This is a genomic window from Emticicia fontis, from assembly GCF_054779675.1.
In genome coordinates this window covers 264,850-315,252 of record NZ_BAAGXU010000046.1, presented here as the reverse complement: position 1 = coordinate 315,252, position 50,403 = coordinate 264,850, and the positions used below count along the sequence as shown (strand labels likewise).

Below are 50,403 nucleotides of genomic sequence, written 5' to 3'. Positions count from 1 at the left end.
ATTTAACCAGAAGGTTCTTTTTTTTATTTGTCATCCCAAAATTCGGGATGACTCATGTTTGTATAATAATCCATGAAACAAACTAATCGAAAATAACCTATGCTATAGTTTCCCCTCTGCCATTTACTCTATGAATACCGGCTTTAATCGGGTTGTTAAACTCTAAATAAATATCCTGTGCATTGTAGTTGCCAGTCGGTAAAACAATCACTTCATTTAATACCTTTTTTGCCTGTATGGTCTTGGTGAACGTCGTACTGTTTTGGGTATTCTTTATAACTACGTCAAAACTTTCTCCGAGTTCCAAGCGTGCCTCAACCGCCTGAATCTTTAATACTCTGCCCTGTAAACGTCCTACGCATGGGAAATGCCCGTTAATAATTTGTTCGGGGTGTGCAAAGGCACAAACTTTATCAGTGCGTTGCCATAGGTTATACACTCTGTTTTCAGATTGCATTTGATAGTATTTTGCTGCCCATTGTCGGTACATACCCAAATTTCCCATCGTTTTCGGGTTGCCTTCTCCCTCACCAAAGTATGGACTATTAAACGGCTCTCCCTCATTTACTGACTTATGCAAATCCGGTATAAAGTTGTTTTCAATAAATGTACCGGATTTAGTTAAGCCTATATTTCCACCTGTGAAACCCGTCCAGATAGCGAAGTTATTTAACAAGGTAAAAATCATAGATGAATGCCATTGAGCGTTAACACGGTCAACAGGTCGGAACCAATTCGTAAAAGGATTACTTTCTAAATCCGGTCTTAGAATGCCTATCATACTGATAGGATTTTCAATTGAATGAATGTTTTGAAAATCATCCCCTAAACCACACATATTAGCCAGCATTTGCAAGCGGAAAAACAATTCAGAATAGTAGCCGCCAAATTGATGGATCGCGTGAAATACTTCCGGCATCAATCTATAAACCCCGAAATTATTTAATTCGGTTGGTGTTATATCAACTTGGTTTCCAGCGGCTGACCAATGGATTGTTTCACCTCTTTGTACCTCTTGGAAATAGTCACCACGTACTACCCTTTGCCCATAAGAATCAAGTACATAGTTACCGCCTGACTTTTGGTAGATAGTAGACGTTAATGGGAGATTCACTTTAGGATAACTTACCAGCACGTTGTAAAGTACCTCTTTACCTCTAAATTCGGGTGTAATTACGCCTGAGCTTGTTTTAGCGTGCGATTGATTCCATGACGGTTTAGAGAATGGGAAAAATAGTTCTTTCAATGGTACATTGTCGCCTTGATATGAATATCCGTTGTGCCAGTACGTAAACCCGTTGTTAGGCATATAGCCGTAAAAAATGACAACATGGCTTGGATTATCAGCTTTAGCGGTATTATAATACCCTCTCAAAAATGCACTAATCTTAGAAAAGTCTGTTACGCCTCCCTCAATATCAAGCATGGTATATTTGAACGGTACGGGCATTTTATTGCTGTCTACGCTTCTGCTTTTAACGGCAAAATATTCATAGCCGCCACGTTGTTCTAATTGCTCATGCGTTTGTTGCCAAAAAGCATAATCATTGTATAGCGTCCATTTGTAGCGATGTTGTGCCGGAACGCCAGCCAATGAATTAAGCGCGGAATTATCGAAGCCAGTAGCCAGCCCTTTTTGTAATGCGATGGGTGGGGTATCTCCTGAATGGTTCTGAAACTCTACACCATCACCCCAAATATTTAAAGGGGTAAATGTCACCTTTGGCTGCCCGTTAACGTCGGGGAACACATCAAAACCCAATACATTTTTGGCCGTTACATCATTCGTACCATTTACCAGTGATGGCAAAGTTTCATTTTCAAATGTGGTAAATAATGGATTCGGTACTCCTGGTTCTGGTTCCGGCTCTGGCTCTGGTTCGGGGTTTGTTGGCTCCGGCTCTGATACAGGTGGATTCGGTGTCGGTGGTGTGGGTGTAATAGGTGTGTTTGCACTTCTTACGACTGCGGGTTCTGTAATTAGAATATACAGGATTAATAGTATGCCAATGATTAATAAATTTCTCATGTTAGTATAATTTAAAATGTTTACCAGCCAGATACAAGGCTAAACCGCGCCAAAGCCAGTTTTCGGCCTTACTCCAAAAGGTTGCTTTATTCGCTGTTTTTAATTGATTGGTCAGCTTGAAATTGCTTGATTGTAGATTGAGTATTGTACTGGTGAAGTTTTCTAATTTAGTGCTTTGTCGGGTATCTATCGCCCTTTGGTTTCGTGTGATTTCTTTTAGCCCTTTAATTTCCTGTTCCTGTGCTGCTGACTTCTTTTTTAGTAAATCGTAGTCGTGCAAATCGGTATTAATAAAGCCTATCCAACTGACAAGGCTATCTAGCTGTTTTCGGGTCAGCGTATCTTCTTGACAGGTCGCCGAAATGCTGCTGATTAGACTGATTAGGAGTATGAACGCGGTTTTCATGTCGTTGTTTCTCTGTGTTTATAATGATGGTTTCTAAGCTATCAATGTACCTTTCTAGCGTTTCGATTTGGGTCTTATACGCCACTATCTCGCTGTTAATCTTAGTATCGTTGATGGTTACTAATTCCGGCTCATTTTCCGAACATTGGCGAAGCGTAGTAACAATGGCGAAGACTAAAAGAAAAAGGCAAACCAATGCGATTAATTTGCCTTTTAAGTTAGTAAGAATCATAACCTGTCTATGTGGTTAGCAATGATGTAGGCAGTATCTAAATTGCGTTTTTTAAGCCTTACGCCGTCTTGGTTGTTAGCGTCTCTCAAGACCGAACCGCTGTTGCTGGTATTGCCGCCAATGGCAATAAAATAGCCTTTATCCGGTTGCCAGTCGTATAGTATTTCAATATGCCCAATAGTACCCGATTTAAACATATAGCCTATTAAATCGCCTTTCTGTGGTTTGGGTTTGATGATGCCGTATTGAAAATTTTTACGATATATAATCCTTTTGCTATCCTGAAACCATTCACGCGCACGCGGTGTAAATGCAACCTGAAAAGGGATACGGCAAGATTTATAAACAAAGGTGACAAAGTAAGCACACCAAGCATCCGAATAATTTCTAACGGTTTTACCTAAAGCAATACTCCGATAATGGTCTATTCGTGCGCCTTTATTATTGCCGCCTGTCTCTACTGTGCCTATCTCATTGTAAGCGGTTGTTACGGCACATTCACGGCTATTGGTTTGCCCTTTGGCAGAAAAGACCAGCCCGACCAAAAGGCACAAAGCCAGTACAATCATGGCTAAAAAGTGTAGTTTAGATTCCGGCTTTGCAGCTAAGAAAGTATCTTTTAAACTAACCGTATTTACCTTTTCATTGATGAAAGTAGCCAGTATTGGAAAGAATTGGTACAGGCAGTAAATAATGAAAGAAACCGCAATGCCCAGCTTTAAAATACTAGATAACGGGCTTGTGATATAGGCCAGACTATCGGTAACAATCTGCGATTCAAACCCACCCAAAAAGGATTGGATAAGAAACACTAAAATATAACTGCCAGCGGAAACGAATAAACCGCCTTTTATCCACCCCCAAATCGTACGTTTATGGATGTGGTCGTTTTCGGGTTCTGAGTGAGTGGTATCTAATTGTGTCATTAATGTAGTATTTGTTTTAAAAAAAGCCCTGATATAGTCTTATATAGGGCTTCTTTTGATAGTATAAAAAGAGACGTTTAAATTATGCTTGTGCTAAGATTTTCAAACTGCCGTTTTCAACGTAGCAATTCATTCTACCCTGATACGGTTGGGCATTGGCATCCGCGATTAAGGCAGGTGCATTCATCGTGCCTACAATAGGCGCAATTTGGTTGTAAGTAGTTTGGTTACAGGTACAATCAACGTGATCCACAAAAGTACTTGTTTGCGTGGTTTGAAATGTTTCTTGCCCCTCTAACAAGACAGCCTTGTTTTCGACTGTTAAAATATGACGTTTGCCAGCGCGTTGACTGACTGTTAAATGAATATCCATTTTTAAATGACTTTTTTAAGTTGAACAATGAATTGAATTAAGACGCCCAGACAACGGCTGTACCGTTATAAATGCCTGTGTCGCCTGTCGTCGGGTCATAGACTGACTGCCATTGCGGTAGATAGGCAAGGTTAAACGGAACGGGTTCACCCAGTGAAACGTGCTGTACGCATAAGTGCGAAATGCTGAGCGTTCCTGCTGCTGACAGGTATAAGGATACCTGCGCTTTTGCTGTATTGATGCCAATAGCCGTTTGAATGTTAGTGGCAATACCTCCAAAATACGCGGTTTTGGTCTCCCAGCCCGTGTTGCTATAATTGATGGTATTTAACGGAAAAATGTTCGCTTGGCTGTTTTGATTGATAGCTACCCCGTCTTTATCAAGTCTTTTCAGATAGAAACCGTAGTTTCCGGCCGAGACTTTCGCGCTACACGTGATTTTGATTAAGCGACGATTATCAATGTGGAATTGATTACTGTTGAGACAGTTTTTAGACGCTGTAACGATAAAGTCAAGGCTTAACATTCCCTCATGTACTGCGCCTATGACACCGTCTGCCCAGCCCTCGGCTGTGCCTAATTCGGCCGCGCCATTCTTTACCAAGCTGCCCGCAAATGTTCGGTACTGGTCGCCAGCTATTCCGGCCGCTCCTGCTGCCCCCGTTGCGCCTGTGGCTCCGGCTGGCCCTTGTGGGCCGCGCACTAATGCGAGCAAATCGGGGTTTTGTTGAATGGCCTTTACTACTGCCGCTGTGTCGAGTGTAGACTGTTGTGTTGCGGCCAGACTCTTTTGTAATGTCGGTGTTTTTTGTTTGTTCAGTTCAGCGAGTGCATAACCGATGCCCCCCAACACTAAACCAGTTTTTACTATTCCCATAAGAAGATATTTTAAGATAAAAAAATTACGAACTGAGTTTTGATAGCAACACGGGTTTATACTGCGTTTGCTGATAAAAAACATAAATAAGCCCCACTATCAGAATAATAAATAAAGGACTCTTAAAGAAATCGCTTTTAGGTACTGACGCTGGTATAAACTTGCCATACCAGCCGCGCACATCGCCAACGCTTAATTGGCCGTCTTTATCCATGTCCATTCCCTTATTAGCTGTATAGGTAGTAGAACCGGAATTGGCAATAATAGTGCTGTCAGGGCTGTACATATATTTAGGCAGAAACACGGCCAAACAAACCTGATACACGTCTGTCATTTTGCCACTAACCCCCAGATTGACAAAGTACTTTTCGACGTAGTCCAATTGCTGGACATTCGTCATACTTTGGATAGCTTCACGGCTTGTGCCTAAACTGGCCAGCGTTTTGTTTAGAAACTGAATCAACCCGATTGCCGACGAACCGCTATTTGTTGCCAGATGATTCAGCTTAGATTCAGCATACATCACAATCATTAACCAATCCGGTTTAATGCCCAGTCTGCCCGCTATCTGAATCACTTTTGTTTCAAACGCTGCCCTGTTGGTGGTTACTTTGTCAATGTATACTAAAGCCATTTCTTTACGGTTGAATTGAAGTGAGATATTGGGCTGACACTAATACGTAGTTCTGGAAAAGTCCAAACGTCGGTGCTGGTTTGGCACAGGTCGCCCAGATGCCTGTAATGCCCTCGACGGTCTTATTTTCCAATTGCATCACTACCCCTAGATTTTCGCCTTTGGTAGACGTTCGCAAGGCTTTACCCGTCGATGTGTTTCGGATATTTACCCCCGCTTGTTTGACATAAGCGTTACTGCCTACCATCACGCTAATAGCTGTACTTGTCGGGCTTGTTGGGGTGGTTGGGTTAGATGCGCCACTACTGCGGTAAGCATTCATAAATAAATCAAAAACCCCCTCACTCCTTAAATCTGTTTCCAGCGATGAACTGAATAAAGTCTGATACGCTTGTGCAACTGCCTGATAGTTCTTTTTAGTGCTCATTTGCAAAGCGATGGATTTTACTTTGTCCTCGTCTGTACCGTCAGGTGGATACCAACCAAAGATTGGTTCGGAGATGAAGGGGTGAAAAGCGTCATGTAATTGTTCGGCTAATATGGCAGCTTCATTGTCTGGTAGTGTGTTTATAATATCCTCTTTTTCCTCCTTTTTCTTGGTGGTAGTATAGAGATAATAAGCTAGCAAGCCTATGCCGATAAATTTGATTTCACGGCTTTTAAACAGGCCGGAAAATGTATCTTTAAATAGGGTTATTACTGCCGCAATGATAGCTACGTATTGCATGATTAAATTTTAAGTTTTGATGCCAATTCCTGTACTTTTGAGATAATCCCGAAAACATTACCTTTCCCAGATTCCACATACTTGATGATTTCCCCAATCTGTTTTTGGTTATTTTCATCAGCCAGCATCGGGATAATCCGAGGGTTATTTTTCAGAATCTCATTTGATTTTTCTAGTGCTTGTGTGGCTTTTTCGACATCGTTATTGAAGCCAGCCAGAAATAAAGCACCAAATGTTTTTAATCCGTTAGTAAACTGTTCCATGTTAGGTTTTAAAATTTAAGGTCTTTCAACATATCTTTGGCACTATCGAAGTTTTCTTTAGCATTGGCTAAAATATCCAACATACCTTTAGATTTCTCGTCGTTGCTTTCGTCGTCGTCAGTAAGCCCCGCCAGTACTTGAATGACAATGTTTAGTTTGCGCTCCTGTTCTTTGATGCGCTTGTCTAAAAGTTCAAATTCAAAATCTTTGCGAGCCTGTGCGTATATCTCCGCCTTTAGTTTATCTAAGTCCATGCCGCCAGTAGTATTAGTATTTAATTGTCCAATTGTAAAATCATACTTTACGGCACTTCTATCTGCTTTCGCATTTACCATGCCTTTAATAGAGTACTTACCGTTTGGTAGTATATCGTAATCTTTCGCGAACTCCGTCTGTGCATCGCTCACGCTTGTACATTGCCTTTCAGACCTTTTTTCTCTGCTTACATCAAAAATCTGATAACAGGTTATTTGATTATTTTCAAGCCAGCTTAATATTTTATCCATGAGTAGAAAGGTTTAATAAGGGAGTAAAAAACCACTCCCTTAAAGGGATTAAATCTTGATTTTTTGAACCATCGTTTCTTTCAGGTCTCTACGACGAACGCGTTCATTTTTCGCGTCTACGTATTCTTTCAACTTCTTTTCGTAGCGAACCCAAGTTGATTTCTGAGCGTTCAAAGATGGTTTTTTAGGCATTTTTAATTTTGGCATTGCATTAAGATTTTGAAGTGATACAATAGGGGGTAAAAGGTTTACCCCCGTTTAAATTGCATGAGGTGAATAAGATTAACCGGAACGGCTTAGAGCAAAGCTAACAAGCCTTTTCTCTTGCCTTTACCACTACCACCCATCATAGGCTTAATGATAAAGATGTAACCAGCTACCAAAATGGCTACGGCCAAAATAGGGTTGGCTTTTACCCAGTCTGTCACCTGTGTAAACAAGTTGGCCGAACGGGTTGTATCTGGAATACCATCGCCATCGGTATCAGTTGCGCCCAAATCCGCTTGGCGTTGCTCGTCAGCGTTCACGTAGTACGCTGTACCATCGGTTGTAAATTTCTTCACATATCCGGCTGGCGTTACGAAAGTTTCCGGTGTTTGAACGCCATATGTATCAGATGCGACCAACGCGTTTACCTCCTCTGTGGTGATGCCAGTAGCAAGTGTAAAATCGTTTGTATTGGCCGCCAGACCTTTACCGCGAACGATGAAAGCATCAGGAAAATCACTAATGACCTGTGTCAGGTAGAAACTCGTGCCGTTATTGAAAGTACGGCTTTTGAATACAGAACCGGGTGCGTTTTTCCATGTCCCGATAATTTTTTTGTCGCTAAGTGCCATTTGTTATTTGAAATTAAGTTTTAAGAATTACTTGTTTTTTGAAAGCATAAAGAATAAGATGGCCGCGCCTATCAGTATCCAAGTACTGGTGCTTAAGCCTAAAATGTTGGCACTTCTATCGACAATTTGCGACGGTGCTTTGTCGATTGAACCGCCGTTGGCCGCTATCAATTGAGCCAAAGCATTTTGGTCGTATTGTGCCTTTAGAACCGATTGAAGATTCTTATTTGGGATAATGCCATTTTTAGTAAGCATTGTCAAAAATGGGTCTCCGTATTTGATTACACCATTCAGGATTTTTTCCCAAAGCTTATCGCCTTTAATTCCTGCCTGTGTTTTGGCCTGTTGCAATTGGGTTTGGTCGTATTCATCCCAACTCGTCAGGTACATATTGGTAAAAAGGTCGTCGTATTCGTACATATTAAAAAAGTGTTTTTAAGTTTAAGTTGAAACTTTGATTGACCGGAATACTAAAACCTAATGCACGAACATTGCCAGCTAATTGAAAGGAAACGGCTCCGGTGCGTATGGTGTTGAATACCTCTAAACCAAGCCCGACAAGGTCTGACAGTGGTATATATACGTCTAACTCTAAATTGCTGGTACTGCGGGCTTCAATGGTCTGTGCATTGGCTAAAATCGTTTTGCCGATAGGTGTCTGATTAATCCGGTTTTCGATATTGGCAGACGTTATCGGAATTGAGACGTTTTCACCATTAGTCACTCGAATAATTTGCCGCCACGTAATAACCCCCTGATTGATTTTCAGATTACTGATACCACCCACCGAAAACAATAGGTTTTTAGCTGCCAAAATCACCCGTGCATAGTAGGCCGCCACGATGACAATAATTCCAATAATGAGGTATTTGTATTTACTTTTCATCGGCTTGAACGCTTCTTAATAATTAGATATACAATTAGAATTACTACACCCACCAAGACCCACGTATTGGTGTCTGTGTTGGCACTTCTTTCATTGTCTGATAAAACCTTGTCAAACTTGGCGTACTCGCCTGTAAGGTTACTTTTTAGCACTTGTAAAGACTTTACTTCTGTTTCAAAGTATATCAGCTTCTTTCTCAATTGCTGCATAATAACTTTGTAGTCTTCCGGCTTCTGTGTTTTAGCCAGTAGTTTTACGCTCTGTGCAAATACGCCGGGAATGATGGCGAATAATCCTGTTGGCGCTTTTGTTTCCGATAATCCCAGACTAAAAATGACGGGTATCATGGCATACAATTCGTCAATTTCTTTCTGTGCATCAGCGTATGACTGATAAGCCAGCATATAGGTCTGAGCGTCAGACATCAGTGCAATAACACGCTTGTCGATGGATTCAACCCGAATGGAAGTAGCAACGGTACTGTCATTGATTTTTTTATACAAATCAATTTTGGCACTCCAACCCATTTCGACAATCGCGCCATTCTTATCATATCCCCATTTAGGAGTGACACCCCTAGCGCCAAAAGTTTTGACGATGGGTAGTATAGGCAATCCCATTGCATCTACTACCGTTGAATTGTAGTTGTTTGTTACTTCATTTGAGCTTCCGTTTCTACGTGGTAAAACTGCCATAAGGTTTATCTAATACCCGTTAGTGGGTCGTGATTACCTTACAAATGTATATAGATATTTTGTCCTAAAAACTTGTGTTTTTAAGTTTATTTCACTATTTTTATAGTATATATAAGATAAAAGTAACTTTATTTCAATGAAAAGAGATAAAAAGAAGGCAGTTTTGCGATGGAATAAGCAAATGATTGCTGAGATGCTAAATGTAGACTTAACAGACCTTAAAAACTGTATATCAGACGATACAGTAAAAGCGGTTGGTTGGACTAAGGGACAACAGCTTTTTAATGATGTACAGGTCTATACTATTATAAAGGACTTTAGAAGACTTGCCACAGACGAGCAAATAAAGGCAATAATCTACCCTTTTGGCATGATGTGACGGGCTTATTTCAATCATAATACAAGCTTTTTACACTCTTATTACAATCATTATGCAAGCATTTAACACACTTATTGCAAAGAAAGTACTACGCTTTAGGCCAAATAGTATTGGCCGTGAATATTCACTACAAAGGCCATTAAATATTTCTTTTCCGGTCGGGATAATGAATAAGCTGAAATCAATCTATAATCCCAGCTTAGAACGTGGTGGTTTGTTTGAATTAACGGCCAGCGATGGCAAACTAACCTGTATTGAATTTCATCAGGTAAACGGCACTAATAATTCAACCTCTTACAATCCTAATACCGTTTTATGGAATGAAAAGGTGCAACAGATTTTAGGTCGTGGGAATTTACCTTTAGCCGTGCATACCCATCCAACTAAAATTGGCCTACACGCCTACGATAGTAAACAGGTACGATTTTATCTCAAATCGTCACGGCCTGACAGATTAATTGCGGATAAGACTATCAGCGAAAACTTACAAATGCCGGAAGCGATATTCGTCAAGGATGAACGCTTTGGAACGGGTTACGGCTTGGCACTTTACGAGGGTGGTTTATTCCCTTATGCGATTAGTGCTGTATCGGATACTCAATTAGTAATCCTGATTGGTACAGGCTTATTAATGGCATTTAATAAGCTATCAAGAAAGGTATTGTATCTATTGATAGGCTGGTTTCTATTTGAGTTTTTAAGACGGCCAAAGTATGAATATGATGGTGGTGGAAATTTGGAGATTAAAATTAGCTTCTAAGATTTTGAGTTATAAAAGTTAAAAGGTTAGTAACTAAAAAAGCCCTCACATTTGAAGGGCTTTTTTGTTTGGCAGATATTACCGCAAAAGGAAAAGTTAGGGGTTATCTAAGGTATTTTTGAATATCAGCCCTAATTTCTTCATGATTTCCCCTTACTTCAAAAATTGTGGCGTTTGTTACAATTTGGGTATGATGTTCGTCTATCATAATTAATCCTACAATATGACTAACAAAAATTGAAACAATTCGTCCATGAGTTAAATAATATTCTAAGTACATCTTATGATTGTTTAGAATGGTAAATCGTCGCCGCCGCCGTTATTATCAGCAATAAAAGCCTGTGGAATTTGTCCAAAACCGCCCAATTCATTAATTGGTACTTTTATAGTTGCTTGGTGTTCTTTAGGTATTTCTTGCCCTAAATGCCCTTTTGGTGCTTGTCCGTTTTCTTCTTTCTTTGCGCTCAACAATTCAAGCGTAGATGCAAATAAATTGATTTTCGGAATCCATTTATTTGACGTTTCCGAATGGAATACGGATAGTTTAAAACGCCCCTCTACATAAACCTTTGTTCCTTTTTTCAGATAGTCCAAAAGTTTGATGTTATCTGTTGTACAGTCGTACCAGTTAGTTGTTTCCTGTACCTCGTTGCCGTTTTTCTTCCGAGTTGTACAGGCTACTGTAATGCCTAAAAATTGGCCGCTACTATGATTAAAGATTTCAGCATCTTTGCCAATGTTTCCGATAATTGTTAGTTTTTGCATTTTGATTGATTGTTATAGTTATTAATTTTATATACGTTTTTGTTCAATTGTGTTGGGGATAATGTCAGGAACTTACTAGGCTCAACCCTAATCCATTCATTGATACTTACAGATAGAATACAATAATCGGCTTGTATACCTGCAAAATTTCTTAAAACATAAGTGATTATACCTTTCACTATTTGCCCGCTAAATATTTTTGTTTCGGGGTCAAATTCGTGCAAATAGATTTCATCATTTACTTTAAAATACCTATCGTCTTTGCGTAATTCAAAGGTTTTATTCTCTTGACTAACTTCCCAGAAATAGGGCTGTATAGTTTTCAAATGGTGCGTTGTCATAGTACTATTTTTTTATTCATTAAATACTCGTTATAATCATTGTATCCCTCGTAAAGGTCTGATTTATCAAATATCTGCCAGTGATATTTTGACAGCTTTTCTACTGCCTTTCTGCCGCCCTCATCATTATCAAAAAACACATTGATTTTAGTCACGGCATCAGGTATTTGCGGTATTAGCTTATTGAGATTGCCTGTACTATTCAGCACATAAGTAGTATTTTTATAGCAGTCATAGCCGAAATCTTGCAAGACTGAAAGCATATCAAAAAAGCCCTCAAATACATTAATCGTATCAGATTCAACGCCTTTTAAGGTGCTAATACCTTGCGGTGCTGTTTGATTTTTGCAGATAGCAGAACGGAGTGCAAAACCGCCCTGGTCGTTTGGGAAGCCTATTGAAAAATACTTTTGACCTTTGTTTGTATAATCAATCTCTTTACAGTATCTATCAGCCAGTTTAAAACTAATTTTCCGGCTTTCGATGTAGTTAATTAATGCCCAACGGCAAATTGGCCGAACGTTTAAAATTTCTATGCTTTTCTTGTCTTCAGTATCAGTAGTTTCATAATCTGCGATAACCGTACGTTTAAAATTAGAATGTACTATTGCGTTGCACGCATCTACAAAATTTGGTATATTCTCTAAGTACATTACTAAGCGAATGATGTCTCCCTTTTCGCCTGTATTAGAATTATTGCCGGAATAATCAGTATAAACGTTTTTATGTACGTTTACATAGAAACTTGGTGTAGTTTCGTTGCTATCCATGCTTTTATATAACCATTCGCCAATTTTGAGTTTTTTTACAGGCTCATAGCCTTTCTGGTCTAAATAATCGACAATTAGATAATCTTTCTTAATTGCCTGTTTCTCTATGTCATTATAAAACGCTTTCATCTTGATAAATTAGAATAGTACAATTTTTAACTTTTCCTTTTGCGGTAATTCCAAATTTTCATCACACAGGCATATATTTAGGCGTGTAACCATACACATATATATACACATACACACTATTCTATATATAGGGTAAAATGTGTAGTGTGTGTATAGTGTGTAGTGTTGCTGTGTAGTGGCTTTTTTGGACTACACTACACACATAATTTTCCCTTATATATAAATATGTGTAGTGTAGTGTGTATAGCTGTGTATTAAGCATAAACTTCTTCGATAGCTTTATTAAATGCAATTATGCCCGTGTCGGCTACATCGACTAAATTATCTGTAAACCATTTATCCAGCGTCCGTGTGACTTTGTTGGTTATCGCATTCAGTTTCGCGTCGGGTGTTTCCTTTTTGAAGTGGTTGCGAAGTCTTTCGCGTACCTCTGTGTTTTTCAGTTGTTTGTCGATACCGAAAACCAGCTTGCAGAACTCTATTTCCTCTTTCTTCTTGTCAAATTTTACTACCTCTTTCATCGCTTCCGAGATTAGTTGTAAACGTCCCTCCTGATTATATTGGTAGTGTATCGGTTCAAAGTCTTCTGAGTGTCGGGTCATATTACTTTTTATCTCGAATAGTTTCTTTTCCCGTATTTTTTTGACCGAGATAGACGATACGCATTTACGCTCTAACTGTTGGCCGATGTGTCCACGTGTATTCTGGTTGCCTCTGTTTTCGTGGATCACGCCCACAACCGCCACTTGGTATTTCTGCGCGATGTTCTGTAATTTTTGCACCACCTCGTTACATTCCTTTTCCTCATTTACACTGCCTACTAAATCCGCGTATCCGTCGATTAGTAGTAGTACAGCGTTCCCCGCCTGTTCAACGGCTTTTTCTATTAGTTGCATCCGTCTTTGTGGGGATAGTGTCAGGAAGTGGAAAATATGAAAAGTATCAGGCATAGAATCCACCTGTAAGTGCTTGCAAATCTGGTTTCTAAACTTTACCATATCCGCGTCTGTCATTTCGGTATTTACATAAATGACCGATTTATCCGGCTCATGCACGGTGCGAATATTTAGGCAGTCGTACCCCTCATAAATTTCATTCATGTAAGCCGTTTCAATCATGATTTTAACAACGGTGGTTTTGCCGCCTTTGGGTAGTCCGGTAATCATGCTTAAACCTCCCTTAATAGCAAATACGCTGTTGGATATAGTAATCACTGGTTCTATTTCCTTAGCTTCCGTTTTGCTGGTAATCAGGAATTTTTGTAGTTCTTCGTCAAAGTGGTTGATTGGGTTCACTGCCATTGGTGTCTGTGTATAGTTTGAAAGGCACTAAAAAAAAGGCTATTGTATAGCCTTACTGGTTAGGGAGTGCATTTTTTATTTGCCGTCGATATTGTTGTGGAATTTGCATTGCAATGTTATCCATCAAATTGACCAAAGAATTGTATTTTTCCTTTGCGCTGTCTCTGTCTTTCTCATAGCATTTAACCATGTTGGATAGTGTCTCATAAGCTGCCTTTTCTTTCGCAAGTTGTTTTTCAAGGTTTTCAACCTTTTCAATTAGCAGTCTTCTTATTTGAAGTTCATCATTTAGTTTTGTTGACATAACTATTTCGAAAGTTTCAAGTATCTGTTTAAATGTTTTAAATTCAGCTTCTGACATGATGTTATCTGATTTCTTCGTGTCTTTTTACATAATTAGGGCATGAGAAGTTTTTAAAAACGTACTCATGTTTTACAGTACAATAGATTGCACAAGATTGGGTTAGTGGTATGCCTTTTTGTTCTGCGTAACCCTGTTGGCCGCCTGTATAGTGCGAAAAATGGCATCCTACGCATTGCGGTTGGTGTATATCTCTTTTCATTTGATTGATTATTTTTTGAGTGGGAGAAATAGGCTGATAAAAACCATTATGATTAGCCCGATGATGCCGAGAAATGTTTTCATCTTGATTGCTTTTTTAGGAGTAGTTTTTAGAGTTAATTTGTGTCAATTCATAGTGATATATGACACAGATAAAAGGCAAGAAAAAGCACTTGATTTTACTGTTTGCTGAAATTTTATAACTAAATAAACCTAAACCCAAAATGAACGGATTCGCTTGTATTTCAACCCTGCTTAGTATTGATTTTTTCATCTTTTTACTATTTATATAGTGTAGTATCTCTGTTTTTATTAAAATTGCATTTTTAACTTAAAGACAACTTCTGATGGACAATTCTGAAAAACCCCCAATTACTTTCAATCAAATTCAAGCATTTATGGATGCGATAAAACCTTTCGTTGACTCGAATCAGGAAACAGAAAGAGAGAATAATCGGTTAGAACATGAAATTGCTAAAATGAGACTATTAGGCGATTCAAGAGCCGATGCACGTAATAAGTGGTTTGTCGGTAGCATACTTGTTGTGAGTGTTGTCGCTGTTAGTATTCTTAGTTATCACAATAAGTTAAGCGAAGGATTACTCACTATTTTCTCTATGCTCATCGGTGGTCTGTTCACTGCTTATGCCACTGCTATTAAGTGGGGGGCTGGAAAGAAAATATCCGATTCCAATACCGATAATGCCACTAATGAATGAGTTATTTTTTTTTAAACTTATTCTGTTAAGTTCTTTTATTAATGCCTTTATATCTTCATTCGCTACTGGTTCAACTGGTGGCGTTTTTTGTTCTATCTTCATAGCATAGGTAATTTTAATTGTTTACTATTGTCTTGTGTCGTCTCTCTCACTAGCTGTGCATGGAAATCTATCATTCTGCGTAGAATGGTAACTTTGTCCGTAAATTTTGGGGGAACTTCATTGATTGGGCAAAAAGAGTACGTTCTTAAAAATGCCTGATAGTCAGCATTAGAAATGAAATCTTTTTTCCAAGTGGTGACAAGGCCACTATAAAACTTTTTAGCATTGTCATAAACAGCCCTTAGTTCGTTTGGCTGTAATTCTGTTGTTTTTTTTGCTGATTGTACCATAGTGTTGGGGGTGGTGAAATAAATTTGTATCGAAAATGAAATAAATTTGAGTTACTTTTGTTATACTTGCGTGTCAATTATGATACGAAAGTAAAACAATTTATATCTAAATCAAACTTATTATAGTTTTTATTATAACAAATTATATTCACATGGAAACACTTAAGGAAAAAATTGAAGTAGGATTGCGTTTAAAGGGGGTAAACGCTAAAACAATGTGTGCCGAAATTGGCATAACAGAAGCTACTTTATACAATATTTATAAGAAAGAGAATGCTAACTATAAAACATTAAAGGCAATTTCTGATTATTTGAATGTTGGGCTAATTGAAGTTAAAAAAGATTATAGTCAAGCCCCTACCAACGATAAAGTATTAGAGTACTTTAAAAAAGAGAATGAGTTTTTGAAAGGATTTATACGAGAGAATCTTGCGATAAATTTTAATATTGTTAGTAGCTATGCGACGGTGCTAGGATGAGTTTTTTTTGCCCATACTAACACAGTTACTAACATAATACAAGTAAGGCACTTGTAAGTCGCTTATTTAGAATTGTTTAGCCTTCAAAGTCCGTTCTCGGCTCTGGGTACACAGTAAACAAATAAATGACCGTAATTAATTGATTTTCAGTTAGTTACGGTTTTTTGTTTTGTTGGGGTGGTGGGTTTGTTAGTAGGAGAGTTAGTAACTGATATTAGGAAGGTCATTTTTAGTCAAAATTTAAAATAATTTCCCAACATCTTTGGGTTTATTAGTCTCAACCCTTTCACCAATTGGAGCTAAAACAATAGAGGGAGAACCATCTAGCTTTTTCTTTAATCTTTGAATTTCATTTGTATCTAAATTAGATAAATATATGGTATCTTTCTCTCTAAAAGCCATTGGATGAACTTGTACATCTCTATTGCTAAAAGAAATGAATATATATTTGTTTTCATTTATATCAATATCTTTACTAATAATTTGGTATTCTATTCCAACACCACGTTCAAAATCATTGGCTCTATTGGCATATCCTTCTGATAGAACAATAATTACTTTATCACTCTTATAGATATATTCAAGCATCATACGTCTAAAATCTGTAGACGTTCTTTCATCGTTAATAGCTTTATCAAATGAAGCATCAAAACCTTGTCCTCTTAATGAATTAACTAATTGATGTACTTGTAATTGATGAGTTTCATCAATATTACCATCTTTGTCAACCCAACAATATGTCACAAATACTTTTATAGGGTTTTTAGCTGTCATTGTTATTTCAGTTAATATGGGTTCTTTAATTTGGTATTTTCTCTTCTCTTTGTTTTGTTCAAATTCAATTTTTCTGTCTTTTTTATCTTTAATTCTTTCAACTACCTCAACTCTATCTAAAGGATAAATTACATTAATTAAATTAACGATTTCTGTATAAAAATCAGTAGTATCTGTCCATATTCTCATTTCTTTTACCTCTTCTAAAAGCTCAATATGGCATATTTGATTTTGTTTTCCTGTAAAAGCTAAATAGTTTTTAAATAAATCTTCCTCTTCTTCAAAATGACAAAGGTTTAATATATTAACCTGTAGTCTTTGCATTAAGGCTGGATAAATAAACTGAAATTTTATTACCCAATAATAGTCCTTATTTTCCCATATATTTGGATAATGGCTAGGGCGTATCGGAAATAAATTAGGAATTAAATATTGATAAGCCCTCTGAATCTTTTCATTATAATTATACGAATTGTAAACTTTAGTCATAAGTTCACTTTTAATCATAAAGCTTTTAAATAACTTTTTTTCTTCTTCAATATAATTTCCCCATATTTTAGAAAAGTCATCACCTGAAAGTTTGCCACTAGTAGATTTAAGAGGATTGTTAGTTAGCCTAAGAGCTTCATATAAAGCATCTAATATCCATTCTGCTTGTAATATAATAACATCTTTATGTAATTCTTGAAAATAGCTAACTGTTCCTGTTCTGTTTAAATATGTTAGAAAAGATTTAATATCACTAATATCATTCTTCTCACAAATTTCTATATAAGTGTGAAAAGGAATAACTTTTTTGTCAACTCTTAGTTCTTCTAATATTTCAATAACCTTTAACCAGTTTAGTGGAAATTCTGCAATAGGATAATCTTCTAGTAAATTGTATAATTCTTCTTTTAATATCCCTTTGAATTTTCTTATTTCGCGACTGTCATTCTGACAATCTATTCGATAATGAGTAGGAATAAGCCTTATTTTCTTTAATCTAAACTCCTTAACCAATTCGCTTAATTTCTTTTCATCTGGTAACTCTTCATCATCAAATATATTGTTAATTATATTTTCTACTAACAATACAGTACTCTCTTTACCAAAATCAGCAATAAAATCTAGCCAATAATTAATAGGATGTTGTTCTTCTTGACTGCATAGTTTATTAGTCTGTTTAGTCCAAACTAAAACATATAAAGCTCTTTGTCCTAAAAATAGGCGATGTGTTCCATGAAAAATTTCTTGTCCACCAAAGTCCCAGATATTTACTTTTAAGTTCTCTAAGTCTCTTTCCCAAATATCTAAAGAAATACCGTGTGTACGGACTTTAGGTGTAATATCAGAAGGAGGTACACCATATTTTAAATGCTTATATAGCGTTGTTTTTCCAACGCAACCATCACCTAAGAACAATAATTTTGCAAATCTTTTGAGAGTACTACCCTTTTTATAATCTTCAATGAATGAACATAATTCATCAAAGTTATTTTCATTAATTTCGGCAGGAATAGGAAGTTGATTTCTATCAAGTCTAATTTTGTAAAGTAGGTGGTATTGAACAATTTTTTCAACTTCCTGTATATCTTGGATTTTATTTTCACTAAGGTCTAAATCTTCTAAGGATGGTAAATTTTCCAAGCCAGATAATTTTTCAAGTTGGTTATTACTAAGACTTAAATTATATAAACTTTGTAATTCTTCCAATCCGGTTATTTCTAGAATTTGATTATAACTGAGGTCTAATTTTTCTAAAACTATCAATTTTTCTAATCCTTGTATTTTTTGAATCTTATTATGGCTAAGTGTTAAATTTTTTAAATTCCTGAGATTTGCTATTCCTTGTATTTCTTGTATTTGATTGGTGTCAATATTCAAGATTTCTAGAGATATTAATGTGTCTAACCCTGATATTTCTTGAATTTGATTATTACTAAGCTCTAAATTTACCAAAACTGTTAAAGCTTCTAATCCTGATATTTCTTCAATTTGATTCGAGTCTAGTTTAAGTTTTGTTAAGTGGCTTAATGTTTCTAATCCTGATATTTTTTGAATGACGTTTTGGCTAATATCTAAGGATTTTAAAGATGTGAAAAATTCTAATCCTTCAATAATCTGGACTTGATTTCCCATAAGTTCTAGTGAATCTAAGGAAATTAATTCTTTTAAACCTTCTAATTTTTGTATTCGATTTAGACGGAGATTTAAGCTGTGTAAGTTTCTTAGGCAATCTAATCCCTCTAATTTTGGAATTTTATTATCACTTACATCTAATTCTTTTAAGTTTACTAGTGTATTTAATCCTCCTAACTGCTGAATTTCATTATTATTAAGGTGTAATTCATTTAACTTAATTAATTTTTCTAAACCAGTAATATTTGAAATTTTATTAAAGCTTAAGTTTAAATCCTCTAAGACAGTTAATGTTTCTAATTCTGCTATTTGTTTGATTTCATTTGAACTTAAATCTAAAAATCTTAGCTTAGTTGTATCTTTTAATCCTTTAATTTCTTTAATTTTATTTTTACTAAGATTTAGGGAATTTAGATTTACTAATGCTTCCAACCCTTTCATTTCTTGGATTTGATTTCCACTTAAGTGTAGGGTTTGTATTTCCTTTAATATATCAAGTCTTGAGATATTTTCTATTTGATTTTCACTAAGACTTAATACTTGTAATAAAACTAATGTCTCTAGCCCTTTTATTTCTTGGACTTTATTGGCACTTAGGATTAATTCCTTTAATTGGGTTAAAGATTCTAATCCTTTAATTTCATGAATTTTATTAGAACTAAGAATTAATTTTTGAAGATTGGTAAGTGTTTCTAACCCTTTTATCTCTTGAATATTATTAGAACCAAGAGTTAATTGTTGAAGATTGGTTAGTGCTTCTAATCCCTTTATCTCTTTAATTTTATTAGAATCAAGCTTTAAAGTTTTTAAAAATGTCAAAGTCTTAAGTCCTTCTATTTCTTGGATATTATTAGCACTAATTTTTAAAGTATGTAAATTTATTAATGATTCTAATCTTTCTATTTTTCGAATTCTATTACTACCGACTTCTAAAACTTGCAAGTTAGTTAGTGCTTCTAATTCTTTTAACTCCCGAATTTCATTACCAAAAATATCTAAAATTTGTAAATTTTTTAATGAGTTTAATCCTTTAATTTCTTGGATTTGATTAAATCCAACATTCAATATTTGTAAGTTAGTCAAAGGATATAATCCTTCTAATTCCTGAATTAGATTTTCACTTAAATTTAATACTTTTAAACTCGTAAGTGCTTTTAAACCTGATATTTTGTAAATAGAATTATCATTAAGATTTAATTCTTCTAGCTTAGTTAATTTTCCTAATTCAGGTATATTATGAAATTGATTATGGCTTAGATTTAATTTTTCTAAAGCAATTAAGGATTCTAATCCTGCGAATTCTGTGATTTGATTTCCACTAATATCTAGCTCTTTTAAATTGATTAATCCATCTGTAATTGTTGGGTTTTGGATTTGATTGAATTTAAGATTTAAAATATTTAAAGAATTCAAAGATTTTAATCCTTCTAAATTTTCAATCTGATTGTAGCTAATATCTAAATCCTGCAAATTTACTAATGTATGTAATCTTGTTATATCTTGAATTTGATTAGAACTAATATCTAATATTTGCAAATTTGTCAATGTTTCTATTCCTATAATTTCTTGAATTTGACAACCATTAAGTTTTAGAGAGCCTAATTGTAACAAATGTTTTAAAATGGATAATTCATTACCTGAAAATTTGTTTTTCTTCCCGTCGTTCTGTGAATTTGTCAACCTCTTTTTATATGTACAAAAGTAAGTTCTACCTAAGTTTATATCTTTAAGCCACTGACATTCCAATAATTCATTAGGCAATTCATATTCAAGTCCACAATTACCTAAATCTAAAAAAGGGTCTTTGGTTCTTTTATTTTGTTCAATTAATCGTAAGGCTAATTCAGACATAGCAAAAGCTTAAATGTTAGATAAGAATATATTTTCCAAAAATAGAAATTTAATCCCTCATATTAAACAAATTAATATTCAAAATGATGAATAAAAAAACAGCTCTAAAACCTGGTTTTAAAGCTGTCAGAAAGAAAAACGACAAAGTTTTTACTGAACAATACTTTCCATTTTTTTAGTCAAAACGGTAATCTCTCCGCTCAAAAATCTTTCTTGAAAATCTGAGAAGGCTTTTGTTCTTCTTACACTATCATATTTCGCTTTCCAGTCTCTATCGTCCCAGATAATGCCATTTATGTAGCCATTGATTTCATCTTGCGTAACAGCCCCTTTTAGATTCTTACGTAAAAAGCAGAAGGTTATTAAGTCGAAATTTTCCCAGTCTAAAGCATCGAATTCATTCATGTAGAATTCTGTCATTTCTTTTTCCTCCTTAATGGGAATAGTCTTTTTATGTCCCCTCAGAGTCTCCTGTGTGCGCGGGCTAAAGCTTAATAAAGGGACTCTGTGGAAATGTAAAGAAGTTCTCTCTTACCTATTTTGTTTAAGGTTTTGGGCATTACTTTATCTTATCTAAATTATAGGGAATCTGACTCCACCCGTTTTGCGGAACACTAATAAGTGTATCTGGAATAGTAATATTCCATAGAATCTCCGAATTATTGGGTTCCTCACAATTAAAACGTACCAAATATCTAGTATTTAAGTAAAATTTAGGATTGCCAATTGCTGTTGACTTACTTAATCCATTGCCATCACTACCTGAGTAAAATTTGTCTTTATAGATTAAATCGTAATCTAGTGTCATAAAAGAAGAAAACCCGCCTGAAATACTTTTGGGTTTTACGATAGTATATCGAGGACAGTTATCTATTCTCATCTTTTTTTGTCTATAAAATAACCAGCCTATAAAGAATAATATACCCCAGAATAAATATTTGTAAATTTCATTTGGCAGACTCAAATATTTCTTCCTTGACATATTCAATTGAAATAGTTTGATAGATTCGAAAATATAATTTCTTGCATTGGTTGAAACGTCTCCAAATGTAATAAGAATTTTTTCTCAGCGTTCAGAATCTTCTATGCACGTAAGCCAAAGCTTAGCAGTAGCAAAGGGTAAAAGACATCACCGCCCAACCCCCAACACCAACCCATCAATCACCTCCCCGAAATACCGGCCGTTATAAGGCCCGAACCAGTTCATTTCCTGGGTTTCCATTTTATGTTCGTCATAATACTGGTCGGGTGTAATATAGCCCACGTAGCCGCCATTAAACGAGGTGATAATCAGGTTTTTGCCCAGCTTTTCGGCTGCTGAATCAGACAAACCAGAGAGCATCCCCGAATAATCGCAGGGAGTCCCGATCCAGACCATATCGCCGATACGCAAGGCATTGATGCCCACTTCCTGCTTACCCATCAGCCAGTTAAATACCCACGGACGGATACGGATATGTTTACTTAACCGCAGTTGAGGTTCATGCAAGGCCAACGGAAAATACACTGTTCGTATCAAAGAAGTAGTATCTGTTTTCAACGAGCTTGTGCCGGTTTCAATCAGATTAGCCAGATTTGCAGCAATCAGTTCCGCTTTCTCATAAGCCTCAGCACTATTTTCTTCCGGACGCATACTACCTACGGCTCCTGCAAAAAAAGCAGCAAAATTATATAATCCCGATTTCTCCAGATTGCTCACCAACATACCCGGATAGTCAGCACTTATCCGGTTATCAGCCTTCGGAATATCCGTTGGGTGGGCTGCATAAGTAAGCACCAAGGCTGTTTCCTTGTTGGCTTTTTCTATCTTCATAATCCGCAGCCAGGGGTCTTCCAAAGCCGATTCTCCAAATAAGCGATTAGTTACATACTCTCTGGCATTGATTTTCTGAAAGCCAAGCTGGCAGGCAGAAGCCGTAGCCTCCGCTTTTTTGACACTTCTTACAATAGTTTCAGCAATGGTTTTAATCATCCGCTTATTCATAGGCCCCGCCATCGCCCGGCCAGCTAATCCCCCCGCCCAACCACCAGCACTGCTATGCGTATGTGTGGCACTGAAATAAATATTCTCCCGACCAAAACCCAGTTTACCAAGCGCCGGAATCACCTGCGCTACCACCAACGGAGGCGCAATCAGCAAATCCATCGTAATCATGGCTACCTTTTGTCGGCCATTATCCAACACAACAGACCGCACATAAATACTATCATGCACCGCCGCTGCCGGATTATCACGAAGACCATAGCCTGCTATGTAAGTCTCATTATTCGTAGCAATAATTTCTTTACTCCACCCAGCCTTAAGCCCCGTTCCGTATCCACCATTGACTTTAAGCGTATTGAGTTGGCTCCTGGTAGCAGCATAATAATCGGTCTCCTCAAGCGGACGGTTATCATTAAACGTAAACAGACTCACTGCCAGTACAGCCAGCACAGCAATAAGCCAAGTGAATATTTTAATGAGTTTTTTCAATGGGGGTGAGGGGGGGGTATTGCGTTCTTTTGTTCTCTTCAATCAATTGCAAAGCTAATGCAAACATAGCAAAGGTTTTAAAAATGGTAAGGTATGGAATCTGTTTCAAAAATAGAGATTAAATCTTGTATATTAAACGATTTCACCTCATTACCTGCCAGATAAAACAATTATAGAAAAAGCCTGTTTCCTGATGAGACAATAGGTTCTGAGTTTTTTCTGGAACATACAATTCTATAAATAACTTGTTTCTTACACTTACAGATAATTATTTTGTCTGGACAAAATGAGCGAAGGAAAATCAACACAAAAATAAACCAGAAAAATGTTCGATAATAAGGATTACACTAAAATGACACTTGAAGAATTAATGGTAGAGGAGAAAAAAATGAAATCACAACGAGTCCTGACGGCTGTATTCATAGGTTTCCTGTTTGGCATTGCTATTTATTCTGCCACAAATAAAGGATTTATCCTGCCTGTTTTTTTGATGATAATTGCTTTCATGCTTGGCCGCAGAAATTCCCAGGCCATGAAAAACCTACAGTCTGAAATAAACCTGAGGAATGGTGAGAAGTAAGCATCCGATTACTTAGCCCCATTTTTACGAATAGCTGTCGCTTTATCAAAAGTGGTCAGACAACTATCCAGCGGTTGCCCTTGTTTGTAGATACAGTCGCAAAAATCCTGACAAGCCGCAGGATTTTTGCTACCTGCACATTGATTTCTGCACTCTTCTTCAGAGTTACCGGGTCCGATTTCAAACAAACCAATATAGGAGGCGGAGGGTCGGGCAATGCAAATAAAAAGTCCAAAGGTTTCAGCAAAACAAATTTGATAGGAAATATAAGGGTGGCTACAATGCTTTTCCAGACTACAGGAGAGTCAACTCCCGGAAAGACGTCACCATTCATCGGAAAAAGTCGTACTTCCGATCCCAGAATGGAATTAGAAATAAACTGAAATACAAATGCCGAAACGACGAAGTACATAACGAATCGGGTTCTTTAAATCTTCATGCTAGTAGGAGTTAAAAGTACTCTGTTTTTAAAATCTAAGCGAGCCATTTCAGATTTCAAAGTATTTCAGGAAAATTTATTGTTGTTTCGACAGAGTCTCCCGTGTGCGATTGCCAAAAGCCATGCAAGGGGACTCTGTCGCAGGAGTACCTTGTCCTGAAGTATATTTACCCAAAATATTATAGGATAAGACAATTCAAAGAAAAAACTTAATATTTCTTTATTGTCTTTTTTTTAGATATTGATAATAGTTTGCTACTTTTGCTTCTGATTGAGATAAATGCTCATAGATACTCTTTAAAACTATTATCAAATGAAAAATGTACGTTTTTTCAGGCTTTTAAGTCTGGCGGTTCTGATGTCGTTGAGCTTGTCTGTCTTTGCTCAAAAGAAATCGGGAGGTATGACACTCTACACAGTTCGCAACGAAATGGGTAAAGACCCAAAGGCTACCTTGAAGCAAGTGGCTGACCTGGGTTTTAAATACATAGAAGCAGTAGATTATAAAGATGGCAAATTTTATGGAATGGCTCCCGACGAATTCAAATCTTATCTGAAAAGTCTGGGGCTTACACCGATTTCGGTTCACATGGGGTCTATGACTCTCGACAATGCCGATAAACTGGTAGCTGATGTGAAAGCCGCTGGTTTTAAATATTTTATCGCTCCGGTGCCACCGATGGGTATGTTTAAATATGATCCCAAGGCCAAAAGTTTATCGATGGATCCTGATGTAGAGAAACTGGCTAATATCCTTAATACTATCGCACATAAAGCAAAGGATGCCGGACTGGAATTTTTGTATCACAACCATAATTTTGAGTTCGAAAAAAATAAAGACGGCATCATACCGATAGATTATTTGTTGGAACACTTAGACCCGAAATACGTGAATTTTCAGATGGACTTATATTGGGTAACCAAAGCAGGCGTTGACCCTGTGGATTATTTCAAAAAATATCCGGGCCGTTTCAAAATCTGGCATGTGAAAGATATGGATGCAGAAGGACGATTTGCCCCTGTTGGACAAGGCAAAATTGATTTCAAAAGAATCCTTGATAACAAAAAACTCTCTGGTATGAAATATTACATAGTAGAGCAAGACCAGACCTTCGACGGCATGCAACCATTCGAAGCTCTTAAATTAAGCAAAGAGGGTTTGAAGAAATTTGGATTTGAGTGATTGGAGTAAGATTCTGATTTGTATTTGGTACTGAAATAGGTTTATGTGAGCCGATTTCAGTACCAGACACTCAAAAATATTTTAAGGCTCTACATCCCTCTCAATATCCTCAGCCCATTCCCATTCATCCTCTTTACTATTTCTCCAAGCTCGCCAGCCATATCGCAAATGATATATTTCGTTGATAGTAGAATCAAGTTTCGTGATTTCTTCTAAACATACCAGTTTAGCATCATCCAAGTCCGGTTCTAAGCTGGTGTGAAATTGCCAGTCACCATCTTCATTATGATAAACGTATAAAATCGGCTCACCTTCAAATGCCTGTCTGGTGGTATATACGCCTAAATTTCTTTCTTCGTAAAATTTAAAATCAGTATTTCTATCGAGTAACGGTTGCCTGAACTTCCAGTCAGGATTAAAACCCTCATCCCAAGGAAAATTATTTTCTTTGTCAGGCCAGACCAATTGCAGAACCGGAAAATCAAAACTCATGTCATAAAACCATCCGGCATACCCCAGATAGTCAGCATAAAATGCTTTATCCACCTCGACAAACTGAACGTCATACCCTTCCAGAAAACCAGTATATAATTGGTTTGGTGTCAATGATTCACCGTTCTTTACCAGATCACGCGCATGATTGACGATAAATCCCATTACATCAGTCTTCAAACCAAAACAAATAATTTCAGGATGTCCATAGTTTTTATACAAGCCAATCGAATAAACAAAACCGGGTAAATAATTATCAGGCTCAATCAGGGCAAGATGACATCCATAATTCTCTATATCGGCAAGTATAGCCTTTTTTGATTCAATATCGTGTTGAGTGTGGTGGTTGTTCATAGATGATTAATGTGGGTTATATCCTCTCAAAGCTCTGCATTGGATACCTAAAGATAAGTATGGCAACTAAAGCAGGTGGCAATTAAAAAGGCAATTTAATCAATAGCCCCCATTTTTAAATGGGGTAGTAAAAGGAAAAATATCCTTATTGGCTTTAGCCAAACACCCTTTCGTCTCTTTCCCTTTGCCCTTCCCAACATTTTTCGTATTTTCCCATCCAAATCACTAATACCCATCACTCAGAAACAAACGCATGAAAAAAATCTCCTCTCTATTCCTTGTCTTTTTATTAGCGCTCGCAGGCATACAAGCCGCACAAGCACAGAAAGTACACATTACCGACACCGACCCGTCCATCAAACCCGGCGACAACTTCTTTATGTTTGTCAATGGCAAATGGTACAATTCAGTAGAAATTCCTTCTACCCAGACAGGCGTGGGTTCTTATTCATTCATGAATTTCCCACAGCGTATCCGTATGCAAGCCATTCTCGATAGCGTTTCGGCCGCTAAAAGCGCTGCCGGAAGCAACGAACAGAAAGTAGGAGATTTCTACGCCTCAGGCTTAGACATCGCCACTATCAACAAACGCGGCTATGAGCCAATAAAACCATTGTTGAAAAGCATTGACGGCATCAAAGATGTGGCATCGCTGATGAAATTTGTGACCGAACAACAGAAGACTAATAATTACTCAATTATCGGCTTTCGTGTAGGCCCTGATATTAAAAATAGTGCCATCAACATTGCCAATTTATCGCAAACAGGCATCGGCTTACCCGAAAGAGACTATTATTTCAAAACCGATTCTTCTACCATTGGTATTCAGAAAGCCTATCAGACTTACCTCACTACCTTGTTTAAACTATCGGGTACTGAGGCATCGGCTGCTGCCAAAATGGCGTCTGCCGCTTATGGCATTGAGAAAGAACTGGCGGCATCGCACAAAACCAATATTGAGCGCAGAAATGTGCAGGCCAATTACAACAAAATGAAACTGGCCGACATCGTAGCCAAACAACCAAATATCGGTTGGGTGGCCTATTTCAGTGGTTTAGGCTTGAAAGTAGACACGCTGAATATGCAACAACCAGCCTACTACGACCGCCTGAATGCTTTATTAGCCTCAGCCTCTATCGAAGACTGGAAAGCCTACCTGAAAGCAAAATTGCTCACATCCTATGCCGATTTTCTGAGCGAACCTTTCACCAAAGCCTCTTTTGAATATTCTAAAATCCTGACAGGACAAGCCACTCAAAAACCACGCGGCGAGGAAATCACCGAAGCCGTAGACCGTTCGTTGGGGCATCTGCTGGCACAGCTATACGTGAAAAAATACTTCCCGGAAGAAGCCAAAAAACGGATGCGCGTATTGGTTGATAACCTGAAAACAGCCTTTGAAGCCCGCATTACCCGTCTCGATTGGATGAGCGATGAAACCAAGGCAAAAGCCAAAGAAAAACTATACGCCTTCACCGAAAAAATCGGTTATCCTGATAAATGGAGAGACTACTCAGCCGTAAAAATCAATCGTGGTACTTATTTTGAAAACCGTCTGGCTACCAGTAAGAACGATTTTGCCTATATGGTATCCAAATTAGGCAAAGCCGTTGACCGCACCGAGTGGGGCACTACGCCGCCAACCGTAACGGCCTACAATAACCCTCCGCTGAACGAAATCGTTTTCCCGGCAGGAATCCTGCAACCCCCGTATTTTGATTTAAATGCCGACGATGCCCTTAATTACGGAGGCATAGGCATGGTAATCGGGCATGAAATCACTCACTCATTCGACGACCAGGGAGCGCAATTCGACAAAGTAGGTAACGTAAAAAACTGGTGGAAAGAAGATGATTTCAAGAAGTTTAAAGCCCGTACCCAACAGGTAATCGATCAGTACAACCAATATACCGTATTAGACTCAGTACACGTAAAAGGCGCCCTGACCGTAGGCGAAAACACCGCAGACATCGCCGGAATAGCCATTGCCTTCGACGCCTTCAAACTGACCGACCAATACAAAAAAGGAGAAAAAATAGACGGTTTTACCCCAGAGCAGCGCTTCTTTATTTCAATCGCCCGCATCTGGCGCGTAAAAACCAAAGACGCCTTCATGCGCATGTACGTAAACACCAACCCGCACTCTCCAGCCATCTGGCGAGTAAACGGCCCATTAATGAACTTCACCCCATTCTATCAGGCATTCAACGTCCAACCGGGCGATAAGATGTATAAGCCTGAGAGTGAGAGGATTGTGGTTTGGTAGGGGATTAGTATAAGGAGATAGAAAAGACCGTAACTTGCTTTTGGGGTTACGGTCTTTTTGGTTTAATGGGTTTGGGTTTGAAACGTAAAACTATTTTATCTAAAAAGTTGCCGTAAAATAAATACAAGATTAAATGTTATTATAAAATTTATTAAACGGCTATATTGTTGAATTAAAATATTATGTAATTACAAATTGTAGCAAAATCAAGATTTCTATCATAAATAACTATAAACTTAATGGAAAATGAATATGCTATAGGTATTATAGAGAATTGTATAAGAAAGCAAATTCCGATTTTAGAATTAGGCAATTGTGGACTTGATGATAATAGCTTTAAAAGTAATACCGAAATTTATCGATTATTGAAGAAATGCTCTCATATAAAAGTTCTAAACTTAAGTAACGAATGGTATGAATATAATTCATTCAGTATAGGTTGGAGATACTTTGTTTCAGGAAATACTCATTTTAAAAATAATATTTTAGAAGTTCCGGAAATTATAATGGATATTGATAGTGTTAATAAACTAATTATTTCAAATTTCAAAGGTTTGTATAATATCTTGCCTATCAATAATCTTAAAAATTTAAAAGAGCTATATATTTCTGCTAACAGTATCTTCAATATTGAAAGCTTAAAGTCTCTTTCTAATTTAGAAGTACTTGATTTAGGTACAAATTCAATAAATGATATATCACCATTAGAAAACTTAAAAAACCTAAAGATTCTTTCATTATTAAATAACAATATTTCAAATATTGAACCTTTAGGAAAACTAGAAAAAATGGTGTCTTTAGATTTAAGACACAATGCAATACCTGATATTAGGCCATTGTTAACTCTATTAATCAATGGAATTCATCTTGAAGATAAAACAGTAGGCACGGTTGATTCTGGGATAAATATTGCTGGTAACCCTTTACATACACCACCAAGAGAAATATTAAAGAAAGGTGCCGATTTTGTAATAAATTATATACAGACTATAGAAAATAGAGCATCTAAGCCACTTAATGAAGTCAAGGTTTTACTTATTGGAGATGGAATGTCAGGTAAAACTTCATTAGTTAAAGCTCTTTGTAATATACCATTCTATGATAAAGAATCTCAAACACATGGAATTAAAATTAGAAATGAAAAAATAGTAATTAAAGATGAAATATTAACTGTTCATTTCTGGGATTTTGGTGGTCAAGAAATAATGCATGCCACGCATCAATTTTTCCTGACAAGAAGAAGTGTCTATCTTTTAGTTCTGGATGGTAGAAAAGAAGAAAAACCTGAATATTGGTTAAAACACATTCAAGCTTTTGGAGGCAATTCCCCCGTATTAATAATATTGAATAAAATAGACGAAAATTCATCGTATGATGTAGATTCTAAAGATTTAAAATCAAAATATCCTAATATTATTGGTTTTTTTAAAGTTTCATGCAAAGAAAGAAAAATAGGAATAGAGAGATTAAAAGACGCCCTTTTTAGTGAACTATACAATGTTGATTTGAGAAAGACAGCATTTAGCCCCGAATGGTTTGCTATTAAAGAAAATCTAACCTCACTTAATAAAGCATTTATAAACTATAACGAATATATTGATTTATGTTATAGAAATAATGTTAATGATGATAAGTCTATTGAAACTCTTTTAAGTTTTTTTCATGATTTAGGAGTGATATTTCATTTTCCTAAGTTAAAACATTATGATACACAAGTGTTAAATCCTTTGTGGCTAACAAATGCTGTTTATAAAATTATTAATTCAAGCTTGGTAGCGCAACAGTTTGGTGAATTTAATGTTGATCAGTTACCAGAAATTTTTGCTGAACAAAAATATTTACCTAAAGACGAAGATGAGAGAAAGGCATTTAATAATTTTATCTTCCCCAAAGAAAAATATTTATTTATTACTAAAGTAATGGAGGAGTTTGAAATTTGTTATAGTTTAGAAGATAAAAATAATCATTTTATTATTCCGGACCTGTTGCCGGTAAATCAAATAGGTAATTTAGAAATAGACAACTATTTGCTTCACTATGTTATTGAATATAAGTTTCTTCCGCCCTCATTGTTCTCAAGATTTATTGTTCAAACTAATGATAAGATTAAAAATAATATAAAATGGAGAACAGGATTACAAATTCAATCTGTTGAAATATTTGGCAGATCCGAAGCATTAATAAAGGTGGATAAAGAAGATAGAAAAATTGATATATTTGTTAGTGGTGAAAAAAGGAGAGAGCTACTCACATATATCAGAAGTGTCTTCCAAAACCTACATCAAACTTATGAAAGTTTAAAAAATAGTGTAAATGTTAAAGAATCACTAGTTATATCAATAGATCCATTTGTAACTATCCCATTTTTGCAAATAGACAAATACATTGAAAAGAATATTAAAGAGTATTTTGATTATTTAACTGAAAAAACCTATAACATCAATGAGCTATCTGGAATAATCGAAAACCCTAATTACAAATTATTAAAACAGGAAAGTAAAGTTAATATATTTATTTCTTATAGTAGAACAAAAGTAAAATTCAGAGATAGTTTTGAAACAGCGATTCATCTTTTAAAGCAGGAACTACTTGAGAGTTGGTATGACGAACAAATGAATATAAGTGTAGATTGGCAAAATGAAATCGACGAAAAGCTTGAAAAATCAAATATTGTAGTTTGCTTACTAAGTAAAGAGTATTTCTCATCAATATATTGTACATATGAGACGCAAAAAGCTATGGAAATGAAGAAAATTATATATCCAATATTAATTAATGATTGCGCTTGGAAAGACACTCCTTTCGCAAAAATTAATGGACATTATAAAGCAATAGAGCCGATTCCCAAAGCTCAAAGAGATAGAGTTTGGAATGAAGTTTATGAAGGGATTAAAAAAATGATATTAAAACATTAATAATATTTGTCATATCTTGAATTACTCTCTCTACTCACACCCCCGAATCTCCGCCGAAAAAACACTATACTTCTCCACCACAAAACCCGGCTTCAGTACAATAGATTTCCCTGCTTCGTAGCAGACATTCGGGGCAGGGGTATAATCAGGCTCTCCGATTTTTTTGGATGATTCCAGCGCTAGAATCGCCTTCGTCCGTTCTACTCCGGTCGAGACATTATTGGTGACTGTTACATTCGTCTGGGCTACCACTACATCAATATTAGCTATGCCTCCGGTACTACAATTGATGATATATGAAGTAGTCACGATTGGGCTAACCTTGATATAAGTTCCCGTCTGGCTTGTATTGCCATCAGTCCACGTAATAGTTCCGCTGCAACCACTGGCGGTGAGCATAACAGTCGTATTCGGACAAATCACAGGCTTTGCGGGCATAATCGTAATAAAATTCTGCCCGTTACAATTGCCTGCCTGCATAATCGTAATACTCCCTTCTGCACTTCTGCAACCCAATGCCGACTCGCTCCAGCCTTTATAAACACCGGGTTCGGTTATCATTCTTATATTTTTATTGCTCGCAGTCGTTGCGGTTGTCCGGGCATTCTGGGTAGGGGTGCTCCAATAAAAAGAATCCGCAGGATTAATCGTTTCTCCGGTCACAAGCGTTGAGCCACCTTTGCAAATCGCCGGATTATTAGTCGTAATACTCGGTATCGCAGGCTTAGGATTCACCACAATCCTGAAAATGGTCGATGAGTCGCTGGCGCAATTATTATCCTTTATCAATACCTGATAATTGGTAGTTGTTGCCGGCGAAACAGCAACAGCCATCCCCGTTGCGCCATTCGACCAATAATAAGTCACATTCGCATTATTGGCAGAAGCCGTCAACTGGACACTCTCCCCACTACAGATAGTAGCAATGCCCGAAATCCCCGGTCTGCCGGGCTTTGATGTTACTGTTAATGGCGCACTGGCCACCCGCGCGCTGGTACATCCTCCGGTTTCGCAGGCAGCATAGTAGGTAGTATTCGCATCCGGATTATGTACCAGATTATTACCCGAACCAATACTTGTTCCACCCGAAGCCGAGGTATACCAATACAGCGTACCTGCCGTAAAACTAGCCGAAAGCGATACCGGACTTCCCCCACAAACCTCTGCTTTATCCACCATCACATTGGTAGGGCTGTCCAGATGGTCGTTCACCACCACTTCTTCCGTCCGTATTCTTTCGCTAAAACAAATACCATTTTCGCAAGAAGCAAAATACGTATTCGTTGAATCTGGCGTTATCGTAATCGTATTGCCTCTGCCCAGAAAGGTGCTTGAACCCTGAGGATATCTATACCAGGCAGCGGTGCCGATTTCGCAGGTAGCCGATAAAGTAATGCTTTGACCTCTGCAAATACTTGTTTTATTGACGGTTACATAAGTAGGCAGCTTGGGCTGAGGAATCACATCTATTGGCGTGGTTGGTACTCTCGGACTCTCACACATCTGGTTGATACAAACACAATAATAAGTAACACTCGTCTCCGGCGATTGAGTGCCCCCATCAAGCACTGACCCACCTGTCGGCGAATCATACCAATAAGCACCTCCTGCCGCGCACGCTCCGCTCATATTCACGGGTGTCAGACTACATACCTGCGTTCTGTCAGTATATACATCTGTGGGTTGATCAGGTACATCCAATACCATTACTGTATCGGTCGGTACCCGATTGGTGGTACATAAACCATTAGAACAAGCCGCATAATACCGCGTATCCTGTGTCGGAATAATCTTATAATTAGTGCCAATACCCATACTATCGGCTTCGGTTTGGGTCTGGGTCAGATACCATACCAGTGTGCCATCGCTGCACGACCCCGTTAAGCTAACCTCGGTACCCCGGCAAACTTTTTTCTTACTGATAGTCACCCCTGTAGGCATATTGGGTTTGGCCAATATCCGCACTTCACCAGTAGCCACCCTGCTACTCTCCTGAAAATCATGATAACAAGCCGCATAATACACACTATTGCTTATCGGAGAAAACTTAAAAACCTCACCAGTGCCAATCAACTCGGTGCCCGTAGCGGTCGAATACCACCTCACAGTTCCCGTATAGCAAGTGGCGTGCAAGTCAACACTATCGCCCACACAAACCCTATCCGAATTGGCATATACATACATAGGCGCATCTATTGCCTGTTTTTTATTGGCATCTTTACGTAAATCCGTATCTAATGTATGAGGTATTGAGGTCGGTGTTGAACTATTTTTTACAACAGCTATTTCAGCCTCAGTTTCCGTAATAGCATAAGCCGGAGATGTCTTTTCGTGGATACATAGGGTAGGGGCATACGTTGCCAACCCATGAGTATTATTAAGCAGGTCAGGTTGTTGTGCAGAAACCAGCATAGGTAGCAACATACCCAGCATTAAAGCCATACACTTTTCAACAGTAAAGATGTGTTTCATTTGCCCGAAATTTATATGATTAAGGAAGATTCTAGTCAAAACCTATAGAAAAGCATTGCCTTAGGCCAAAGCCGGGTATATACTTCTCTGAAAGCCGGAATTTATATCCGTAGCTTTCTTTAATGTTATACTTAATGGGGAGTGTTTTAATAGAAAAACCACTTATAAAAAGGCTATAAGCCCACTATAAGCAGCAGTTTCTTTCAGGAGAGGTAATTAGGCAAACAGGTGATAGAACAAAAAGCTGTTTCAATAGAGTAAAACTGATTTTAGAGGGAATTTGTTTAAGATTATTTAGATAAAATTCGGAGAAGCCAATAGGCTTGTTAAATACACTTTCAAAAAGTCACCCCAAATCCCATTTTTTTCTCAGACTTTATTAAAACAGGTCTGAGAAAATAAAATTTATGTGAGATAGTTATTATAAATAAGGTTTAAAATCCTGGCTGTTTAATTACCTCAGATAAATGTTGCTCAATAAAATGAATATAATCTTCTTCAGATGCAAATCCCACCGATTTAAGCCAGTCTACGCCTCTTTTTCGTATATTTTCTTCAGTATAAGGTCTTTTTTTGTTCAGATGAGAGCTAGGTATAATCGTAACAATAACCGTATCGCCAACAGTAAGAGCGGCATTAATACCTTTTCTGTTTTGTGGATAATCCGTTACATTTTTCAATAGGCTATTCATTTTTATATTTCCTTCTCCTAAATTACTTGCAGGGCCAGTATCACCAATGATAGCAAAAACTAATTGTTTATTTTCAAGATTATAAGCCACTACCAAATCTTCTTTTTGCGCACCAAATTTTGTCAAAGCGTTTTTCCCTCCAGGCAACACCATTCCGGGAATTTTTGTAGCATCTAAATAATAATTACAATCACATTCACCCTTGTCAGCAATCGGGCCATTATTCACGGCTGTCTTTGAGCCAAAATAACCTTTATTTGCCCCTGTTTTAAATACACATGGCTTGCCGTTTTTATCTTTTACTAAAACACTTTGCCAGAGAAGTGTATACCCTTCTTCAACTTTTGTATAATCAGAAGCTATAAAGGCCTCAATTATTTCATAAGATTTCCTGACCATTTCTGTTTTTTCGGCCTTCGTAAAATCACTTGGTTTTTTGGTTACACAGGCTTTAAATTGCTGACTATAGTCTGAAATGGGTTTATTAGGGATACTTATACAAAAACAATCGCTATTTCTATAAACAGCTACCGCATTTAATATCAAATTATACGCTAATTTACTGGCTCTTAAATCTTCAGGATGATATGACTTCGGTGCCCCATCTGTATTTATGCGTAAATCTGTTTTATAGAAAATCAGCGATTTATCAGTCGAATCCTTAAAAAGTAAAATATCCTTATTTCCAAATTTCGCCTGATTGTTCTTTTTAAATGATTGAGCTTGACCCACCAATGCAGTAAAAAGAAAGATAAATACTAGTCTGAAATTTACCTGATGGAAACGATGACTTTTCATAGGAATAATAAATTAAACTATGCTATTTAATATTAAGAGAAAGCCCTAATCTACCTGTAATCTTGTTTTTGAGATCATGGTGGGAAAAAAACTGATTTGTATAGTAGATGCTAAAATTATCAAATCTAACTCCTCCCATGAAATCTAACATTCCAAGAACTTTTTTATCCTCAATTAATATGGTTTCATAAAACTTTTTTGAACCATATACTAAACTCCCGGTCAGATAACTAAAGAAATCAAAACGATGCGCATCAGTCCGGTCGGTTAAACGTACAATGAGTTTGTTTTGTAACTGAGTATAGCCGAAGAAACTTGTTTCATCGTTTGTGATATAACTTCCGGCAATGGGCAAATTAGCAGTAAAGTTTGTTAACAATTCCGATGAAAAAGAGGTGTTTGAAATATTTGGCGATTGTTCGGTATTTATTAGCGGATACTTAAAAACAAGTGCGCCTTCTCCACCACCCGAAGCAACTTTGAACAGCGTGCTATTGGCTTTATTTGAACTGTCAATTGATAATAATAGATTCTGAAGCCCTTTCTGATCTAATTTGCTTATGTCGGCTGGGTTAGGTGTAATGGCTTTTTGCTTGGCCAGAATGGAGTTTAAACTGACTCTTATTGGTCCCAGATAACCAGCTATAATTTCAGAAGACACAGAACCATTATTAGCCCAGGCAGTCAAATTGTTCTGTCCGAAGAACTCAAACTCTTTGAAAGATTTTGAATCAAAATACTGGATAGCCGTGAACTTGTCCTTGGCAGGAAAGAATACATCATATTTTACAGCTGCAACAAAAATTCTGATTCCATTTTTATAGTTTATTTCTATCTCTTTAAGTCCTTTCGCAAACTCATCTTCTATTGCCTGTATTTCGTTGTTTATTTCAGCTTCTGTTTTGCCGGTTCTATCTATAGCATTTAAATTACTGGCTCTTACTTTTTCGAGTGCTTTTATGGCTCCATTTTTTTGATTTTTCATCGCCTTTAAGGATGTATTCAATCTCTGATTGTCTGATGGAGTTTGGAGCGAACTTGTACTTATAGCTGATATAATACTTGCCGTTGAAACAGTTTGATCAAATGCCAAATCGATACTTAATTTTGTAGAATTTCCGACAATTACTTGTTTTGACGCAAACCCAATAAAGGTAAAGTCTATCGTATCCCCGGTTTTTCCATCAATTGTGAATTCTCCTTTGGCATCCGTAATTGTACCTTTGTTACTGTTTTTATTAAAAACAGTAACACCTGGAAGCGGTTCTTTATCTGTCGTAACAATACCGGAAATTGTTTGTGCCGGGCACTCTAATATTAGAGTCAGAAGAAAGATTGTAAAAACAGTCAGACGAATACGCATATGATAATAGCAGTTTAAAAAGTAATCTGAGAATTAGAGAAGTAAAAAACAGCGAAAATTATATTTGATACAATGAAAATTTATTATCCGGTTGTTTTTAAGTATAAAAATTGGAAAGCAGAATAATACAGCAACATAGGTCAAAAAATAGAAGAATTGGCAGCCCATTTTAATTATAAAATGAGGAGGGTCTTTATAAGGACTCTCCTCATTAAAGTTTTGGACTTATCAGAAAACAATTTGTAGGTTAAAAATTGTTCGGAGAAAAATAACACCCTTATTGAGTGTAAGATAAACTCTTTTTAATATCCTCTATAGGAGCCGTATCTTCTGAGATCAAAGCATTATCAATCAATTCTCATCGTATTTTAAAATGCTTGGCACGAACCATTATTTCGCCACCCCCAACGCATCCATCCAAACCCGATACCCTTGTTTCTCCCGATTACCCACTGCATAATAAGGAATAGCTGTAAAAGCGAGTTTCTTTGCATTCCCGTCGGTAGCTGTGCCATGAATCACATTAATGCCATTCAATAACTGAGGCTCAAAATCCAGTTTGAAAGAAGCATTTTTAAGAATTTTCAACTGGCTAAGGTCAGCATTATCTACACTTTCCAGACAATACACAATCGGGCCGGAAGCAATAGCGACCTTGTTTGTCAGGTCAGCCACCTGAGTATTGGCACTGACAAGCCTTGGCTGCATCGGTAGTTCTACTGTCACAACATCGCCTTTTTTCCAGGTTCTGTTTACTACCGCATAGCCATCCTTTATGCTCAATTCCTCGGCTTTGCCGTTTACTAAAAGCTTTACAGACGATTGCGATCCGGCATTATACAACTCAAATGGATTTTCCTTACCCTGTGCCCAACCCGGAATACGCACCATCAAAGCAAATGCACTCTGTTTTTCAGGATTCAGTTTCAATTCTACTTTGCCGTTCCACGGATAATTCGTTTTCTGTTCAATAGCCGTTTTGATTCCTTTAGAAACCTCCACATTTGCCGAACTACCCACAAACAGATTCACATACAAGCGCTCAGGCGCAAAACTATAAATATACTCAGGCATCGCCGACACAATCTTCAAAAACATTGGCGGACAACAAGGGCAAGAATGCCAGTCCCAACGTGCGTGTTTATCCGAATTCAGCGGATTCTGATAGGTATATTTAGTGCCCGATAGCGAAATACCCGTCAGTACATTATTATAGAGCGTCCGCTCAAACTCATCCATGTATTTAGCATCACCAGTCAGTTCGTTCATGCGCTGACTAAAAAAGCCTGCCCCAACGGCCGCACAGGTTTCCAGATAAGCATCTGTCGGCAGGAAATTATCCGGCCCGAATTTCTCGTCATTATGAATCGCACCCACACCACCCGTCACAAACATCCGCTTACCTACCATATTATTCCAAAGTGCATTGGCCGTTCGGATATACTCCGGCGAATGGTTCTCCAAGGCCGCAGTTGTGATTCCTGTTGCCAGTAGGGTAGCCCTCACCGCGTGCCCTTCAATGGTTTTTTGCTGAAACACCGGAATCGAATCCTGCGCATAATCGCCCCATGTCGGACGACTGGTATTGCCAAACTCAGCAGCCTTATATTGCTGGTCTTTAATCCATTTTTCCGATTTATCATTTCCCCAGCTTAACCACAACGGATAACCCGCATTTTTACCCCTGTTTTCAATCCAGAATGTAGCCAGGTCATAATACGCCTGTGTATTCACAGGAACTTTTATTTGAGTCTTCAACGATGGATTATTCTTATAAAGCCAGTACAACTCAATCAGAGCCTCCTCAGGGCCTGAGTGCGCCGGAACAATATTTCGTTTAGGTGATGGCCCCATCAAGCCACTCATATAATTGGCATATCTCGTGGCTACTTCCAGCAATTTAGTCTTACCCGTAGCCTTATAATAATGCACCCCCGCATCTACCAGCATCCCGGCATTATATACATCGTGTTGCCAGCGTAAGAAACCACCATTATCGCCCCAACGGTGCGTTGGCTCCATTAAATCGGTATACGTATTGAGGTAGCCGTTAGGGTCAGCCTCCTGCGCTTTTGCAATGCGGTCGATAAGGGCATCCAGCCGCGCTTCAACCTGTTTGTTGGGGTGTTGTTTCAGTAAATCACCGATACCGCGGATAGACTCGTACACCAGACCATCAAACCACGGCAATCCGGCATGGTGGTTCGTGCCTTTTTTGCCTTGCGCTACCTCATCAAAATTCCTGAATACATCGTTTTTTTCTCTTTCCTCGGCCGTAGACAGGTTTCTGGCCTCAAATTTATCCAGCACATCGTTGGCTGTAGTAGTCGCATACAAATCCAGTTTCGGCTTCCAGAAAGCATCATTGATGCGTACATCTTTCACAGGCTGTATCTGATTCACAGATGCCTGCGCCAGTACCTCATTTGCATTGAGACCAGCCACCAAAGCCGCCCCCAAAACAAAACCATTAACACATTTTTTCATGAACAAGGTTAAAGTTTATATAAAGGTTGAATATTATACCTACAAAAATAGGAGGAAGTTTGATAGGGGAACGAGGTTTTGGGAATTTTAATTGTTGGGTAAAGGGGTTTAGCTAGTTGACTAGTAAGTAGTCCTAAAATAAGTTTTCAGTTTCAACTACCCTATTGGTTACACTATTCAATCAATTGCCTCCAGCTTTAGCTGGAGTTACTAAATAAACCTAACTAAATTGGCTTTAGCCAAAAAAAACTTCCAGATAATACACTATTATTTGGCTAAAGCCAATAGGGAGATTATTTTCTTTTTACCCCATTTAAAAATGGGGGCTATTGAAAAAAAATAGCGCTTTAAAAAATTCAGTGTCTCGACAGAGTCTCCCGTGCGCAATTGCCAATGACAAATCATGAGGACGTTTATCTACTACTGAAAACTATTGAACTTCTTGATTAGTATAGGATGAATCGAAATATCTCAAAAAACAATTTAGCGCCTTATAATAAATTTATAGCCTAATTATAGTTTATAACTCTTGGTTCGCGTAAATTCGCAAATATTTAAAGCCCAGTATTATCTTTTAATGAAACATTATTTACGCCTAATTATACTTCTGCTGTTTATTTCCTGCGAAGAAAAATTGCCAAAAATTGAAGCAAATTTTACTTATAAAACATTAGGAGACGGAAAAGTGCAATTTTCTTGTCCTATAAGTAATGTTAATTATAGTTGGGATTTTGGCGACGGCAATAAATCAGCAGAGCAAAATCCATCCAATTTGTATTTAAAAAACGGCAATTACAACGTAACATTAGTAATTAGCAATAATAAAAGTCAGGATTCCAAAACACAAGCATTAACAATTGTTGACGCTCCAAAACCGACTGGTAATTTTTCTTTCACAAACCAAGGGAATGGTAAGATTCTGTTTAAGACAGACGCGCTAAAAGTTGATTCATACCTATGGAATTTTGGAGATGGTGAAAGTTCAACAGAAAAGGAAATTGAGCATCTCTATAAACTAAATGGAACATATCAAGTACAGCTGACATTAACTAATAGCAATGGTAAAACAGAATTAAAGCAGGAAGTTAAAGTTAATGATTCTCCAAAACCAATAGCAAAGTTTTCATTTAATAATATTGGCGATGGAAAAATATCATTTTCTAATGAAAGCGAAAATGCGGATAGTTTTAAGTGGGATTTTGGCGATGGATCAACTTCAACAGATAAGAGTCCACAACACACCTATGCAAAAAATGGGGATTTTAAAATAACTCTGGATGCTGTAAATAAAAATGGTACTACTTCTTTTCAGAAAACTATTACAATTTCTAATGTCATAGTAACTTTCGAGCATATTATTGAAAACCAGTCAAACTATCCAATTATAGTCTACAACGACGATAAGAATAATGTAGCACATAACTTTCCTGAAACAACTGTCTCTGCAAAATCTAAAGTTACTATAAAGTTAAAAGTCTCTGAGTCGATAAATTTATCTATAAAATCCAACGATAATGCATTGCAATTAGAGCATTCCGCTACTGGTAATAGAACTTACGTAGTTGATGCATACAAATTCTTATTTGAAATCAAATTTACAGGTGATTGTAAACCAATTAAGATAGTCTATTCATCTGAAAATAATACTGACACTTTAAATAATATCCCGTTAAGTTATTTACTCCAAATTAAAACATTTGGTTTAGACTTTTTTGAAGTTCAAGGATTTAAGAATAATGTCAATGGAATATTAACATTAGAGTTGAAATATAAAGAAAAAATAGTAAGAATAGATAATGTATCCACACCATTCGGGAATATAAAAATGAAGTTCAATAGAAAAAGTAATAACACTGAAATCATCAAATATAACCCGGATGAATGGCCTTGTGGTGTCTATAACGGTCACCTTTTAAGTACAGGACCCAAAGGAGGATGTTATTATATCAACAACAATAATAATAAAACTTATGTTGATAGGGGTTTATGTAGTTGTGATTAAAATTTAGAAGTCTATTGATTACTGAAAAGCCTCAGAGTGTTCATGTTTATTATAGGCAATGCAAAGTATATAGAAGACTTTGAGGAACCCAAAAAGGCCACCTCAAACCGAGGCAGCCTTCCAAAAAGTCTTCCGCATACTACCCCAAAACCCCAACCAATTCCATCAAATCCCCGATAATATAATCAGGATTAGCGGATTGTAATTGCTCTAAAGTATGGGCACCAGTCGTGATACCGATACTTAAACCACAACCGGCATTTTGCCCTTCCTGAATATCAATGATGGAATCACCTATTTTGGCAACCTGAGTGCTATCAGTAATGCCGAATCTTTGCATCGCAAATTCAATCATATCAGGGTTTGGTCTGTTGCGGGGTACGTCTGAGGCTGTTACCAGTCCGTCTATTGGGTTGCCTTCTTTCCAGTCTAATTTGTCAATGATTGATTGTGCCGTAGCGCGGTCGTATCCCGTGTTGAGTACCGCCAGTATGCCGCGTTGTTTTAGTTCGGCAAATAATTCAGCTGCATTGTTTTGTGGCAGAATCTCTTCTTTGGCGTAAGCTTCAGTCAACTGCACAATAAAGCTATCATAGATGCGGCTGGTTAGCTCTGCATCGCTTACATTGGCATAGACAGATAAAATGGTGTCAATGGCTTGTCTTTTCTCTTTTCCTGCGCCTTCTGCCAGCACCTGGTCGAGTGTGAAATCAAAACCTGCCTCGTTGATAGCCTTTTGCAGGGTTTTATAAACCACATTATTTTCGTTGACGGTTGTGCCGGCCATATCAAACACTACCATGCGTATGTTTTTGCTCATGTATGAATATATTAATTGTTTTCAGGGTTCAATGCCTGTGTCGGTCAAGATTAAAACAACAATTGCAAATTAAGCTAAAATTAGAAGTGATACACAATGTTTGGCAAAACAAACATATCGTATGCCCCTTTTCCTTGTCAGCGTGATTAAGTTTATGTTAAACTTGCTTTTTATAAAAACATTTTATTAATTGGAGTACTAAATCAACATTCACATGAGAAAGTTTTTGCTGTTTGCTTTATTGATTGTATTGGTACAGAATAGCTACGCCCAGATACGTGTATTAAAAGACGAAAGAGGTGAGATAGTAACTGAAGTTATGTATTCAAACCGGGTAACAGTAAAATATAGAGGAAGTGCTTATTTAAAGGATTCGGTAGAACTTGGTACATTCTCAATAGCTGGCGGACAAGAACTCCAGAAACCTGTTCTTTTTGATGTGTTGGATCAGAACTTTCTGGCTTATATAGGTGATAAATTCGTGCCTATACAAAATACTGATTTACAGCTGGGCAATCTCCAATTACAATATATCAAAGGTGGTTATCATCATGGAAGATATATCACCGGCGCTTATTACGAAACCTATTACAATACTAAAGTGAAGATTCTGGTTAAGTATGGGTGTGCGATTAAGAGATATGATAGAAATCTGAAAGAGAAGATTCCTGAGCAAATTTTTAATAATTATGCAGGAGAACTCATCCATCAAAAATACTATTTCCTGCAATTTCCTGACACGAAAATGAGAGAGATAGACCTCAATAATAAGTCTGTCAGATTGGCTTTGACTAAACAATACGATGGCATAGACAACCATATCCGCCAATGGAATAGAGATATTAAAACAGAAAAAGATATAGCCGATTTACTGGATTATCTGGACAAAGACGGGATGTTGTAAAAGAATTTTATGCTGTATTGCTTTTTATAAAAATATTTTATTACTTGGGATAATAAATTCGAAAATCCGATGAAAAAACTCCTGCTTGTGGCTATTGCTCTTTTATTTGAACTAAACGTTTACGCCCAGACGAGGGTAATACAAGACGAAAGAGGTGAGTTGATAACTGAATTTGACTATCTGACCCAAAGAGTGGTAAGGTATCGTGGAAGTATATTTTTAAAAGATTCGGTTGAATTAGGAACCTTCTCAGTTGCTGGCGGACAGGTATTGCAAAAACCTGTTCTTTTTGATATGCTGAATCAGAATTTTCTTGCATATATGGGTGATAAATTCGTATCCATAAAAAATACTGATTTGCAGTTGGGCAATCATCATCTGAAATATATCCGGGGCGGTTATTACGAGACATATTATGATGCCAAAGTCAAGATTCTCATTAGGTATGGCTGCACGCTTAAAACGTATGATAAAAACTCTAAAGTGGGTATTCTCCCTCAATTTGCCAGCAATTATTCTGGGGAAGTAATACATAAAAAATATTATTACTTACAGTTTCCTGATAAAAAACTGAGAGAGATAAGCCTCAACAATTATTCTGTAACCCTGGCTCTTGCCAAACAATACGATGGATTGACCTATCATATCCGCCAATGGAATAGAGACATCAGAACAGAAAAAGATGTAGCCGATTTACTCGATTATCTGAGCAAAGACGGAATGTTGTAAAGGCTTAAAATCCAATTGCTCAATCACGCTTTTACCAGTACCTCGCTAGGAGCCATACCAAACTGTTTCTTAAAGGCAAATGAAAAGTGTGAGAGGTCTTCGAAACCCACTTCCAGATAAGTATCTGTTACTTTGCGGCCCGTTTTTTCCAGCAGAAAATAGGCTTCCTGCAAGCGTTTCTGCATCAGCCAATGGCTTGGGGTATCGCTAAATGTCTTTTCAAAATCCCGTTTGAAAGTTGATAGACTCCGGCCTGTCATATAGGCAAATCGCTCGATGCTCACATTGAATCTGAAATTCCGGTTCATGAATTCTTCCAGATTGATTTTTGAAGGCTCCGAAAAATCAAAAAGAATGGCATATAGCTCAGGATTCGTTTTTAGCAGAATCAGCAATAATTCTTCCCGCTTGACATCAGCAAAATAAGGGTCTATTCTATCTTTAGAATCATAATAAGGCCCCAACGATTGCAGAAAATGAGGAATCAGTACATCCGGTCTGAGTTTCAGAAAAGTATCTCCTTTCTCACTTTTGGTAAACTCCCAATGATATTTTTCCTGACAACGTTTCAGAAAGGCTTCGTCAAGCACTACCACCACTTTCTCAAATTCATCATTCTGTTTCTGCTTATTATAGCGTGCCAGATGATTTTTTCTGACTATACAACATTCACCCGGCTCCAGCGTAGAATGCTTGTTCCCATCATAGCCATTCATTCGCCCTTTCAGGAGGTACAGGAAAAAATGCTCCGAAACAAATTGCTCCGGCGAAATCTGCGGCCCTAAATAGCAGGAGGTGATGGTATTTGCCTGTGTGATGTTCATTTCAACGCAATTCTTATTTTAATCATTCACTAAATTAAACCTAAACAAACTATCAGTTGTAGCCAGCAATGCCTCTTCTTTAGTCCGGGGCTGCCAGCCTAATAATCGTTTAGCTTTTTCATTGCTGGCATCTCTATATCTACTCACCATCGGCACCAATGCCTTTGCCTGTGGATTAAACAAGGCCGCAATCTTTACCAGCCAGTCGGGCAATTTTTTTGTGGAAATCTGATCTCCTTTATCTCCCAGGCGACTTTTCAGAAAAGCAGCTATTTCCGGCAGACTCGTTACGCCATCTGATAAGGCCAGAAATCTTTCACCCTTCGCCGCCGGATTCGTCATGGCTCTGATATGTAAATCAGCTAAATCGCGCACATCCACAATACTCAGTGTCATATTCGGAATCGCTTTCATCGACCCATCCAATACTTTCAGCAAAAGCTCAAAGCCACTGGATAGTTTTGCGGTAAAAGCAGGCCCAAAAATCCCCACCGGATTAATCACTGATAACTCTAATTTTCCTCCCTCACGCTTCATAAATTCCCAGGCAGCTTTCTCAGCCATTACTTTCGATTTATTATAGGTCGATAGCCCCTTTTCATTGGGGTTCGTCCAGCTTTCTTCTGTAATTACCTTTGTAATATCGGTATGACTATAACCCACTGCACCGAAATTAGAGGTCATTACTACCCGTTTTACTCCAGCCTCACGCGCCGCTTTCAGCACCCGGAGTGTACCCTCCACAGCAGGCTTTATCATCTCATTTTCATCTTTTGGAATACCCAGATAAATAGGAGAGGCCACGTGCAATACATAGGTACAACCCTCCGCCGCCTTATCCCAGTTGGTATCCGATAGCAAATCAGTCTCCACGAACGACAGGTTCTCAAACGAATGAATGCCCGCCACTCGTAGCATATCAGTCACTTCATTGGTTCTTTTCAACGAACGCACGGTAGTACGGACTTTATAACCTTTTTCTAATAATTGCGCAATACAGTGAACAGCCACGAAACCCGTTCCGCCTGTTACTAAAACTAATGTATTTTGTGTTGAATCGCTCATAATCTTAAATTTTATGAGGCAAAATTAGACAACAAACCAATAGCTGACTTTGTTGTGAAGTTCAATCTTATTTTGTTGTGGAGGCCAGAATTGGGGAGGGGATTTGAGGGACTGTTGAGACTTGTCTAATACTTTGGTATTAACAAACGACATTAAAATATACTCGTTGGGTGAAATTGATTTGAAGGATTTAATATATCGTCCCTACGGGACTTTTCTTTTAAAAATGACCATCTTTTCTACCGATATATCGTCCCTCTGGGACTTAAAAATATCCCGTAGGGATGCTATATCGGTAGAAAAAATATGCTTTTGAGAGGGCAGTATCCCGTAGGGATAATATATTTTTAATTTCACCCAACGACATTAAAATATATTTAAATGAAACACTTTAAGCAGTAAGAAAGCAATGCTCCATATAATCAAAAGAGCAATTTGTAAACCAATCATTGGTTCTTTTTTTAGAAAACAGTATCTGAGTATCACAAGTCCCATAACCATATAAAAGAAGCCAAGCCGTTTATCAGTTTCATTTTCCAATTTGGTTTTTTTATCTAAATCGATATAGTTAATTTTATTTTTTATTATACCGTACACTTCCGTATAAGCATCACTTTTATTCAAATCATAAAGGGCTGATTTCTTTATTTTTAAGTCTATCGTATCTCCCGCTAATACTGAAGTCTTGAATTTAGCGTGGCTAATAGATTGATAAGCCATTGACTTAATTTTAAATGTATTTTGATATTGTCTGGTTGTTATAATTATCTCTCTAAAAGTGTTAGATTTTGATGTATATTCGTAATATTCCGGAGTGTTGATAAGTGTTACCTTTATTGACACAAGCTCGTTATCATGGATAGAATTATCTCTGAAAAAAAATAAAGAGAAAGTATAATTAGCCCTGATGATATTATAATACTTAATACCTTTTGTATTGGAGTAAAATAAGAATAACTAGATTTTTCGTAGTAAAGTGAAGACGACATTCAGCTTAAGTATTATAGAGTTTAATTCTTTTAACCAATTATATTTATTATTCTTTGTACACGGATGACATTACTGAAAATAATCATAATAAATCAATTTAAAACCTGATACATCCATCACTTCCGCAAAAACGGCTTTTTAAAACGATACCCAAATTCTTTCCCAACCCCTATGCTTAATTCAGAAAACGATTTAAGTTGATAGTATTTAATGAAAACATTAAAATTCCTGCGAGACTGAGTAATCTGCCCCTGCCATTCAATATTATTTCTGAATATAGCGACTTTCCCTGTAATTAGCCCGTAAGAAAACCGCCGTATTGTAATATATGTACCTAAACCTATAACCGGACCTGTTGCAGATTGCTTATCAGTTTTTAAATCCAGATGCCCATAACCAACAGTTGCGTTTAAATTTTTAAGAAACCATATCTTTCTGCCAAAGTTAAAATCCGTTTCGAAACTATACACTTTAGAACGAAAGTTGTTGTAATACGAAACTTCACGATAATGCCATCTGGCATTCATATCAAAATCACAGTGTAGGGCAAAATGCATAAACTCTGTTTGTGCATTCAAAAACTGATTCCCACGTAAATCTGACTGCAAACCAAAGCTACTGTTTAATACCCCCGCTCCATAAATAGGACGAAATGTAATATATAATTGTCCACCCACCGGATTATTCAATACTCCACTATTGGCATAAAAGCATACTCTATATATATCAAAGAAATCTCTAATGCAATCATCTTCCATTTTGACAAGAATACGGGTGGCGCCCTTTAAACGATATTCTTGGGTAACTAAACCTACAAACGAAAAAACCAAAGTAGCATTGGCATCAGAGACATTGATAGAAAAAGTACCATCCTGCTTGGATTGTGTAGCATTGTCTGTGCCTTTTTCTATAATAATTACTCCCGGCCAGGGCTCTTTTTTATAAGAAGCCAACACCTGTCCGGTAATCAATAGTTGGCTCCATACCTTTGGTGTAATACAAAAGAGGAAGAAAATGCAGGTAAGTTTTTTTATCACAGGCTTTATTTATTAATACTATTATAGACGAGAAATAGAGCTTTTGTGCTTAATTCAATTGATTATTTTTCATAATAAACTTAGTTTTAAATGACATTTATAATTCATAGATGCTTCAATAAAAAACTCCTAAATTGCCTAACAATCATCTCATTCAAACCCCAACATCACCCAAACCATGAAAAGAACCGAATTTATACAGAAAAGCTTTCAGGGCTTAGTAGGCTTAAGCCTCTTAGAACTGATTTCTACCCGGGCAATGGCCGCTGATAAACTGACTGTCCAGCAAATTATTGATACGATTCTGAAAAATTACCAAGGCGAGCCCATCAAAAATACTAACGATACCATCAAGGCCGGAAGCGCCGATCTGGTAGTGACAGGTGTAGTAACTACCATGTTCCCGACAGTAGAAGTAATCAGAAAAGCACATGAGATAGGCGCCAATTTCCTGATTGTACATGAGCCTACTTATTATAACGGAAGCGATAACAAGACCCTCGTAGCCAACAATACACAAGTACAATTGAAAGAAGAATTACTGCAAAAACTGAATATGTGCATCTGGCGTTTTCATGATTATTGCCACGCCATGCGCCCGGATTTTGTGAGCTATGGTGTAGCGAGAAGCGTAGGTTGGGAAAAATACTATGATATGAATTCCAATATCCTGAATATCCCCGAAGCCTCAGTGAAAGACCTTGTGAAACTATTTAAAAAAGGCTTGAAAATCAATCACCTGAGATACATCGGGAAGGATGATAAACCCTGCAAAAAAGTAGCTTTGCTACCCGGCGCCTGGGGAGGTTCCAGACAGATGTCGACCTTAGTCAATCAAAAGCCTGATGTAATTATAGTAGGGGAGGCCGTAGAATGGGAAACGGTAGAATTTGTAAGAGATTGCCAGAATCTCGGCCACGAATCTGCCCTGATTATTTTAGGCCATAGCGTGAGCGAAGAACCTGGAATGTTGTATTTCTCAGAATGGCTCAGAAACAAAATCCCTGATTTGAAAGTGACTCATATCCCCTCAAACGACCCCTTTAAATGGGATTAATATGTATCACGATTTTTCAAATCGTTTGATAGTTAATGCATGAAACCAGTACAAAAACAAACAGCCCGATAGTAAAACTACCGGGCTGTTTTATAATATTAACCTGAATCTTAATACAAATTTTCAGGATTGCTGATTTGGATAGTCTTGACTTTTCCCGCTGAACCAGGGCTGGCATTATTAATAGTATTAATAGTCCCACCGAAGCCTTGCGCACCAGCACCCCCATCTCCTCCACAACCACCTCCGGCATAACCTGAAGTTGAACTATAAGTAGAGCCTGTGCTATTAGCTCCAGCCAAGCCGCCGTTAATTGCAATTGTGCCTTGAGTTATGGTAGGAGCGACTATGATAACAATGCCACCACCACCGCCGCCACCCCCAGGTCTGATGCTAGTGTTGCTGCTAATACCTTCAGAGCCATTTCCACCATTTGCACGAAGGTTACCATTGTTAGTAATAGGGCTTCTGGATAGAAGAACTATTAATCCACCGGCTCCACCACCACTACCATTTAAAGAGGCTGGAGGTGCTGAGCCTAATCCGGTAGAAGCGTTGCCTCCATTGGCATTAATGGCTCCGTTTATCAGAATAGTTCCCTTTGAATATATCGCAAATGAACCACCACCACCGCCACCATAGTTAAATTCCCCACCGGAAGAAAATCCTCCTGCCGCACCACCATAAAGCGGAATGTTTATCAGACTCGGAATACTTGATTCTCTTATTGCTTTTGAAATAGCATCTGAAGATAAAGCAAATGTTCTGGCTACGCCTTTATCTGGAGGTGAAGCAACTGAATTTTCTGAACTTTCTACTGAAATTGTTCCGTTGATAGTAACAATACCTGTACTTCTTAATTTTATACCTGATGGTATAGTAAACGTCACCCCACTATTCACAGTTATGCTCGAAAACTGATAATTTAATGAGGCTGGTGGTGAAGTAACCCAGTTGGTATTACTAGAAATAGTCAATGCGCCAGCAGAACCATCGCCATATAAAGCGTCCGAACTACCGCTTCCTCCACTACTTGGTGTTATCCATTGTGTATTGAAATTAGAATCATCTACTTTAGCCAATACCTGACCAGTAGTTCCACCTATTGGTACACCTGGCCCGGTTGCTCCTGTTACGCCAGTAGCACCCGTTGCCCCAGTAGCTCCGGTTACGCCAGTAGCACCAGTTGCTCCTGTCAACCCGATAGGTCCTTGTGGACCAATATCGCCTGTAACCCCAGTAGCTCCGGTTACGCCAGTAGCACCAGTTGGTCCGGTCAACCCGATAGGTCCTTGTGGACCAATATCGCCTGTAACCCCAGTAGCTCCTGTTACGCCCGTAGCACCTGTTGCTCCTGTCAACCCGATAGGTCCTTGCGGACCAGTATTTCCTGTAACCCCAGTAGCTCCTGTTACGCCCGTAGCACCTGTTGCTCCTGTCAACCCGATAGGTCCTTGCGGACCAGTATTTCCTGTTACTCCAGTAGCTCCTGTTACGCCAGTAGCACCAGTTGGTCCGGTCAACCCGATAGGTCCTTGCGGACCAGTATTTCCTGTTACTCCAGTAGCTCCTGTTACGCCCGTAGCACCTGTTGGTCCGGTCAATCCAATTGGTCCTTGCGCACCAGTAGTGCCGTTAGCACCAGTTAAACCAGTGGCTCCGGTAGCACCATTGGTTCCTGCTATACCCGTAGCACCGACTGGTCCTTGCGGCCCAATGGCACCA

At 37.7% G+C, this 50,403-nt stretch carries 50 protein-coding genes; 12 read left to right on the top strand and 38 right to left on the bottom strand.

From position 1 onward, the window contains the following. Positions 1-97: 97 nt before the first annotated feature. The 15 genes from ACYVFA_RS21065 to ACYVFA_RS20995 all read right to left on the bottom strand — a co-directional run bounded on the left by ACYVFA_RS21065 (position 98) and on the right by ACYVFA_RS20995 (position 9,393). Positions 98-2,029: a hypothetical protein gene (locus ACYVFA_RS21065; RefSeq protein WP_460473835.1), complete on the bottom strand. Its 1,932-nt coding sequence runs from the start codon at positions 2,027-2,029 to the stop codon at positions 98-100. A 1-nt stretch (position 2,030) separates the two neighbouring features. Next, positions 2,031-2,435: a hypothetical protein gene (locus ACYVFA_RS21060; RefSeq protein WP_460473834.1), complete on the bottom strand. Its 405-nt coding sequence runs from the start codon at positions 2,433-2,435 to the stop codon at positions 2,031-2,033. After that, the gene (locus tag ACYVFA_RS21055) at positions 2,344-2,667 is read right to left on the bottom strand and encodes a hypothetical protein (RefSeq protein WP_460473833.1); all 324 of its coding nucleotides are present in this window, start codon (positions 2,665-2,667) and stop codon (positions 2,344-2,346) included. Before ACYVFA_RS21055 ends, ACYVFA_RS21060 begins: the two co-directional genes overlap by 92 nt. Next, positions 2,664-3,593, bottom strand: a complete 930-nt coding sequence (locus tag ACYVFA_RS21050; RefSeq protein ID WP_460473832.1) for a hypothetical protein — start codon at positions 3,591-3,593, stop codon at positions 2,664-2,666. The genes ACYVFA_RS21055 and ACYVFA_RS21050 overlap by 4 nt, the downstream gene beginning before the upstream one ends. An 82-nt stretch (positions 3,594-3,675) precedes the next feature. Further along, entirely contained in the window at positions 3,676-3,966 is a 291-nt protein-coding gene (locus ACYVFA_RS21045; protein WP_460473831.1) for a hypothetical protein, read from the bottom strand. A gap of 37 nt (positions 3,967-4,003) precedes the next feature. Then, positions 4,004-4,843, bottom strand: coding sequence for a hypothetical protein (locus ACYVFA_RS21040; protein WP_460473830.1), 840 nt, complete (start codon positions 4,841-4,843; stop codon positions 4,004-4,006). Positions 4,844-4,868: 25 nt separating this feature from the next. Continuing rightward, complete coding sequence (locus tag ACYVFA_RS21035) at positions 4,869-5,477, bottom strand: lysozyme family protein (RefSeq protein ID WP_460473829.1); 609 nt, start codon at positions 5,475-5,477, stop codon at positions 4,869-4,871. Between the two features lie 4 nt (positions 5,478-5,481). Beyond that, the gene (locus ACYVFA_RS21030) at positions 5,482-6,204 is read right to left on the bottom strand and encodes a hypothetical protein (RefSeq protein WP_460473828.1); all 723 of its coding nucleotides are present in this window, start codon (positions 6,202-6,204) and stop codon (positions 5,482-5,484) included. A 2-nt stretch (positions 6,205-6,206) separates the two neighbouring features. After that, on the bottom strand, positions 6,207-6,467 hold the full coding sequence (locus tag ACYVFA_RS21025; protein ID WP_460473827.1) for a hypothetical protein: 261 nt from the start codon (positions 6,465-6,467) through the stop codon (positions 6,207-6,209). Between the two features lie 8 nt (positions 6,468-6,475). Then, on the bottom strand, positions 6,476-6,973 hold the full coding sequence (locus tag ACYVFA_RS21020; protein WP_460473826.1) for a hypothetical protein: 498 nt from the start codon (positions 6,971-6,973) through the stop codon (positions 6,476-6,478). Between the two features lie 48 nt (positions 6,974-7,021). Continuing rightward, positions 7,022-7,180, bottom strand: coding sequence for a hypothetical protein (locus ACYVFA_RS21015; RefSeq protein ID WP_460473825.1), 159 nt, complete (start codon positions 7,178-7,180; stop codon positions 7,022-7,024). A gap of 89 nt (positions 7,181-7,269) precedes the next feature. After that, positions 7,270-7,812 carry a hypothetical protein gene (locus tag ACYVFA_RS21010; protein WP_460473824.1) on the bottom strand — a complete coding sequence of 181 codons (543 nt, stop codon included), beginning with the start codon at positions 7,810-7,812 and terminating at the stop codon, positions 7,270-7,272. Positions 7,813-7,839: 27 nt separating this feature from the next. Beyond that, positions 7,840-8,232 (bottom strand): hypothetical protein, encoded by a 393-nt coding sequence (locus ACYVFA_RS21005; protein WP_460473823.1) that lies wholly within the window; start codon positions 8,230-8,232, stop codon positions 7,840-7,842. A gap of 1 nt (position 8,233) precedes the next feature. Beyond that, positions 8,234-8,698 carry an LEA type 2 family protein gene (locus ACYVFA_RS21000; protein ID WP_460473822.1) on the bottom strand — a complete coding sequence of 155 codons (465 nt, stop codon included), beginning with the start codon at positions 8,696-8,698 and terminating at the stop codon, positions 8,234-8,236. Continuing rightward, a complete protein-coding gene (locus ACYVFA_RS20995; RefSeq protein WP_460473821.1) occupies positions 8,695-9,393 on the bottom strand; it encodes a hypothetical protein in 699 nt (232 codons plus the stop codon). The genes ACYVFA_RS21000 and ACYVFA_RS20995 overlap by 4 nt, the downstream gene beginning before the upstream one ends. Positions 9,394-9,529: 136 nt before the next feature. Between ACYVFA_RS20995 and ACYVFA_RS20990 the strand changes: the two genes are divergently transcribed. Together ACYVFA_RS20990 and ACYVFA_RS20985 are read left to right on the top strand one after the other, a co-directional pair. Then, entirely contained in the window at positions 9,530-9,772 is a 243-nt protein-coding gene (locus ACYVFA_RS20990; protein WP_460473820.1) for a hypothetical protein, read from the top strand. A gap of 166 nt (positions 9,773-9,938) precedes the next feature. Further along, positions 9,939-10,532, top strand: coding sequence for a hypothetical protein (locus ACYVFA_RS20985; protein WP_460473819.1), 594 nt, complete (start codon positions 9,939-9,941; stop codon positions 10,530-10,532). Between the two features lie 291 nt (positions 10,533-10,823). Here the strand turns inward: ACYVFA_RS20985 and ACYVFA_RS20980 are convergent, their stop codons facing one another. The 6 genes from ACYVFA_RS20980 to ACYVFA_RS20955 form a co-directional block, all read right to left on the bottom strand. Then, entirely contained in the window at positions 10,824-11,297 is a 474-nt protein-coding gene (locus ACYVFA_RS20980; protein WP_460473818.1) for a single-stranded DNA-binding protein, read from the bottom strand. Then, positions 11,285-11,638 carry an ASCH domain-containing protein gene (locus ACYVFA_RS20975; protein ID WP_460473817.1) on the bottom strand — a complete coding sequence of 118 codons (354 nt, stop codon included), beginning with the start codon at positions 11,636-11,638 and terminating at the stop codon, positions 11,285-11,287. The genes ACYVFA_RS20980 and ACYVFA_RS20975 overlap by 13 nt, the downstream gene beginning before the upstream one ends. Continuing rightward, entirely contained in the window at positions 11,635-12,537 is a 903-nt protein-coding gene (locus ACYVFA_RS20970; RefSeq protein WP_460473816.1) for a toprim domain-containing protein, read from the bottom strand. The genes ACYVFA_RS20975 and ACYVFA_RS20970 overlap by 4 nt, the downstream gene beginning before the upstream one ends. Positions 12,538-12,791: 254 nt before the next feature. Further along, complete coding sequence (locus ACYVFA_RS20965) at positions 12,792-13,838, bottom strand: AAA family ATPase (RefSeq protein WP_460473815.1); 1,047 nt, start codon at positions 13,836-13,838, stop codon at positions 12,792-12,794. Between the two features lie 52 nt (positions 13,839-13,890). Further along, positions 13,891-14,199 carry a GLTP domain-containing protein gene (locus ACYVFA_RS20960; RefSeq protein ID WP_460473814.1) on the bottom strand — a complete coding sequence of 103 codons (309 nt, stop codon included), beginning with the start codon at positions 14,197-14,199 and terminating at the stop codon, positions 13,891-13,893. A gap of 4 nt (positions 14,200-14,203) precedes the next feature. Further along, positions 14,204-14,401 carry a hypothetical protein gene (locus tag ACYVFA_RS20955; RefSeq protein ID WP_460473813.1) on the bottom strand — a complete coding sequence of 66 codons (198 nt, stop codon included), beginning with the start codon at positions 14,399-14,401 and terminating at the stop codon, positions 14,204-14,206. A 346-nt stretch (positions 14,402-14,747) separates the two neighbouring features. On the opposite strand from ACYVFA_RS20955, the gene ACYVFA_RS20950 reads away from it, so the two are divergent. Continuing rightward, complete coding sequence (locus tag ACYVFA_RS20950; RefSeq protein ID WP_460473812.1) at positions 14,748-15,119, top strand: hypothetical protein; 372 nt, start codon at positions 14,748-14,750, stop codon at positions 15,117-15,119. A 98-nt stretch (positions 15,120-15,217) separates the two neighbouring features. Here ACYVFA_RS20950 and ACYVFA_RS20945 read toward each other — a convergent pair whose 3' ends face one another. Beyond that, a complete protein-coding gene (locus ACYVFA_RS20945; protein ID WP_460473811.1) occupies positions 15,218-15,511 on the bottom strand; it encodes a hypothetical protein in 294 nt (97 codons plus the stop codon). 152 nt (positions 15,512-15,663) lie between these two features. Here ACYVFA_RS20945 and ACYVFA_RS20940 point away from each other — a divergent pair, with 152 nt between their 5' ends. Then, positions 15,664-15,990, top strand: a complete 327-nt coding sequence (locus ACYVFA_RS20940) for a helix-turn-helix domain-containing protein (RefSeq protein ID WP_460473810.1) — start codon at positions 15,664-15,666, stop codon at positions 15,988-15,990. A 240-nt stretch (positions 15,991-16,230) separates the two neighbouring features. Here the strand turns inward: ACYVFA_RS20940 and ACYVFA_RS20935 are convergent, their stop codons facing one another. The 4 genes from ACYVFA_RS20935 to ACYVFA_RS20920 form a co-directional block, all read right to left on the bottom strand. Continuing rightward, positions 16,231-20,736, bottom strand: coding sequence for a leucine-rich repeat protein (locus tag ACYVFA_RS20935; protein ID WP_460473809.1), 4,506 nt, complete (start codon positions 20,734-20,736; stop codon positions 16,231-16,233). 150 nt (positions 20,737-20,886) lie between these two features. Next, positions 20,887-21,156 carry a hypothetical protein gene (locus ACYVFA_RS20930; protein ID WP_460473808.1) on the bottom strand — a complete coding sequence of 90 codons (270 nt, stop codon included), beginning with the start codon at positions 21,154-21,156 and terminating at the stop codon, positions 20,887-20,889. Positions 21,157-21,295: 139 nt separating this feature from the next. Then, a complete protein-coding gene (locus tag ACYVFA_RS20925; RefSeq protein WP_460473807.1) occupies positions 21,296-21,718 on the bottom strand; it encodes a hypothetical protein in 423 nt (140 codons plus the stop codon). Positions 21,719-21,865: 147 nt separating this feature from the next. Further along, on the bottom strand, positions 21,866-23,209 hold the full coding sequence (locus ACYVFA_RS20920) for a neutral/alkaline non-lysosomal ceramidase N-terminal domain-containing protein (RefSeq protein ID WP_460473806.1): 1,344 nt from the start codon (positions 23,207-23,209) through the stop codon (positions 21,866-21,868). Positions 23,210-23,534: 325 nt separating this feature from the next. Here ACYVFA_RS20920 and ACYVFA_RS20915 point away from each other — a divergent pair, with 325 nt between their 5' ends. After that, positions 23,535-23,789 (top strand): hypothetical protein, encoded by a 255-nt coding sequence (locus ACYVFA_RS20915; protein ID WP_460473805.1) that lies wholly within the window; start codon positions 23,535-23,537, stop codon positions 23,787-23,789. Between the two features lie 55 nt (positions 23,790-23,844). On the opposite strand, the gene ACYVFA_RS20910 is transcribed toward ACYVFA_RS20915, so the two are convergent. Then, positions 23,845-24,201 carry a hypothetical protein gene (locus tag ACYVFA_RS20910; protein ID WP_460473804.1) on the bottom strand — a complete coding sequence of 119 codons (357 nt, stop codon included), beginning with the start codon at positions 24,199-24,201 and terminating at the stop codon, positions 23,845-23,847. A gap of 340 nt (positions 24,202-24,541) precedes the next feature. Between ACYVFA_RS20910 and ACYVFA_RS20905 the strand changes: the two genes are divergently transcribed. After that, a complete protein-coding gene (locus ACYVFA_RS20905; RefSeq protein WP_460473803.1) occupies positions 24,542-25,411 on the top strand; it encodes a sugar phosphate isomerase/epimerase family protein in 870 nt (289 codons plus the stop codon). Positions 25,412-25,492: 81 nt separating this feature from the next. Here ACYVFA_RS20905 and ACYVFA_RS20900 read toward each other — a convergent pair whose 3' ends face one another. After that, the gene (locus ACYVFA_RS20900; RefSeq protein ID WP_460473802.1) at positions 25,493-26,257 is read right to left on the bottom strand and encodes a DUF4262 domain-containing protein; all 765 of its coding nucleotides are present in this window, start codon (positions 26,255-26,257) and stop codon (positions 25,493-25,495) included. A 253-nt stretch (positions 26,258-26,510) separates the two neighbouring features. Here ACYVFA_RS20900 and ACYVFA_RS20895 point away from each other — a divergent pair, with 253 nt between their 5' ends. Further along, positions 26,511-28,523, top strand: coding sequence for a M13 family metallopeptidase (locus tag ACYVFA_RS20895; protein ID WP_460473801.1), 2,013 nt, complete (start codon positions 26,511-26,513; stop codon positions 28,521-28,523). A 239-nt stretch (positions 28,524-28,762) separates the two neighbouring features. Beyond that, the gene (locus ACYVFA_RS20890) at positions 28,763-31,438 is read left to right on the top strand and encodes a COR domain-containing protein (RefSeq protein ID WP_460473800.1); all 2,676 of its coding nucleotides are present in this window, start codon (positions 28,763-28,765) and stop codon (positions 31,436-31,438) included. A 30-nt stretch (positions 31,439-31,468) separates the two neighbouring features. On the opposite strand, the gene ACYVFA_RS20885 is transcribed toward ACYVFA_RS20890, so the two are convergent. From ACYVFA_RS20885 to ACYVFA_RS20870, 4 genes are all read right to left on the bottom strand, one after another. Then, entirely contained in the window at positions 31,469-33,910 is a 2,442-nt protein-coding gene (locus tag ACYVFA_RS20885; RefSeq protein WP_460473799.1) for an Ig-like domain-containing protein, read from the bottom strand. 434 nt (positions 33,911-34,344) lie between these two features. Then, a complete protein-coding gene (locus ACYVFA_RS20880) occupies positions 34,345-35,400 on the bottom strand; it encodes a hypothetical protein (protein WP_460473798.1) in 1,056 nt (351 codons plus the stop codon). A gap of 22 nt (positions 35,401-35,422) precedes the next feature. Then, complete coding sequence (locus ACYVFA_RS20875) at positions 35,423-36,763, bottom strand: carboxypeptidase-like regulatory domain-containing protein (RefSeq protein ID WP_460473797.1); 1,341 nt, start codon at positions 36,761-36,763, stop codon at positions 35,423-35,425. 390 nt (positions 36,764-37,153) lie between these two features. After that, positions 37,154-39,250 carry a glycoside hydrolase family 127 protein gene (locus tag ACYVFA_RS20870; protein WP_460473796.1) on the bottom strand — a complete coding sequence of 699 codons (2,097 nt, stop codon included), beginning with the start codon at positions 39,248-39,250 and terminating at the stop codon, positions 37,154-37,156. Between the two features lie 577 nt (positions 39,251-39,827). Between ACYVFA_RS20870 and ACYVFA_RS20865 the strand changes: the two genes are divergently transcribed. Beyond that, complete coding sequence (locus ACYVFA_RS20865; protein ID WP_460473795.1) at positions 39,828-41,252, top strand: PKD domain-containing protein; 1,425 nt, start codon at positions 39,828-39,830, stop codon at positions 41,250-41,252. A 139-nt stretch (positions 41,253-41,391) separates the two neighbouring features. On the opposite strand, the gene ACYVFA_RS20860 is transcribed toward ACYVFA_RS20865, so the two are convergent. Beyond that, on the bottom strand, positions 41,392-42,072 hold the full coding sequence (locus ACYVFA_RS20860; RefSeq protein ID WP_460473794.1) for an HAD hydrolase-like protein: 681 nt from the start codon (positions 42,070-42,072) through the stop codon (positions 41,392-41,394). Positions 42,073-42,286: 214 nt separating this feature from the next. Between ACYVFA_RS20860 and ACYVFA_RS20855 the strand changes: the two genes are divergently transcribed. Together ACYVFA_RS20855 and ACYVFA_RS20850 are read left to right on the top strand one after the other, a co-directional pair. After that, a complete protein-coding gene (locus ACYVFA_RS20855; RefSeq protein ID WP_460473793.1) occupies positions 42,287-42,976 on the top strand; it encodes a hypothetical protein in 690 nt (229 codons plus the stop codon). A gap of 69 nt (positions 42,977-43,045) precedes the next feature. Further along, a complete protein-coding gene (locus ACYVFA_RS20850) occupies positions 43,046-43,705 on the top strand; it encodes a hypothetical protein (RefSeq protein ID WP_460473792.1) in 660 nt (219 codons plus the stop codon). Positions 43,706-43,728: 23 nt separating this feature from the next. Here ACYVFA_RS20850 and ACYVFA_RS20845 read toward each other — a convergent pair whose 3' ends face one another. The 4 genes from ACYVFA_RS20845 to ACYVFA_RS20830 form a co-directional block, all read right to left on the bottom strand. Further along, positions 43,729-44,529 carry a helix-turn-helix domain-containing protein gene (locus ACYVFA_RS20845; RefSeq protein ID WP_460473791.1) on the bottom strand — a complete coding sequence of 267 codons (801 nt, stop codon included), beginning with the start codon at positions 44,527-44,529 and terminating at the stop codon, positions 43,729-43,731. Between the two features lie 18 nt (positions 44,530-44,547). Further along, on the bottom strand, positions 44,548-45,594 hold the full coding sequence (locus ACYVFA_RS20840; protein ID WP_460473790.1) for an SDR family oxidoreductase: 1,047 nt from the start codon (positions 45,592-45,594) through the stop codon (positions 44,548-44,550). Between the two features lie 366 nt (positions 45,595-45,960). Continuing rightward, positions 45,961-46,314: a hypothetical protein gene (locus ACYVFA_RS20835; protein WP_460473789.1), complete on the bottom strand. Its 354-nt coding sequence runs from the start codon at positions 46,312-46,314 to the stop codon at positions 45,961-45,963. Positions 46,315-46,700: 386 nt separating this feature from the next. Continuing rightward, complete coding sequence (locus ACYVFA_RS20830; protein WP_460473788.1) at positions 46,701-47,621, bottom strand: carboxypeptidase-like regulatory domain-containing protein; 921 nt, start codon at positions 47,619-47,621, stop codon at positions 46,701-46,703. Positions 47,622-47,799: 178 nt separating this feature from the next. Here ACYVFA_RS20830 and ACYVFA_RS20825 point away from each other — a divergent pair, with 178 nt between their 5' ends. Further along, on the top strand, positions 47,800-48,678 hold the full coding sequence (locus ACYVFA_RS20825; protein ID WP_460473787.1) for a Nif3-like dinuclear metal center hexameric protein: 879 nt from the start codon (positions 47,800-47,802) through the stop codon (positions 48,676-48,678). Between the two features lie 110 nt (positions 48,679-48,788). On the opposite strand, the gene ACYVFA_RS20820 is transcribed toward ACYVFA_RS20825, so the two are convergent. After that, on the bottom strand, positions 48,789-50,403 hold a 1,615-nt coding region (locus tag ACYVFA_RS20820; RefSeq protein ID WP_460473786.1), incomplete at its 5' end, for a hypothetical protein.

Excerpts from the sequence above, each read along its gene's own strand:
- ACYVFA_RS20975 (WP_460473817.1), bottom strand. The coding sequence starts at position 11,638 with ATGACAACGCACCATTTGAAAACTATACAGCCCTATTTCTGGGAAGTT.
- ACYVFA_RS20955 (WP_460473813.1), bottom strand. The coding sequence starts at position 14,401 with ATGAAAAGAGATATACACCAACCGCAATGCGTAGGATGCCATTTTTCG.
- ACYVFA_RS20840 (WP_460473790.1), bottom strand. The coding sequence starts at position 45,594 with ATGAGCGATTCAACACAAAATACATTAGTTTTAGTAACAGGCGGAACG.
- ACYVFA_RS21050 (WP_460473832.1), bottom strand. The coding sequence starts at position 3,593 with ATGACACAATTAGATACCACTCACTCAGAACCCGAAAACGACCACATC.
- ACYVFA_RS21055 (WP_460473833.1), bottom strand. The coding sequence starts at position 2,667 with ATGATTCTTACTAACTTAAAAGGCAAATTAATCGCATTGGTTTGCCTT.
- ACYVFA_RS20980 (WP_460473818.1), bottom strand. The coding sequence starts at position 11,297 with ATGCAAAAACTAACAATTATCGGAAACATTGGCAAAGATGCTGAAATC.
- ACYVFA_RS20875 (WP_460473797.1), bottom strand. The coding sequence starts at position 36,763 with ATGCGTATTCGTCTGACTGTTTTTACAATCTTTCTTCTGACTCTAATA.
- ACYVFA_RS20950 (WP_460473812.1), top strand. The coding sequence starts at position 14,748 with ATGGACAATTCTGAAAAACCCCCAATTACTTTCAATCAAATTCAAGCA.
- ACYVFA_RS20890 (WP_460473800.1), top strand. The coding sequence starts at position 28,763 with ATGGAAAATGAATATGCTATAGGTATTATAGAGAATTGTATAAGAAAG.
- ACYVFA_RS20885 (WP_460473799.1), bottom strand. The coding sequence starts at position 33,910 with ATGAAACACATCTTTACTGTTGAAAAGTGTATGGCTTTAATGCTGGGT.
- ACYVFA_RS20970 (WP_460473816.1), bottom strand. The coding sequence starts at position 12,537 with ATGAAAGCGTTTTATAATGACATAGAGAAACAGGCAATTAAGAAAGAT.
- ACYVFA_RS20905 (WP_460473803.1), top strand. The coding sequence starts at position 24,542 with ATGAAAAATGTACGTTTTTTCAGGCTTTTAAGTCTGGCGGTTCTGATG.
- ACYVFA_RS20895 (WP_460473801.1), top strand. The coding sequence starts at position 26,511 with ATGAAAAAAATCTCCTCTCTATTCCTTGTCTTTTTATTAGCGCTCGCA.
- ACYVFA_RS21000 (WP_460473822.1), bottom strand. The coding sequence starts at position 8,698 with ATGAAAAGTAAATACAAATACCTCATTATTGGAATTATTGTCATCGTG.
- ACYVFA_RS20880 (WP_460473798.1), bottom strand. The coding sequence starts at position 35,400 with ATGAAAAGTCATCGTTTCCATCAGGTAAATTTCAGACTAGTATTTATC.
- ACYVFA_RS21060 (WP_460473834.1), bottom strand. The coding sequence starts at position 2,435 with ATGAAAACCGCGTTCATACTCCTAATCAGTCTAATCAGCAGCATTTCG.
- ACYVFA_RS21025 (WP_460473827.1), bottom strand. The coding sequence starts at position 6,467 with ATGGAACAGTTTACTAACGGATTAAAAACATTTGGTGCTTTATTTCTG.
- ACYVFA_RS20850 (WP_460473792.1), top strand. The coding sequence starts at position 43,046 with ATGAAAAAACTCCTGCTTGTGGCTATTGCTCTTTTATTTGAACTAAAC.
- ACYVFA_RS20860 (WP_460473794.1), bottom strand. The coding sequence starts at position 42,072 with ATGAGCAAAAACATACGCATGGTAGTGTTTGATATGGCCGGCACAACC.
- ACYVFA_RS20900 (WP_460473802.1), bottom strand. The coding sequence starts at position 26,257 with ATGAACAACCACCACACTCAACACGATATTGAATCAAAAAAGGCTATA.
- ACYVFA_RS21005 (WP_460473823.1), bottom strand. The coding sequence starts at position 8,232 with ATGTACGAATACGACGACCTTTTTACCAATATGTACCTGACGAGTTGG.
- ACYVFA_RS20870 (WP_460473796.1), bottom strand. The coding sequence starts at position 39,250 with ATGAAAAAATGTGTTAATGGTTTTGTTTTGGGGGCGGCTTTGGTGGCT.
- ACYVFA_RS20855 (WP_460473793.1), top strand. The coding sequence starts at position 42,287 with ATGAGAAAGTTTTTGCTGTTTGCTTTATTGATTGTATTGGTACAGAAT.
- ACYVFA_RS20930 (WP_460473808.1), bottom strand. The coding sequence starts at position 21,156 with ATGACAGAATTCTACATGAATGAATTCGATGCTTTAGACTGGGAAAAT.
- ACYVFA_RS20845 (WP_460473791.1), bottom strand. The coding sequence starts at position 44,529 with ATGAACATCACACAGGCAAATACCATCACCTCCTGCTATTTAGGGCCG.
- ACYVFA_RS20935 (WP_460473809.1), bottom strand. The coding sequence starts at position 20,736 with ATGTCTGAATTAGCCTTACGATTAATTGAACAAAATAAAAGAACCAAA.
- ACYVFA_RS20995 (WP_460473821.1), bottom strand. The coding sequence starts at position 9,393 with ATGGCAGTTTTACCACGTAGAAACGGAAGCTCAAATGAAGTAACAAAC.
- ACYVFA_RS21065 (WP_460473835.1), bottom strand. The coding sequence starts at position 2,029 with ATGAGAAATTTATTAATCATTGGCATACTATTAATCCTGTATATTCTA.
- ACYVFA_RS21045 (WP_460473831.1), bottom strand. The coding sequence starts at position 3,966 with ATGGATATTCATTTAACAGTCAGTCAACGCGCTGGCAAACGTCATATT.
- ACYVFA_RS21015 (WP_460473825.1), bottom strand. The coding sequence starts at position 7,180 with ATGCCAAAATTAAAAATGCCTAAAAAACCATCTTTGAACGCTCAGAAA.
- ACYVFA_RS20925 (WP_460473807.1), bottom strand. The coding sequence starts at position 21,718 with ATGTCAAGGAAGAAATATTTGAGTCTGCCAAATGAAATTTACAAATAT.
- ACYVFA_RS20915 (WP_460473805.1), top strand. The coding sequence starts at position 23,535 with ATGTTCGATAATAAGGATTACACTAAAATGACACTTGAAGAATTAATG.
- ACYVFA_RS20940 (WP_460473810.1), top strand. The coding sequence starts at position 15,664 with ATGGAAACACTTAAGGAAAAAATTGAAGTAGGATTGCGTTTAAAGGGG.
- ACYVFA_RS20910 (WP_460473804.1), bottom strand. The coding sequence starts at position 24,201 with ATGTACTTCGTCGTTTCGGCATTTGTATTTCAGTTTATTTCTAATTCC.
- ACYVFA_RS21010 (WP_460473824.1), bottom strand. The coding sequence starts at position 7,812 with ATGGCACTTAGCGACAAAAAAATTATCGGGACATGGAAAAACGCACCC.
- ACYVFA_RS21040 (WP_460473830.1), bottom strand. The coding sequence starts at position 4,843 with ATGGGAATAGTAAAAACTGGTTTAGTGTTGGGGGGCATCGGTTATGCA.
- ACYVFA_RS20835 (WP_460473789.1), bottom strand. The coding sequence starts at position 46,314 with ATGGCTTATCAATCTATTAGCCACGCTAAATTCAAGACTTCAGTATTA.
- ACYVFA_RS21020 (WP_460473826.1), bottom strand. The coding sequence starts at position 6,973 with ATGGATAAAATATTAAGCTGGCTTGAAAATAATCAAATAACCTGTTAT.
- ACYVFA_RS21030 (WP_460473828.1), bottom strand. The coding sequence starts at position 6,204 with ATGCAATACGTAGCTATCATTGCGGCAGTAATAACCCTATTTAAAGAT.
- ACYVFA_RS20825 (WP_460473787.1), top strand. The coding sequence starts at position 47,800 with ATGAAAAGAACCGAATTTATACAGAAAAGCTTTCAGGGCTTAGTAGGC.
- ACYVFA_RS20985 (WP_460473819.1), top strand. The coding sequence starts at position 9,939 with ATGAATAAGCTGAAATCAATCTATAATCCCAGCTTAGAACGTGGTGGT.
- ACYVFA_RS20990 (WP_460473820.1), top strand. The coding sequence starts at position 9,530 with ATGAAAAGAGATAAAAAGAAGGCAGTTTTGCGATGGAATAAGCAAATG.
- ACYVFA_RS21035 (WP_460473829.1), bottom strand. The coding sequence starts at position 5,477 with ATGGCTTTAGTATACATTGACAAAGTAACCACCAACAGGGCAGCGTTT.
- ACYVFA_RS20960 (WP_460473814.1), bottom strand. The coding sequence starts at position 14,199 with ATGTCAGAAGCTGAATTTAAAACATTTAAACAGATACTTGAAACTTTC.
- ACYVFA_RS20965 (WP_460473815.1), bottom strand. The coding sequence starts at position 13,838 with ATGGCAGTGAACCCAATCAACCACTTTGACGAAGAACTACAAAAATTC.
- ACYVFA_RS20945 (WP_460473811.1), bottom strand. The coding sequence starts at position 15,511 with ATGGTACAATCAGCAAAAAAAACAACAGAATTACAGCCAAACGAACTA.
- ACYVFA_RS20865 (WP_460473795.1), top strand. The coding sequence starts at position 39,828 with ATGAAACATTATTTACGCCTAATTATACTTCTGCTGTTTATTTCCTGC.